The organism is Blautia sp. KLE_1732_HM_1032 (assembly GCF_025147905.1).
In the GTDB taxonomy this organism is placed as follows: Bacteria; Bacillota; Clostridia; order Lachnospirales; family Lachnospiraceae; genus Blautia_A; species Blautia_A fusiformis.
Genome location: NZ_CP102266.1, coordinates 1,358,544 through 1,416,214, shown reverse-complemented (window position 1 = coordinate 1,416,214; position 57,671 = coordinate 1,358,544). Strand labels below are relative to the sequence as shown.

60 protein-coding genes, 1 tRNA gene and 1 riboswitch (2 of these 62 cut by a window edge) are annotated in these 57,671 nt (G+C 44.5%); of the genes, 4 read left to right on the top strand and 57 right to left on the bottom strand.

Annotated features, from left to right (window positions below; genetic code table 11):
• The 17 genes from NQ489_RS06755 to NQ489_RS06675 all read right to left on the bottom strand — a co-directional run.
• Window positions 1–111, bottom strand: the start of a protein-coding gene (locus NQ489_RS06755) for an ATP-dependent Clp protease ATP-binding subunit (RefSeq protein WP_015525912.1). 2,355 nt of this gene lie to the left of the window's left edge; only the first 111 of its 2,466 coding nucleotides appear in the window; it begins with the start codon at window positions 109–111; the stop codon falls past the left edge of the window.
• An 11-nt stretch (window positions 112–122) separates the two neighbouring features.
• Window positions 123–500 (bottom strand): GntR family transcriptional regulator, encoded by a 378-nt coding sequence (locus tag NQ489_RS06750; protein WP_015525911.1) that lies wholly within the window; start codon window positions 498–500, stop codon window positions 123–125.
• Between the two features lie 72 nt (window positions 501–572).
• The gene (locus NQ489_RS06745) at window positions 573–1,346 is read right to left on the bottom strand and encodes an SseB family protein (protein ID WP_015525910.1); all 774 of its coding nucleotides are present in this window, start codon (window positions 1,344–1,346) and stop codon (window positions 573–575) included.
• Window positions 1,347–1,531: 185 nt separating this feature from the next.
• On the bottom strand, window positions 1,532–2,806 hold the full coding sequence (gene purD, locus NQ489_RS06740) for a phosphoribosylamine--glycine ligase (RefSeq protein ID WP_044961162.1): 1,275 nt from the start codon (window positions 2,804–2,806) through the stop codon (window positions 1,532–1,534).
• A 32-nt stretch (window positions 2,807–2,838) separates the two neighbouring features.
• On the bottom strand, window positions 2,839–3,462 hold the full coding sequence (purN, locus tag NQ489_RS06735; RefSeq protein WP_015525907.1) for a phosphoribosylglycinamide formyltransferase: 624 nt from the start codon (window positions 3,460–3,462) through the stop codon (window positions 2,839–2,841).
• Window positions 3,456–4,481: a phosphoribosylformylglycinamidine cyclo-ligase gene (purM, locus tag NQ489_RS06730; RefSeq protein ID WP_015525906.1), complete on the bottom strand. Its 1,026-nt coding sequence runs from the start codon at window positions 4,479–4,481 to the stop codon at window positions 3,456–3,458. Before purM ends, purN begins: the two co-directional genes overlap by 7 nt.
• A 50-nt stretch (window positions 4,482–4,531) precedes the next feature.
• A complete protein-coding gene (purE, locus tag NQ489_RS06725) occupies window positions 4,532–5,032 on the bottom strand; it encodes a 5-(carboxyamino)imidazole ribonucleotide mutase (RefSeq protein WP_015525905.1) in 501 nt (166 codons plus the stop codon).
• Window positions 5,033–5,155: 123 nt separating this feature from the next.
• Window positions 5,156–7,237, bottom strand: coding sequence for an aminopeptidase (locus NQ489_RS06720; RefSeq protein WP_412210055.1), 2,082 nt, complete (start codon window positions 7,235–7,237; stop codon window positions 5,156–5,158).
• Window positions 7,218–7,829, bottom strand: coding sequence for an HD domain-containing protein (locus NQ489_RS06715; protein ID WP_021650961.1), 612 nt, complete (start codon window positions 7,827–7,829; stop codon window positions 7,218–7,220). Before NQ489_RS06715 ends, NQ489_RS06720 begins: the two co-directional genes overlap by 20 nt.
• A gap of 3 nt (window positions 7,830–7,832) precedes the next feature.
• A complete protein-coding gene (locus tag NQ489_RS06710; RefSeq protein WP_015525901.1) occupies window positions 7,833–8,147 on the bottom strand; it encodes a hypothetical protein in 315 nt (104 codons plus the stop codon).
• Complete coding sequence (locus NQ489_RS06705) at window positions 8,131–8,604, bottom strand: VanZ family protein (protein WP_022426214.1); 474 nt, start codon at window positions 8,602–8,604, stop codon at window positions 8,131–8,133. The genes NQ489_RS06710 and NQ489_RS06705 overlap by 17 nt, the downstream gene beginning before the upstream one ends.
• 64 nt (window positions 8,605–8,668) lie before the next feature.
• The gene (locus tag NQ489_RS06700; RefSeq protein ID WP_022426215.1) at window positions 8,669–8,821 is read right to left on the bottom strand and encodes a hypothetical protein; all 153 of its coding nucleotides are present in this window, start codon (window positions 8,819–8,821) and stop codon (window positions 8,669–8,671) included.
• A gap of 70 nt (window positions 8,822–8,891) precedes the next feature.
• Window positions 8,892–9,566, bottom strand: coding sequence for an orotate phosphoribosyltransferase (pyrE, locus tag NQ489_RS06695; RefSeq protein WP_015525899.1), 675 nt, complete (start codon window positions 9,564–9,566; stop codon window positions 8,892–8,894).
• Between the two features lie 139 nt (window positions 9,567–9,705).
• Window positions 9,706–10,611: a dihydroorotate dehydrogenase gene (locus tag NQ489_RS06690; RefSeq protein ID WP_015525898.1), complete on the bottom strand. Its 906-nt coding sequence runs from the start codon at window positions 10,609–10,611 to the stop codon at window positions 9,706–9,708.
• A complete protein-coding gene (locus NQ489_RS06685) occupies window positions 10,608–11,402 on the bottom strand; it encodes a dihydroorotate dehydrogenase electron transfer subunit (protein ID WP_021650964.1) in 795 nt (264 codons plus the stop codon). The genes NQ489_RS06690 and NQ489_RS06685 overlap by 4 nt, the downstream gene beginning before the upstream one ends.
• Window positions 11,403–11,417: 15 nt before the next feature.
• Window positions 11,418–12,344, bottom strand: a complete 927-nt coding sequence (gene pyrF, locus NQ489_RS06680) for an orotidine-5'-phosphate decarboxylase (RefSeq protein ID WP_021650965.1) — start codon at window positions 12,342–12,344, stop codon at window positions 11,418–11,420.
• A gap of 14 nt (window positions 12,345–12,358) precedes the next feature.
• Window positions 12,359–13,639 (bottom strand): dihydroorotase, encoded by a 1,281-nt coding sequence (locus tag NQ489_RS06675; protein ID WP_044961165.1) that lies wholly within the window; start codon window positions 13,637–13,639, stop codon window positions 12,359–12,361.
• Between the two features lie 325 nt (window positions 13,640–13,964).
• Between NQ489_RS06675 and NQ489_RS06670 the strand changes: the two genes are divergently transcribed.
• Window positions 13,965–14,165 carry a cold-shock protein gene (locus tag NQ489_RS06670; RefSeq protein WP_015525894.1) on the top strand — a complete coding sequence of 67 codons (201 nt, stop codon included), beginning with the start codon at window positions 13,965–13,967 and terminating at the stop codon, window positions 14,163–14,165.
• A 144-nt stretch (window positions 14,166–14,309) separates the two neighbouring features.
• On the opposite strand, the gene NQ489_RS06665 is transcribed toward NQ489_RS06670, so the two are convergent.
• Window positions 14,310–14,564 carry a hypothetical protein gene (locus NQ489_RS06665; RefSeq protein ID WP_044961166.1) on the bottom strand — a complete coding sequence of 85 codons (255 nt, stop codon included), beginning with the start codon at window positions 14,562–14,564 and terminating at the stop codon, window positions 14,310–14,312.
• Between the two features lie 117 nt (window positions 14,565–14,681).
• A complete protein-coding gene (locus tag NQ489_RS06660) occupies window positions 14,682–15,521 on the bottom strand; it encodes a DegV family protein (protein ID WP_021650968.1) in 840 nt (279 codons plus the stop codon).
• A 159-nt stretch (window positions 15,522–15,680) separates the two neighbouring features.
• Between NQ489_RS06660 and NQ489_RS06655 the strand changes: the two genes are divergently transcribed.
• Window positions 15,681–16,184 (top strand): DUF5721 family protein, encoded by a 504-nt coding sequence (locus NQ489_RS06655; protein WP_022426217.1) that lies wholly within the window; start codon window positions 15,681–15,683, stop codon window positions 16,182–16,184.
• On the opposite strand, the gene NQ489_RS06650 is transcribed toward NQ489_RS06655, so the two are convergent.
• From NQ489_RS06650 to NQ489_RS06530, 25 genes are all read right to left on the bottom strand, one after another.
• Window positions 16,185–16,517 (bottom strand): sporulation initiation factor Spo0A C-terminal domain-containing protein, encoded by a 333-nt coding sequence (locus NQ489_RS06650; RefSeq protein ID WP_044961168.1) that lies wholly within the window; start codon window positions 16,515–16,517, stop codon window positions 16,185–16,187. It lies immediately after the preceding gene.
• 280 nt (window positions 16,518–16,797) lie between these two features.
• Window positions 16,798–18,852: a molecular chaperone HtpG gene (gene htpG / locus NQ489_RS06645; RefSeq protein WP_044961170.1), complete on the bottom strand. Its 2,055-nt coding sequence runs from the start codon at window positions 18,850–18,852 to the stop codon at window positions 16,798–16,800.
• A gap of 240 nt (window positions 18,853–19,092) precedes the next feature.
• The gene (locus tag NQ489_RS06640) at window positions 19,093–22,068 is read right to left on the bottom strand and encodes an LPXTG cell wall anchor domain-containing protein (protein ID WP_021650973.1); all 2,976 of its coding nucleotides are present in this window, start codon (window positions 22,066–22,068) and stop codon (window positions 19,093–19,095) included.
• A 120-nt stretch (window positions 22,069–22,188) separates the two neighbouring features.
• Window positions 22,189–22,446: a hypothetical protein gene (locus NQ489_RS06635; protein WP_015525887.1), complete on the bottom strand. Its 258-nt coding sequence runs from the start codon at window positions 22,444–22,446 to the stop codon at window positions 22,189–22,191.
• Window position 22,447: 1 nt separating this feature from the next.
• Entirely contained in the window at window positions 22,448–23,251 is an 804-nt protein-coding gene (locus tag NQ489_RS06630; protein ID WP_021650974.1) for a Cof-type HAD-IIB family hydrolase, read from the bottom strand.
• The gene (locus tag NQ489_RS06625; protein ID WP_044961208.1) at window positions 23,244–23,909 is read right to left on the bottom strand and encodes an HAD family hydrolase; all 666 of its coding nucleotides are present in this window, start codon (window positions 23,907–23,909) and stop codon (window positions 23,244–23,246) included. Before NQ489_RS06625 ends, NQ489_RS06630 begins: the two co-directional genes overlap by 8 nt.
• A gap of 8 nt (window positions 23,910–23,917) precedes the next feature.
• Window positions 23,918–24,523 (bottom strand): Maf family protein, encoded by a 606-nt coding sequence (locus tag NQ489_RS06620; RefSeq protein WP_044961172.1) that lies wholly within the window; start codon window positions 24,521–24,523, stop codon window positions 23,918–23,920.
• Window positions 24,524–24,712: 189 nt separating this feature from the next.
• Entirely contained in the window at window positions 24,713–26,380 is a 1,668-nt protein-coding gene (locus NQ489_RS06615; protein WP_015525883.1) for a glutamine--tRNA ligase/YqeY domain fusion protein, read from the bottom strand.
• Window positions 26,381–26,494: 114 nt separating this feature from the next.
• Window positions 26,495–26,567 (bottom strand) — tRNA-Thr (locus tag NQ489_RS06610).
• 164 nt (window positions 26,568–26,731) lie between these two features.
• A complete protein-coding gene (locus NQ489_RS06605; RefSeq protein ID WP_021650977.1) occupies window positions 26,732–27,085 on the bottom strand; it encodes a hypothetical protein in 354 nt (117 codons plus the stop codon).
• 84 nt (window positions 27,086–27,169) lie between these two features.
• Entirely contained in the window at window positions 27,170–27,754 is a 585-nt protein-coding gene (gene sigH / locus NQ489_RS06600; protein WP_022426224.1) for an RNA polymerase sporulation sigma factor SigH, read from the bottom strand.
• A gap of 36 nt (window positions 27,755–27,790) precedes the next feature.
• Window positions 27,791–28,516, bottom strand: coding sequence for a 23S rRNA (guanosine(2251)-2'-O)-methyltransferase RlmB (gene rlmB, locus NQ489_RS06595; protein ID WP_227573913.1), 726 nt, complete (start codon window positions 28,514–28,516; stop codon window positions 27,791–27,793).
• A gap of 10 nt (window positions 28,517–28,526) precedes the next feature.
• Window positions 28,527–28,952 (bottom strand): Mini-ribonuclease 3, encoded by a 426-nt coding sequence (locus tag NQ489_RS06590; protein ID WP_021650980.1) that lies wholly within the window; start codon window positions 28,950–28,952, stop codon window positions 28,527–28,529.
• On the bottom strand, window positions 28,937–30,346 hold the full coding sequence (cysS, locus tag NQ489_RS06585; RefSeq protein WP_021650981.1) for a cysteine--tRNA ligase: 1,410 nt from the start codon (window positions 30,344–30,346) through the stop codon (window positions 28,937–28,939). The genes NQ489_RS06590 and cysS overlap by 16 nt, the downstream gene beginning before the upstream one ends.
• 1 nt (window position 30,347) lies before the next feature.
• The gene (gene ispF, locus NQ489_RS06580) at window positions 30,348–30,839 is read right to left on the bottom strand and encodes a 2-C-methyl-D-erythritol 2,4-cyclodiphosphate synthase (protein WP_044961210.1); all 492 of its coding nucleotides are present in this window, start codon (window positions 30,837–30,839) and stop codon (window positions 30,348–30,350) included.
• Between the two features lie 70 nt (window positions 30,840–30,909).
• Entirely contained in the window at window positions 30,910–32,073 is a 1,164-nt protein-coding gene (locus tag NQ489_RS06575) for a sn-glycerol-1-phosphate dehydrogenase (protein ID WP_235812323.1), read from the bottom strand.
• A gap of 450 nt (window positions 32,074–32,523) precedes the next feature.
• Window positions 32,524–32,667, bottom strand: a complete 144-nt coding sequence (locus NQ489_RS06570) for a hypothetical protein (RefSeq protein ID WP_015525840.1) — start codon at window positions 32,665–32,667, stop codon at window positions 32,524–32,526.
• A 36-nt stretch (window positions 32,668–32,703) separates the two neighbouring features.
• Window positions 32,704–32,779: riboswitch (cyclic di-GMP riboswitch) on the bottom strand.
• Between the two features lie 201 nt (window positions 32,780–32,980).
• Window positions 32,981–33,355 (bottom strand): RidA family protein, encoded by a 375-nt coding sequence (locus NQ489_RS06565; protein WP_015525839.1) that lies wholly within the window; start codon window positions 33,353–33,355, stop codon window positions 32,981–32,983.
• 94 nt (window positions 33,356–33,449) lie between these two features.
• Window positions 33,450–34,916, bottom strand: coding sequence for a serine hydrolase (locus tag NQ489_RS06560; RefSeq protein ID WP_021650984.1), 1,467 nt, complete (start codon window positions 34,914–34,916; stop codon window positions 33,450–33,452).
• Window positions 34,917–35,039: 123 nt separating this feature from the next.
• Window positions 35,040–37,406 (bottom strand): ATP-dependent DNA helicase, encoded by a 2,367-nt coding sequence (locus NQ489_RS06555; RefSeq protein ID WP_044961214.1) that lies wholly within the window; start codon window positions 37,404–37,406, stop codon window positions 35,040–35,042.
• Window positions 37,407–37,584: 178 nt separating this feature from the next.
• Window positions 37,585–37,806, bottom strand: coding sequence for an HPr family phosphocarrier protein (locus tag NQ489_RS06550; RefSeq protein WP_015525837.1), 222 nt, complete (start codon window positions 37,804–37,806; stop codon window positions 37,585–37,587).
• Between the two features lie 334 nt (window positions 37,807–38,140).
• A complete protein-coding gene (locus NQ489_RS06545; RefSeq protein WP_015525836.1) occupies window positions 38,141–39,460 on the bottom strand; it encodes an aspartate kinase in 1,320 nt (439 codons plus the stop codon).
• Between the two features lie 182 nt (window positions 39,461–39,642).
• Window positions 39,643–39,924: a DUF2325 domain-containing protein gene (locus NQ489_RS06540; RefSeq protein WP_015525835.1), complete on the bottom strand. Its 282-nt coding sequence runs from the start codon at window positions 39,922–39,924 to the stop codon at window positions 39,643–39,645.
• 143 nt (window positions 39,925–40,067) lie between these two features.
• Entirely contained in the window at window positions 40,068–40,757 is a 690-nt protein-coding gene (gene tsaA, locus NQ489_RS06535) for a tRNA (N6-threonylcarbamoyladenosine(37)-N6)-methyltransferase TrmO (protein WP_021650988.1), read from the bottom strand.
• Window positions 40,758–40,844: 87 nt separating this feature from the next.
• Window positions 40,845–41,711, bottom strand: coding sequence for a GGDEF domain-containing protein (locus NQ489_RS06530; protein WP_049946985.1), 867 nt, complete (start codon window positions 41,709–41,711; stop codon window positions 40,845–40,847).
• Window positions 41,712–41,846: 135 nt separating this feature from the next.
• Between NQ489_RS06530 and NQ489_RS06525 the strand changes: the two genes are divergently transcribed.
• Window positions 41,847–42,101 carry a hypothetical protein gene (locus NQ489_RS06525; RefSeq protein ID WP_015525832.1) on the top strand — a complete coding sequence of 85 codons (255 nt, stop codon included), beginning with the start codon at window positions 41,847–41,849 and terminating at the stop codon, window positions 42,099–42,101.
• A 74-nt stretch (window positions 42,102–42,175) separates the two neighbouring features.
• Here NQ489_RS06525 and NQ489_RS06520 read toward each other — a convergent pair whose 3' ends face one another.
• From NQ489_RS06520 to ppdK, 12 genes are all read right to left on the bottom strand, one after another.
• Entirely contained in the window at window positions 42,176–42,919 is a 744-nt protein-coding gene (locus tag NQ489_RS06520) for a DeoR/GlpR family DNA-binding transcription regulator (protein ID WP_044961183.1), read from the bottom strand.
• Window positions 42,920–42,990: 71 nt separating this feature from the next.
• Window positions 42,991–43,248, bottom strand: coding sequence for an HPr family phosphocarrier protein (locus tag NQ489_RS06515; protein ID WP_015525831.1), 258 nt, complete (start codon window positions 43,246–43,248; stop codon window positions 42,991–42,993).
• Window positions 43,249–43,286: 38 nt separating this feature from the next.
• Window positions 43,287–45,200: a PTS fructose transporter subunit IIABC gene (locus tag NQ489_RS06510; RefSeq protein ID WP_021650991.1), complete on the bottom strand. Its 1,914-nt coding sequence runs from the start codon at window positions 45,198–45,200 to the stop codon at window positions 43,287–43,289.
• A gap of 20 nt (window positions 45,201–45,220) precedes the next feature.
• Window positions 45,221–46,132 carry a 1-phosphofructokinase gene (pfkB, locus tag NQ489_RS06505; protein WP_021650992.1) on the bottom strand — a complete coding sequence of 304 codons (912 nt, stop codon included), beginning with the start codon at window positions 46,130–46,132 and terminating at the stop codon, window positions 45,221–45,223.
• Window positions 46,133–46,483: 351 nt separating this feature from the next.
• Window positions 46,484–47,278 (bottom strand): aminotransferase class IV, encoded by a 795-nt coding sequence (locus NQ489_RS06500; protein ID WP_021650993.1) that lies wholly within the window; start codon window positions 47,276–47,278, stop codon window positions 46,484–46,486.
• Window positions 47,279–47,364: 86 nt separating this feature from the next.
• Entirely contained in the window at window positions 47,365–48,786 is a 1,422-nt protein-coding gene (gene pabB / locus NQ489_RS06495) for an aminodeoxychorismate synthase component I (protein ID WP_021650995.1), read from the bottom strand.
• A gap of 4 nt (window positions 48,787–48,790) precedes the next feature.
• A complete protein-coding gene (locus tag NQ489_RS06490) occupies window positions 48,791–49,378 on the bottom strand; it encodes an anthranilate synthase component II (RefSeq protein ID WP_044961185.1) in 588 nt (195 codons plus the stop codon).
• Between the two features lie 153 nt (window positions 49,379–49,531).
• Window positions 49,532–49,741, bottom strand: a complete 210-nt coding sequence (locus NQ489_RS06485) for a DUF1858 domain-containing protein (protein WP_021650997.1) — start codon at window positions 49,739–49,741, stop codon at window positions 49,532–49,534.
• A gap of 144 nt (window positions 49,742–49,885) precedes the next feature.
• Window positions 49,886–51,223: an MATE family efflux transporter gene (locus NQ489_RS06480; RefSeq protein ID WP_021650998.1), complete on the bottom strand. Its 1,338-nt coding sequence runs from the start codon at window positions 51,221–51,223 to the stop codon at window positions 49,886–49,888.
• 62 nt (window positions 51,224–51,285) lie between these two features.
• Window positions 51,286–51,750 carry a GtrA family protein gene (locus NQ489_RS06475; RefSeq protein WP_044961189.1) on the bottom strand — a complete coding sequence of 155 codons (465 nt, stop codon included), beginning with the start codon at window positions 51,748–51,750 and terminating at the stop codon, window positions 51,286–51,288.
• A 141-nt stretch (window positions 51,751–51,891) separates the two neighbouring features.
• Window positions 51,892–52,944: a 16S rRNA (cytosine(1402)-N(4))-methyltransferase RsmH gene (gene rsmH, locus NQ489_RS06470; RefSeq protein ID WP_044961218.1), complete on the bottom strand. Its 1,053-nt coding sequence runs from the start codon at window positions 52,942–52,944 to the stop codon at window positions 51,892–51,894.
• Between the two features lie 194 nt (window positions 52,945–53,138).
• Window positions 53,139–55,769 carry a pyruvate, phosphate dikinase gene (gene ppdK / locus NQ489_RS06465; protein WP_015525819.1) on the bottom strand — a complete coding sequence of 877 codons (2,631 nt, stop codon included), beginning with the start codon at window positions 55,767–55,769 and terminating at the stop codon, window positions 53,139–53,141.
• Window positions 55,770–56,040: 271 nt separating this feature from the next.
• Between ppdK and NQ489_RS06460 the strand changes: the two genes are divergently transcribed.
• Window positions 56,041–56,919: an aldose 1-epimerase family protein gene (locus NQ489_RS06460; protein WP_015525818.1), complete on the top strand. Its 879-nt coding sequence runs from the start codon at window positions 56,041–56,043 to the stop codon at window positions 56,917–56,919.
• A gap of 90 nt (window positions 56,920–57,009) precedes the next feature.
• On the opposite strand, the gene NQ489_RS06455 is transcribed toward NQ489_RS06460, so the two are convergent.
• Window positions 57,010–57,671 carry the 3' portion of an alpha-galactosidase gene (locus tag NQ489_RS06455; RefSeq protein ID WP_021651003.1) on the bottom strand. It continues 1,519 nt past the right edge of the window, so 662 of the gene's 2,181 nt are visible here — the last part of the coding sequence; its start codon lies beyond the right edge, outside the window; its stop codon occupies window positions 57,010–57,012.

Sequence of the window (57,671 nt, the reverse complement as noted above, 5' to 3'; positions counted from 1 at the left end):
AAGCCCGACCAGCAGATGCTCCGTGCCGATATAACTATGTCCGCAGGAGCTGGCTGCCTCTTTTGCCAGAGCAAGAACATTCTCTGCCTGTTTTGTATATCGTTCCTGCATGATGTCTCCTCCTATCTGTCTGTGTCATACTCGTCAAAAATCTCGTCCACCAGCTGATGGACTTCTTCTCTTGTTACATTTTTACAGCATCCCCATGCCATTGCTACTGTCAGATTCTGTTTCATTTCTTCCAGTGCTCTGACCTTATCTGCATCTATGGAGATCACCGCTCCCTTTCGCCTGTCAATAGTCACAAAGCCTTCCTGACGAAGCAGCGCATATGCCTTATTCACAGTATGCATATTGATTCCTGCAATGCTTGCAAGCTGCCGTACAGAAGGCAGAGTATCCCCTTCATGAAGCCTTGATGTAGCGATCCCCATTATGATCTGATTGGTGATCTGCATATAGATTGCCTCATCACTGTTAAAATCGATTTCTATCACCATAGGGTAATCTCTCCTCTACAACAGCAAAAGGCTGCACAGTTTCATCCTGGCAGCCTGCTGTGATTTTTGTTTTTATTTACTGATCCCTGCAATCTTCTCTATCTGTTCTTTGTTAAGAACCAGATTAAATCCCATTGGATTTACCACATAAGCGTTTGCCTGCGGAATCATCAGGCTCGGAAGTTTGTCTATAGTCACTTTCGCAACACGGAGATTCTTGCCTCTTCCAAATTTCTCAAATTCCATAACATCTGTAAACACAGGCTGCATGATCTTATCCTCTTTATTTTTCAGATACGGAATATGGAGCTTTCCATCTTCTTCCTGCTCTGCATTGATCGCGATCAGGAATTCTGCCTTACGCAGGTTTGCTATCAGCTCTTCTTCCAACTCACGGATATTCTTATGCTCTTCCTGTTTTACCGGACGACGCAATTCCTGCATAAAATAGATTCCGGAAAGTTCAAGAGACGGGTTCAGAAGCGGTCTCTTTGACGGCTCGATCTTACTCATATCTCTCTGATTTGCGATCTTTCCGATCTCAATCTCGATCTTCTCTTCTCCGTCGATCCAGATCACACTGTTCACTCCGATTGCGTACAGCGTACCATACAGTCTTGGATAGTCTTTTTTCTCATATTTCATGCCCATAAGAAGGATCTTATCCTCAAGGAGCTGTTTACCATATTCTTTGATCTCTTCTTCTGTGGCAAAAATCCTTGCCTGGTCATTAAATGTTTCTTCATCACAGGTCACATATGGAAGTCTGGTTGCCTGTGAATATGCAACAAATACTTCCTCTCTGTTTCTGAGCTCATGGATTGCTTCTTCTACACTGATTCCCATTTTTCTGTCCTCTCTGCCTCATCACTTGGATGCGACACCTCATCAAGGAAAATGGTTGGTTCCTGTTGTGCCCTGTCAGCATCCAGCTTTTCATGTTCGTAACTACTCACTGTGTTTCATAGTTGTTACTATTGTACAATGAAATCCCTGTTTTCGTCAAGCTGTGCCTGTGAAAAATGACCAACTTAAGCCTCGTCGATAGCTTTTCCGATATCGTGACGCATATACTTATTTGCAAAGCTGATCCACTCTGTAGCAGCATATGCATTCTTTCTGGCTTCTTTTAATGTCTCTCCTTTGGCAGTGATGCCAAGAACACGCCCACCGTTTGTAACGATCTCTCCATCTTTAAATTTGGTTCCCGCATGGAAACAGTAGTATCCGTCTTTGTCCTTAAAATTCTCAAATCCATGGATCGGGATACCTTTTTCGTATTTTACCGGATATCCATCACTTGCAAGAACAACACAAACTGCTGCATTGTCCTCAAATTTCAGATCGATCTGATCAAGTTTGCCGTCTACACAGGCTTCCATTACTTCAATGATATCATTCTCCATACGCGGAAGAACAACCTGTGCCTCCGGATCCCCAAATCTTGCATTATATTCCAGAACCTTCGGGCCATCTGCAGTAAGCATCAGTCCGAAGAAAATGATTCCCTTAAACGGACGTCCCTCTGCTGCCATGGCATCTACTGTTTTCTGATAAACATATTTCTTACAGAATTCATCTACTTCCAGAGTATAGAACGGACTTGGAGAAAATGTTCCCATTCCGCCTGTATTCAGTCCCTGATCCCCATCCTTCGCACGCTTGTGATCCTGCGCAGATGTCATGGTACGGATCGTCTTTCCATCTACAAAAGAAAGTACGGAAACCTCACGGCCAGTCATAAATTCTTCAACTACCATGGTATTTCCGGCATTTCCGAATTTTTTGTCTTCCATGATCTCTTTTACGCCAGCTTCTGCCTCTGCAAGATCCTGGCAGATCAGAACACCTTTTCCAAGAGCAAGGCCATCTGCCTTCAAAACGATCGGGAATTTTGCCTCGGTTCTTAAATATTCCAGAGCTTTTTCCGGATCATCAAAATTCTCATAAGCAGCTGTAGGAATGTCGTATTTTTTCATAAGATCCTTGGAAAAAGCCTTGGAGCCTTCCAGAATAGCAGCATTTTTGCGCGGTCCGAACACACGCAGTCCCTCTGCCTCAAATACATCTACGATTCCTCCCACAAGAGGATCATCCATTCCCACGATAGTAAGATCGATCTCTTTTTCTTTGGCAAAGGCTGCCAGTTTTTCAAATTCCATTGCTCCGATATCTGCACATTCCGCATACTCTGCGATTCCTGCATTTCCAGGTGCACAATAGATCTTGTCAACTTTCGGGCTTTTTGCAACACTCCATGCAATTGCATGTTCTCTTCCGCCGCTTCCTACGATTAATACTTTCATCTGTTTACTCCTTTGTTTCATCTGTCTGCTGATTACTTTAAAGAAACAATTCCATCTGTCACTGTGATCTTGTCATTGGCGATAAGATTGATTGCTTCCGGAAGGATCTTCCACTCTGCTTTTTCCATTACACGTCTCTGAAGCTCCTTGGATGTATCTCCGTCTTTTACCTTTACTGCTTTCTGAAGAATGATCGGACCTGTATCCGTTCCGGCATCTACGAAATGAACCGTAGCGCCTGTTACTTTCACGCCTCTTGCAAGAACTGCATCATGGACCTTAAGTCCATAAAAACCTTTTCCGCAGAAAGACGGGATCAGAGATGGATGGATATTGATGATCTTGTTGGGATACGCTTCCACCATCATCGGAGGGATCGCAACCAGATATCCTGCAAGAACGATCAGATCCACCTCTTTTTCCTGAAGCTTCGCCAGTAATGCTTTATGGAAAGCTTCTCGGTCCGGATAGTCTTTCGGTGCGATGCATACCGCCTCTATATCATGCTTTCTGGCTCTTTCCAGAGCATAAGCGGAGGCATTATTACTGATCACAATATCCACTTTTGCATTTGTGATCTCTCCTGCATCAATAGCATCCAGGATCGCCTGAAGATTCGTTCCCCCACCGGAAACAAGAACACCGATCTTTAACATAAGGTCACTCCCTTTTCTCCCTCTTCAATGGATCCTACCACATATGGCTTATCGCCGGTTTTGCGGATAGCTTCCATTGTTTTGTCAACATCTGCAGGATCTACTGCCAGGATCATTCCAAGACCCATATTATATGTATTATACATCATATGCTCATCAATATTTCCTTTTTCAGCAAGGAGCTTGAAGATCGGAAGTACCGGATAGCTGTCTTTTTTGACAACAGCTCTGGTTCCCTCTTTCAGCATACGCGGGATATTCTCATAAAATCCACCACCTGTGATATGGCTGCATGCATGGATCTTCACGCCAGACTCTCGGATGCTCTTCAGCGCTTTTACATAGATTCTGGTCGGTGCGATCAGTGCCTCTCCCAGAGTTGTTCCAAGCTCTTCATAATAAGTATCCAGAGACTCTTTTGTCATGTCAAATACTTTACGTACAAGAGAAAATCCATTACTGTGAACTCCTGTGGAAGCCATACCGATCAGGACATCTCCTGGTTTCAGGGCCTCTCCTGTAAGAAGATCTTTTTTGTCAACGACTCCTACTGCAAATCCGGCAAGGTCGTACTCATCTTCCGGCATAAGTCCAGGATGCTCTGCTGTCTCACCACCGATCAGAGCTGCCTCAGACTGTACACAGCCCTCTGCAACACCTTTTACGATCTCTGCGATCTTTTCCGGATAATTTTTGCCGCAAGCAATGTAGTCCAGGAAAAACAATGGCTCGCCGCCTGCACATGCAATATCATTTACACACATGGCTACAGCATCGATTCCGATGGTATCATGCTTGTCCATAACCATGGCTACCTTAACCTTGGTTCCACATCCGTCTGTTCCGGAAACCAGAGTAGGCTCTTCCATATCTTTGAATTTCTCCATGGAAAATGCACCTGAGAATCCACCGATTCCTCCAAGTACCTCCGGTCTCATTGTCTTGGCAATGTGCTTTTTCATCAGCTCTACTGATTTGTATCCTGCCTCAATATCTACGCCTGAAGTCTTGTAATCCATAATGTCCTCCTTATGACAACACCTTTTTATTTTTATGGTAAAAGATTTATTTAGTAATTTTTATATCCAACTTCCTGAAGCCTTGCGTCTTTCTTCTCAACCTGCTCCTTCAGATCCTGACTGTAGGCTTTCAGTCTGGAAAGAAGCTCTGCGTCGGAAGTTGCAAGGATCTTGGCAGCAAGAAGTCCCGCATTGGCGCCACCATTGATCGCTACTGTAGCAACCGGGATACCGCTTGGCATCTGTACGATTGAGTAAAGGGAATCTCTTCCTCCCAGAGAGGTTGTATGCATCGGAATACCGATCACCGGCATCGGAAAGATCGCTGCGCACATTCCCGGAAGATGAGCTGCCATTCCTGCGCCTGCGATGATAACTTTGAAGCCTTTTTCTTCTGCTGTCTTTGCATACTCGAAAAATACATCCGGTTCTCTGTGTGCGGAAATGATCTTCATTTCATAATCAATCCCCAGTTTCTCCAGGATATCTGCTGCTTTGCTCATAACCGGCATATCTGAATCACTACCCATTACAATTCCTACTTTTGCCATTGTGTTCTCCTTTCATGGTACACTAACTGAATATTAGCCTGTGTCCTTTGACTATTGTTATGGTTATTCTACGTATATTCTCACTTTCTGTCAATACGATCGGAAAAACTGTAAATTTACTAATTAACTTATATTATTATTTAATGGAAGATTCTCAAAAGGACGGTTTAATTCCTCTGTTCCCGGAAGAACAAACCTTCCGTTTTCGATAATGGAAAGCATTTCTCCCTCATCATCGATCACCCGGATACTTCCAAGCTCATCATAAGGTATCGTAATATCTGTATGACAGCCATAATAAGCAAGGCTTACGTCATCCTTTCGCATCTCGGAAATCTCATTATCCCTGGCGATGATTTCTTTTCCATCCGGATTATATACCGGTGTATCCTCTGCCCAGCTGTAACAGGTATCGCCCACAGCAAAATGCGGTCCCATTTTTTCTGCGATCAGGATCGGAAGCTTATCCGCAATTCCGTATTTCAGCGCCGCCACATAAGCTGTGGTATTTGTACCGATGGCAAACTCTCCCATGGGGATCTTCGGATGGTGGTGGAGGATATTATCTTCAATATATTTCCGGTTCTCTTCTTCGGTTTTAAAATTCGAGCAGGTGTAATCAATAACCTGGCCGCAGTCAAATACCAGCTTCAGATCCCGGAACTGAAGACCGTTCAGATATACTTTTTTCACATGAAGGATTCCGCCTGTGCCTGCCAGCTGCGGAGATGTAAAGACTTCGCCCACCGGAATGTTCACATCTGCCACACAGTTCTCAAAATTCGTCTGTTTCTTCGGATCTGTCAGTTCATGAAGATGGATCAGAAGATCCGTCTCATTGTCTCCACGTCCTTTGACTTCCACCCACTCACAGGTATCCAGGGTATTGATGATCGTCTGCTGGATTTCCTGATAGAGATGGTAATCCAATGTATTGATCTTTACGATCTCACGGAAAATTTCCTCATAATTTCCACCAATCTCAGGAACCGGATATGCAATGATCGTAAAACTTCTCTCATCACCTTTGATGTATCGGTTTACGATCTGTCCGGATTCATTGTCAAGTTCTGTCTGAAGCTTCTGCTGTGTCTCGCTTAATGCATAAGCTTCCGGTTTACTTATCGGAGAGAAAGGATTTTCTCCAAATGTATCAATGCAGGCCGGACCGCCATGTACTTCTGCCAGTTCTCTGTACTTCTCATAGGAGGTCTGCATAGCACGAAGTTTTCGCTGAACAAAATCCCCATCCAGGAACAATGCACTGTCCTGACGATGATCGTAATCGTACTGCGGATTGGCAACGCCGCCTGTATAGCCTACTCTCACGGCGCCTCTCTTATTTACCACATGCGTTGCATGGCGATAGATCACCGGCTTCAGACCCATTTTTTCAAACTGGAGGATCGCTGCTTTTACCATCCGTTCAAAACCAAGACTATATCGGATATTTACTGTTTTCTTTTTTGTGATATCCTTCCGTCCGGTGATAAATCCGATCCGATAGCCTTCTGTATAGGTAGAAGCCATCTTATCAATCTCTTCCTGAGAAAGGGAGTTCAGAAACTCTGCAACTCCTGTTTCATTCTCTGAAACAAACTCGCCATAGCGATACAGATATCTCAGATCCGAAAGATCCGAATTCATGATGATATCTGCTGCAAAGTCAAGCTCCGGATCTACACCTTCCCGTATCCTCTGCTCCATCATATCCTGGCAGTAATCATTTACATAGGAACGGAGAATCCCCTCCACTGTTGCCGCCTCTGGAAGTTCTTCCTCACAAAATGCAGAATATACTTCCAGAAACAGTTCCATGGATACAGTCATATCCCACAGCCTTTTCTCATGAGCATAAGCTACAGTTCCTGCGATCTCTGCATACAGAAAACTGAAGGCTTTTCCATATTCTCCCATCTGCTGTACTGCATACGCCGGATTTCCATAGCTGCTTTCATAATTTTCCGGGAGGATATCCTGATAAAAGCAATGATTTCTCTCTTTCAACGCCTCCATCGTAAGCTCTGCTGCGCTCTCATCCATCACATCTGCTGCCATGGAAAGAAACTTTGCCCTGTTTCTGAAAAAATCTCCAAACGGTTTTTTTACGGTTTCTTCTGTTATGATCTCACGGATCCGTTCCTTCGCAAGTCCATAACGTTCTTTCATGCATTCTTCCAAGACTTCATCTCCCATCTTTTTCATCATCGATCACATGCCCCAGGGCAATGTGTTTGTCAACGAGTTCTTTCATATATTCCCAGATCACTTCAGAACCCTCTCCTGTTTTCCGGTTTCTCTTATAAATCTGACTTTTCTTCACCTGATGCTCTTCCCAGCTTTTTCCGTTGGAAGCATCATTTAGAAACAATGGCTGACAATTATCTAGCACATGGGCAAATTTCGCCTCCGGGGTTTCGTAAGCCTCAAACTCCTCCCATAATGCTTTTAACCACTGTCCCTGATCTTCCGGCAATAGTCCATAGATCCGTTCTGCTGCCTGCTTCTCCCTGTATTCCTTGGTTGTCGCTCCTTTTTCATCATATGCATAGGTATCACCTGCATCGATCTCTACCAGATCATGCGCCAGTACCATAGGAATCACCTTCGAAAGATCCACTTCCTCATTGGAATATTCCTTTAAAAGCACCGCCATCAACGCCAGATGCCAGGAATGCTCCGCATCATTCTCTTTCCGCTTTCCGTCTGCAAGATATGTCTGTCGGAAAATATTCTTGACTTTATCTATCTCCATAATAAAGTCCAGCTGTTTTTTTAAGCGTTCTTTTTTATCCATCTGTTATACCCCCGATAAAAAAAGTCCCAGCCAGATAACCAGGATCACTCCGTTCAAAATAGACCCGACCATGCTCGTCCTGTGTTTCCGGTTTTCTTCCGAAAAGCTGGAAAGCCCCAGTGTAAAGCCATATGCAGAAAGCAGCATGGCAAAAAGCCCGGTTCCGCCGATCAGGCCCCCGAGCTTTCCATCAAAAAAGAGTGCAAGCACAACTGCCGCGATAAACAGCACGAGGGAAGCCGCCGCAAGTCCTACAGACCATTTTCCCTTGGAAGCTTCTCTTTTTTTTGCAAATGCATATCTATATCTTCTTGCCATTAATTTTTCTCCTAATCCTGTCGCAGACTGCATAAATCCCATATCCAAGCGCTGCGCCCAGAGTATTCAATATCATATCATCCACATCAAAGCAGCCAACTTTTGTAAGCAGCTGGATCACTTCTATCGTCAGACTGATAAAAAAGCCGGATAATATGATAAAAAAGCCATTTCGCATTTTTCCGGTTATTACCGGAAGAATAAATCCGTATGGCACAAATCCCAGCACATTTCCAAAAACATTTGTGAAAAGCGCAAATGTACCCACTATTTTTCGATAAGTCCAGAAACGCCTGATCTCCACAAACGGAACAAGATTGTAACGGTATTCTCTTTCTGCATCCGCCACTCTTCCGTATCCTTCCGAAAAGAACAGAAGATACACAAGAACAAGAACATACAATACAAAAAAAGCTGTCCCGAGTTTTTTTACTCTGCGTTTTGTCCCTTTTTCCAATATTCTCCCCTGCTTAAATAGTCCGAAAAGCCACACGGAACAACGTGCGGCTTTTCAGATCATATTAGATTAATATCTCTGATTTTCTTCTGAGCAGTCTCGCACCGTTCACGATCATCAGAATTCCTGTGACAAGTCCCGTCACCAGAACGACAATACCGAGTGCAAGGCTTCCCGCCCCGCTGCTCGCCATAGTTTTATAAATTTTTTCATTCATAAGGCTGCGTCCTCCCAGTAAAAGCGGACCTTCGGAATCCGCCGCTCTTTTATGACCTTTTATAACAATATTATTCTGCGCCGTACTGGTCATAATATGCATCAATGGCAGCTTTCAGCTTATCATCGATCACAACACGGCCTTTGTATTCTTTGTTGTAGAGATGCTCAACAACCTCCGCCATAGTTACAATAGCTGTAGTCTGAAGGCCGTAGGTTTCCTCGATCTCTTTGAGCGCACTCTTTGTTCCCTGGCCACGTTCCATACGGTCAACAGAAACCACAAGACCTATCGGATTTACATCTCCCTGCGCTTTGATGATCGGAAGTGTTTCTTTAATGGATGTTCCTGCAGTCGTAACATCCTCAATGATCACTACCTTATCCCCATCCTGGATCGGGCTACCAAGAAGAATTCCTTTATCTCCGTGGTCTTTCACTTCCTTACGGTTGGAACAGTAACGGATATCCTTTCCGTACATTTCACTGATTTCCATAGTTGCTGCTACAGAAAGCGGAATTCCTTTGTATGCCGGTCCAAACAGCACATCAAAATCCAGTCCGAATTTGCTTTCTATCGCTTTTGCATAATACTGTCCCAGCTTGCGAAGCTGCGCACCGGTACGGTAAAATCCTGTATTTACAAAAAATGGTGTCTTTCTTCCTGATTTCGTAGTAAAATCTCCAAATTTCAGGACATTACAGTCAATCATAAATTCAATAAATTCCTGCTTATACTGTTCCATTTATCTAATCCTCCATGTTTTTCATATATACGACAAACCCAGGATCCACACTCTGTTACAATCCCAGTGTAAAATCCCTTTATTTATCCTGTTAATTCTAACATATGAACAACAGAATTGCAAATACGGCAATCCTCCGTTATTTCACTACTCCGATCAGCTCATTGATGTCTTCCACTTTCTGTTTTTCAAGAAATGCCTGAATACCATCTGCGATCTCCACAGTGGCATAAGGGTTAAAAAAGTTTGCAGTTCCCACAGACACTGCAGTAGCACCTGCCATAATAAATTCCAGGGCATCCTCAGCAGTTGCAATTCCCCCCATACCGATGATAGGAAGGGATACTGCATTTGCCACCTGATATACCATACGGACAGCTACCGGTTTTACTGCAGGACCGGACATTCCACCAGTTTTATTTGCCAGTGCAAATGTACGTCTGTTGATATCGATCTTCATTCCTGTCAGGGTATTGATAAGAGAAAGAACATCTGCGCCGCCAGCTTCTGCTGCTTTCGCCATCTCGGTAATATCGGTTACATTTGGGCTCAGCTTCATGATCACCGGCTGTTTTGCATATTTCTTTACTTCTTTTGTGATCTCTTCAAGAGCTTTCGGATTCTGACCGAAGGCAATTCCGCCTTCCTTGACATTCGGGCAGGAAACATTAATCTCCAGCATATCCACAGGCTCATTTCCAAGGCGTTCTACAACCTCACAGTAATCCTTTGCAGATTTTCCACAGACATTGACGATGATCTTTGTATCATATTTTTTAAGGAACGGAATATCTCTTTCACAGAAAACATCAATCCCCGGATTCTGAAGACCAATGGCATTGAGCATTCCGGATGCTGTCTCTGTCACTCTCGGTGTAGGATTTCCCGGCCACGGTACATTTGCCACACCTTTTGTCACAACTGCGCCAAGTCTGTTCAGATCCACAAATTCACTGTATTCCGCTCCGGAACCAAATGTTCCGGACGCTGTCATCACCGGATTCTTAAGTTCTACGCCGGCAAGATTTACATTCATTCTGCTCATAGCTCTACCTCCGTGCTCAGGAATACAGGTCCGTCTTTACATACTCTCTTGTTATGGACATGAGAATGAGAATCCACATCTTTGGATTTGCACACACAGGCAAGACACGCGCCTACGCCACAGGCCATACGCTCTTCCATGGAGATCCAGCACGGAATTCCTTTTTCAAGGGCATATGCCTTGATGGCACGGAGCATCGGGGCAGGTCCGCAGGCAAAGATCGCATCTGCCTCAAGATCGTTCTCACGGATGGCATCCATAACATTTCCCTTTGTTCCTGCAGAGCCGTCTTCTGTTGCCACATAGACATCTCCATAAGCTTCAAATTCCTTATTTAAAAACAGCTCATCTCTGTATCCGAGAACCATGATCTTTTCTGCGTCCAGCTGTTTAGCAGTTTCCAGCATTGGCGGGATTCCGATTCCTCCACCCATGAGAAACACTTTTTTGCCTTTTACTGCATCCAGCGGAAAACCATTTCCCAGAGGTCCCATAGTCTCAATGGGGACCCCTGCATGAAGTCTGGAAAATTCCTCCGTACCGGTTCCTTTTCCTGTAACGCGATATACCAGTCTCAGTTTTCCTTCTGCTTTATCGATCTCACAGAGACTGATGGGTCTTGGCAGAAGCTTACCGCCATTGCGGCTGTAAAGTGATACAAACTGTCCCGGCACTGCATTTTTTCCAATCTCACCTGCATCCAGCCACATACTGTAAATATCTGTACCAATACATTCCTGGCTGAGTATCTTACAGGGCTTTTTTGTTTTTTTACTTTCTGATGTACTCATAAAATGCCTCCTGTATTATCTGTTCTCCAGCGCACCGCTGATATCCGCGATCATATCTTTTACTGCCGCTCTGGAAGCATCTGCGTAATTTTCAGCGCCAAACTCTTTATATTTCTCCTGCTTATATGCAGCGATGATTCCTCTGGAAGAGTTTACGATAGCACCAAGTCCGTCCTCATTAAAGAAATGGACAAGATCTGCGCCTTTTCCACCCTGAGCACCATATCCGGGAACAAGGATAAATGTCTTCGGCATGATCTTTCTTAATACCTTTCCCATTTCCGGATAGGTCGCACCTACAACAGCACCAACATAACTATATCCATCACCCATAAGCTCATCGCCCCACTGTGCAACCTTCTCACCTACCAGCTCATAGAGCGGGCGACCGTCGATGACACGATCCTGGAACTCACCACTTGATGGATTGGAAGTTTTGACCAGAACAAAGATACCCTTTTTCTCTTCCTTGCATACATCCATAAAGGGTTTCACACCATCAGAACCAAGGTATGGATTGACTGTTGCAAAATCCTCATCAAAACCTGCATATTTTTTTGAGCCTACCTGAACCTGTCCCAAGTGACCAACTGCATATGCTGCAGATGTGGAACCGATATCACCTCTTTTGATATCACCGATCACAACCAGATCTTTGGATTTACAATACTCAACCGTTTTCTTGTATGCGATCAGTCCCGGGATACCAAACTGCTCATACATGGCGATCTGTGGTTTCACTGCCGGGATCAGATCAAAGGTCGCATCCACGATTCCTTTGTTATACTGCCAGATTGCTTCTGCAGCGCCCTCCAGAGTCTCCCCAAACTCTGCAAAAGCCTTTTTCTGGATATGCTCCGGAATATAATTCAGCATAGGATCCAGTCCTACAACGATTGGTGCATTTGTTTTGCGGATATTGCTGATCAGTTTGTTAATCATGATTCTTTCTCCTCCTAGTTTTTAAATACAATTTTTCCGTCACAGATGGTATAAAGCACTTTTCCCTTTACTTTCCAGCCATCAAACGGTGTGTTATGTCCTTTGGAAACAAATTTATTTTTATCGATAGCATACTCCTGCTCCGTATCCACGATGATCACATCTGCCGGATGGCCTTTCTGGAGAGTTCCTCTGTCAAGCCCGAGGATTTTCGCCGGGTTCAGGCACATCTTCTCAACCATCTGTTTCAGTGTGATCACATCTTTTTCCACCAGCTCTGTATAGGTGAGCGGAAGGCTTGTTTCCAGACCTACGATCCCAAATGGTGCATTCTTCATAGAACCTGTTTTTTCCTGTGCACTGTGCGGTGCATGGTCCGTGCTGATCACCTCGATGGTACCGTCCTTCAGGCCCTGTTTCAGCGCTTCCACATCCTTCGGTGTACGGAGCGGCGGATTCATCTTGTAATTCGGGTCATCTGTTTTAATATCATCGGATGAAAGGATAAAATGGTGCGGGCATACTTCAGCTGTGATATTGTCGTATCCTTTCTCTTTTACGATCTTCATCATCTGAGCATCCCCATAAGTGGAACAGTGGCAGAGATGAAGATGGACTCCTGTCTCCAGCGCCAGAATGATATCTCTGGCTGTAATGGTATCTTCCACTGCATTGCAGATTCCGGGAAGCCCCAGTCTTTTGGCGTTCTCATCCTCATTCATGCATCCATCTCCACGCAGATCGATATCTTCACAATGGTCAAAAAACGGCACGCCACATTCTGCCGCGATCCTCATTGCTTCTTTACAAAGCGCTGTATTCATCACAGATTTACCATCCTCGGACACTGCCGGAATCCCTGCTTTCACCATTCCGGCAATATCTGCAAGTTCAGTACCTTTTTCTCCCATGGTGGCTGCACCTGCCTGAAGTACATGAATACCGGAAACCTGCGCCGCCTTGTTATGTACATAGTTTACCCGGTCCGGATTATCAATAGTGGGAGTTGTATTTGGCATAGCAACTACAGTTGTCACACCACCACGTGCTGCCGCAGCAGCACCACTCTTGATATCTTCCTTATGTGTCTGGCCCGGATCACGAAAATGGACATGAAGGTCGATAATTCCCGGCATGACCAGCTTTCCTTTCGCATCAATCACACGGTCGCCGTCTTTCTTTTTCAGCTTCTGGCCTATTTCCGCAATGATTCCGTCTTCCAGATAAATATCGCCTGTTTTATCCGTATCTGTAGCCGCATCCACGATCCGGCCTCCTCGAATCAGAATCCCCATTTCTGTTCTCCTCTCATCCTGTATTTTCAAAGCAGATCCTTCAATCCGCTTGTATTCTCCTATATCATACACGAAATCTCTCTATTTATAAAGATTTTTTTTACAAAGCAATTTCGCCCCCTTTTACACCCCGGAATTGTTGGAATTTTCTCCTTGACATTTCAAAACACGGGTTATATAATCAGAGCATGGCAAAATATTTAATGTAAAATCACTAGTTTTTAGAGATTATATTTACATGAATATAGTCTGTAAAATCTGGTGATTTTTTATTATCATCAGAAGGCTATTTTAATTTTTTTTATTTTTATGGAGGTAACACAAAATGAACAAGGGAACTGTAAAATGGTTCAACGCAGAAAAAGGTTATGGTTTTATCACAGGTGAGGACGGACAGGATGTATTCGTACACTTCTCCGCTATCAACGGTGAAGGCTTCAAATCTCTTGAAGAAGGACAGGCTGTATCCTACGACTTAACAGAGGGCGCTCGCGGAATGCAGGCTGCTAACGTTACAAAGTTATAATTCTATAACCATAAAAAACGTATAAGTCAAAACGGGGCTGCTTTATGGCAGACCCGTTTTTTATTGCATTATATTTATCCTATATATAAAAATCCCCGGGATGCTTCAACACATCCCGGGAACCCATCATTTCATATGTGTTTTCTATTCCGCACTGTCTGAAGATAATCCGGAAATATAATCTGTCAATGCAGAAGTATCCATCACAGTATCCACCTTCACGCTGGCTTCCTTCACCTGAATCTTGGCGTATGCGGAATATCCGATCCATCCCACAAGCAGAACCGCGATGAGGATCCATGCCGCCATCTCAAGTACAAATTCTGCGCGTTCCTTCTTCAGGGCACTGTTTCGCGAGTATTTGCTGTTTTTATATTTGTCAACTTTCTTCTGGCTCATTGTCTTTCTCCTTTGCCGCTTCAGTACTTCGTTCATTATAGCACACTTGTTTTCAAAAGAAAAGCGGCAACTCCCTGAAGAAATGTGATAATTTTCTGAACTGGAGATTTTCTCTGATCAGACTGCTACGATAACGCCACCATCGTTGGCATACATACTGCTGACACCGGCAGTATCCATAACTACGATCTTTGCTGGGTGCAGTTTCTCACGGATAGCCTCCTCCAGCATCTTCGCTCTTTCCGGACAGTTGCAATGAGTGATGGCAACTGTCTTTTCCGGGATGTTGATCCCCTTCTCTCCAATGTGATCCACCATTTTTACGATTGCTTTATTCATGCCTCTGGCCTGATCCAGCTGACAGATCGTTCCTTCCGGAGTAGCTCCCATAACCGGCTTGATCTTCAGTGCACTGGCCACCAGAGCTTTCACTCTGCCCAAACGTCCGTTCTTGCGCAGAGTTTCCAGATTCTCCAACACAAAAAATGTGTTCATCTCTTCAATATATTTCTCTACTTCACTTACTACTTCTTCAAAAGAAAGTCCCTTTTCTTCACACTCCACGATCTTCATGGCAATCAGACTCTGACCACCGGATGCAGATTTGGAATTAAATACATGAACCTTTTTCTCCGGCTGCTCTTCCAGGAACAGGTTTTTTCCAAGAATCGCACTGTTATAGGAACCACTCAATTCTGCCGATAGCGTCACCGCATAAATGTGTTCCGCATCACACTCATATGCCTTCATATAGCGTTCCGGAGAAGGGCATGCAGACTTGGGGCATTCCGGGCAGGCCGCAACCTTCTTTAAAAAATCTTTCTGATCGAAATTCTCATCATCTATAATATTCTCACCGCCCACCGTCAGCGTCAGTGGTATGGATTCAATCCTGCCGTCATTTTTCCATTCATCTAAAAGCTCCCCACAGCTATCTATCGCAATCTTATAGCTCAATTATATCGTCCTCTTTTCCATTATATGTAGTATTCAATACCACATCTATCGTATCACATAAACAGATATTTGAAAAGAGTTTTTTAAAAAGTCTGTCCTTTTTTCTTTATCTGAGATATAATGTCTACACGCGATCACATAAAAGAAAGGAAGTGCGGCATGCTTGCATTAAAGATTACAGATATCCGGGATTTCACAAACAAACTTTTTATAGGAGAAGTATTTGACAAATTCTGTCTGTCCGAAGCGACTGTGACTACTTTTAATACTTTTACCATTGATGGCAGGCTTCAGAAAGATTTTTTTGATACAGACAGCATGAACAGACTCACAGAGCACGGCCGGACACATTCTCTCTGGAAGGACATCAGACCTTTCTGCTGGTCTGTGATCCGCGGTAAGCGTACGCCCTTAAGCTTCAGGATCGTGCTGCATTTAAGTCGGAGTGGAGTTGAAGCTGCAATGAGAAATACAGATTTCGGAATTTCCTCCGAACAGATAGACGGACTATTCTTAAATCTTCAATTTAAAAATAACAGCCTTCTTTGTACTACCGGAACGTCTCTTAAAACATTCTCTATGGATAAACGCCCAGAGCAGCTCTGGGATGATATGATCCTGAGCTTTCTGTCCAGGAATCAGATTCTTTTTGAAAGGCTATAGTCAATTCTCTTCTTCTATTTCCCTCAGATAATACGCAAGCATATCAATAAATTCACTGTTGGTAGGCTTGTATTCTAGAGGATATCCTGCAATCTCATCCAGCAGTTTTTTATTTCCTTCCCAACACACATTTACCATTGTTCTGATATCATGCTCAATATTGGTAGGTGTTGATCTGTACTTCCGCGCCAGGTATGGATAAATATCCTTTGTGATCCGCAATGGTTTATACTGATCCCCCATGGAAATCTTTACCGCTTCCGCAACGAAAAAATATCCTTTGTATTTCGAATTTGCACCAAGTCTTCTGATCAATCCATACACCTTTTTCATACATTTGTTCCTCCATTTCATTTTTTTCTCTTTTCAAAAGCACTCCCTTATGTATAATACGACAGTTATCTATATTTTTCGCTTTCTTCTGAAAATTTATTTTATACATATTAGATACTAATTTAAATTTTTAGTCATATTTTACAGGTTATTTTTATTTAATATCTATTATTTTATTTAAAATTCCTATAATTGTGTTAAAGATACACATATTGTTATAAAAAAAGCAAAGGCTTCGCCCCATTACGGGCAAAGCCTTTCGATCATTTTATATGTCGTTTTATTTTGTAAGGACCATAAGGATATCGTTGCTTCTCTTTACAAATTTTGTCATTTCTTCAGGAGAAAGCTGTTTATGGCTCATCATTGCAAGATCATAAAGCTGTTCACAGATCACCGGAACATACTCTGATCCCTGATTTTCTGCTATAAATCTTACAAGAGGATGATTTGCGTTCAGTACAAGTACTTCCTGACCACCGAACATATTCGGATCCATTCCGTACATATTGTACATTTTCATCATATCCTGCATACGGCGGCTCTCCTCAGGAAGAGTGATCATCGCTGCAGTTCCCTCATTTTTCAGCTTCTCTACTTTTACTTCAAGTTTATCCTTGCCAAGATTCTTACGGAACACCTCAGTAAGTGTCTTGACTGTTGTTTCATCCGCTTCTCCGTCTTCACGAAGCTCTTCTGTCAGATCTGCATCAATTCTCTTGAACTGGATCGTCTGATCCTGCTGTTCAAGATGGGAAATAAACTGTGAATCGATCACATGCTTCAGCAGTACAGCATCTTTACCCGCTTCACGGAACATATTAATGTACTGGCTCTGCTGTACCTCATCGGTCACATAATAGATCACCGTTTTTTCCGGTTCCTCATTCTGGGATCCTTCAGAAGCTTTCTCCTCTGTCTTCTCCTCTTCAGCTGCTTTTGTTTCTTCTTTTTTATTTTCCTCAATGCAGTCTTTCAGGGTAAGATATTTGCCATCCAGATTCTTAAAGAGGATATAATCATTCATCTTCTCACCAAATTTCGCATCCTTGATGCATCCAAATTTGATAAACGGGCTGATATCATCCCAGTACTTCTCATAAGACTCTCTGTCTGTCTTGCACATTCCGGTGAGCTTATCTGCTACTTTCTTGGTGATGTATTCAGAAATCTTTTTCACAAAACCATCATTCTGCAGTGCAGAACGGGAAACATTCAGTGGAAGATCCGGACAGTCGATCACGCCTTTCAGAAGAAGAAGGAATTCCGGGATCACCTCTTTGATGTTATCTGCAATAAATACCTGATTATTATAAAGCTTGATGGTTCCCTCAATGGAATCATACTCTGTCCTGATCTTCGGGAAATACAGGATACCCTTCAGGTTGAACGGATAGTCCATGTTCAGATGGATCCAGAACAGCGGTTCCTTGTAATCCATAAATACCTTACGGTAAAATTCTTTATACTCTTCATCCGTGCACTCATTTGGGTGTTTCATCCAGAGCGGCTGTGTATCGCTTAAGGATACCGGCCGTTTATTGATCTTTACTTTATCTTTGGCAGGAGAAACTTCCACAACTTCTTTCTCGCCTTTATCATTCTCCTTTTCCTCTGTCTTGGCATCCTCATGAATATGCTCAACTACCACATCATCTTCACGGAGATCTGCCTCATCGATGGTTTCATACTCCTGTTCAGCATTTGCTTTGGAAAGATAGATATTTACCGGCATGAAAGAACAGTATTTCTCAATAACCTCTCTCATACGATATTCATTGGCAAACTCCAGGCTTTCCTCATTGAGGAAAAGAGTGATCTCTGTTCCCGGTTCTGTTTTGTTTCCGTCTGCCATCTCATACTCCGTACCACCGTCACAGGTCCAATGTACCGGTGTGGAACCCTCCTTGTAAGAGAGAGTATCGATATGAACTTCATCTGCAACCATAAATGCAGAATAAAATCCAAGTCCGAAATGACCGATCATCTGATCATCCGTTGTTTTATCCTTATATTTCTCAAGAAACTCTGTGGCACCGGAAAAAGCGATCTGTGTGATATATTCCTCTACTTCATCTGCTGTCATACCAATACCGTTATCGATAAACTTCAAAGTTTTCTGATCCGGATCAACGATAACATTTACAGCCGGTTTGTAACCTTCCGGGAATGTATAATCTCCCATAACTTCCAGCTTTCTCAGTTTGGTGATCGCATCGCATCCGTTGGAGATCATCTCTCTTACAAAAATATCATGGTCGGAATATAACCATTTCTTGATAATCGGAAAAATATTTTCACTGTTGATTGATAAACTTCCATGTTTTGCTGACATATATGTCACTCTCCTTTTGTTTTTATTTTTATTTCTGATGTTCCGACAGAGCCGGAAACCTGTTGTTTTTTTCAATAAATATATACTAATACGACTTTTTACAAAAGTCAAGAAAAATTTAGCACTCATCATTATAGAGTGCTAGTAACAGCATATAAAACGGATCTCTATGTGCAAAAAAATCCCTCCGTACATTTTTTGTACGGAGGGTGCTGTAAAACTATCTTCTACATTCTGTTCTTATTTTTTCTTTCTACGATATACAAGGATTCCTCCAATACATACCACAGCCACGATCAAAATGATCACAAATGTCATGATCGGTGTACTGTCTCCCGTCTGCACTGCAGATTTCTGATTTGTCTGTGTCACTGCCGGACTCGGAGTCGCAGTAAGAACTGCTGCCTGTGATACCGTAAAAGTAACCGTACTTTCTGACTGTGTACCGGTATCCTTCCAGCTGGAGCCGTCGTATTTCTGCTGTCCAAAGGTAACTTTCAGAGTATATTTTCCCGGCTTGCTGACACGGAATGTTGCAGTATAAGGCTCTCCATCCCAGGTACGGGTCTCTGTGATCTTCCAGCTCTTCGGCTGATATCTGGTATCTCCCTTACGCGGGTTTGTATTATCCATTCCTGCACCAGCTGCTGTAAAGGTGATCTTTGTATTGGTATCATACTTGCCATTGGAATCAATGCCTGTGATCTTATTGTCCGATGCAGCGGCTTCCGTGCCCTGATATCCATTTACTGTAATACTTACTGCGATCACTGTACTGATCTTGTTGGGATTCTTAACCCCCTCCGGAAGAATGACGGTACCTTTTACATTAAATATCTGACGTTCTGCAGAAGACGGATCATAAGAAGATCCCTTAACATCCCATTTAACAGATGCCTTCTGCTCTCCCTTTGTTGTAGTGATCTTTACTGTTCCCGGAAGCTTCAGGGCTTTCTGGGTTTTCTGGGTTCCATTGGGTAGATCTTTGATATCGGATGGCTTTTTGATGCCTGTAAGGTTATTCGCCTTCTTACCGTTATCTGTTTTTTTCTTTGTAACGCTGAAATGGACATTTACATAAGCTTCCACATTTGCATCATTGGCGATCACAATGTCTTCCAGATATTCCCCCTGTGAAAGTCCGCTGACCGGCTGTACGCTAAAGGTTGCATTATCTCCTGCTTCCAGCTCTGTGGCGGAAAGTGTACCAATTGTATATGCATTTGATGAAGGCTGTTTCAGAACGATCTTTGTATTTCCGGTGTTGGTAACTGTAACTTTCTTCGCATCAGGAAGTTCCTTATAGCCTTCCTCTTTGGTTCCAAACTCCAGACTATCTGTTACCGAAAGACCGGGATTGGGTTCCGGTTCCGGCTCCGAAACTGTAAATTCCAGCCGGACTTCAGCCAGTGTGTTTCCGGTATTCTGATCTGTCACAGAAATCGTATCGCTGTGATCTCCGGCCTGAAGACCGGTCTTGGGCTGTACGGTAAAGGTTGCCGCCTTATCTCCGGGATTGAGCACTTCCGCAGAAGGCTCTCCCACCTCATAATCCTCCGGAGCAGAAAGCTGGATCCGGATAGCCTCTGTACCTGTATTCTCTACGGTTACAGGCTGTGCATCCGGCGCAGTCTCATAGCCCTGTTCCAGTGTTCCAAACTTCAGAGGACCTTCCGGTTTCACTGTTGCAGTAACTGTTTTTGGTGTTTCTGTCTTTACCATAACCGAAGCCGTCACTGTAGCAGATGCTTCCGTGCTTTCATCAGAAGCAAATACAAGCTCTTCCACGTATGGATCATCTTTTGCAGAGAGTCCAAGCTTAGGCTGTACGGTAAAGGTCTGCTCTCCTCCCTGCGCCAACTGGATATTTCCGCTACTCTCCACTTCACTGACCGGCGCAATATCAAAAAACTCCGACTCAGGCTGTACTAACGTCACAGCTTCTGTACCTTCGTTTTTGATCGTGACTGTACTTGTTGTTTCTACCTTTTCATAACCGGCAGTCAGATCATCAAAAGGCAGTTCTGTCGGATCCGCAGTTAGCTTGTATATTTTTTCCGCTGCAGGGTCCGATGTTTCCCCGGGATCTGTCTGCTCATTATTTTCATGATCTTCGGCTTTTTTATTTTCCGGTTCTTTTACTGTAAAGTCCGCTTCAAAGAAGACATCGGCACCTTCTTCTGTCTGATACGTGATCAGATCTTTGTATTCTCCAGCCTTCAGACCTTCTCGTGGTTTTACCCACACAGCAACACTTTCACCACTCTTTAATGGCGCATCGTTAATATCCGCAGCCATGAAATTCTCCGGGGCAATCTCTTTAAAATTGAGATCTCCGGTTCCGTTATTTGTGATAGTAACCATCTGTGCTTCCGGAATTTCCGTATATCCCTCTTCCACGGAACCAAAATCCAGAATTCCACTTCCATCTTCCGTGTATGCAGATGCCGAATATGTCGGTTCCTCATTTTTTTCGGAAGCGTCTGCTGCTGTACCTGCGGAATCCGGTGTCTCTGTCTGACTATCTCCAGATGTATCTGCCTCATCGGTATTCTGAGGCCCTGACTGTTCTCCGTTTACTTCTATAACAGAGTTTTCAGCAGGCTCCTGGGTATCTGCAGGTTCCTGTGCATCTGTATTTTCCTGTACATCTGTATTCTCCTGCACATCCGCAGACTCCGTTTCTTCTGCCGGCTCTATGGTTTCCTCAGGCTGAGCACTATCAGGCTCCTCTGACGTTCCAGCTTCTGTATCCGGCGTGTTCTCTGAAGACTCCGAATCTGCCGAAGCTTCACTTTCCTCCGCATCCGGATCTTCTCCTACTGCTTTGGCTTCCTCCTCTGTTTCGGAAACCTCCTGGGTCGTCACCGTAAGCTCACCACTGACTCCCGTCTCTTCTTTTCCGGTGATCTTCAGAACGATCGGAAGACCCAGATCTTTTTCATCGATTTTATAAGTCTTATCAGTTCCTACCTCTGTAAGAAGGTCTCCGTCCTTTAATGACCAGGAAAAACTCACATTATCATCTGTGATCCCCTCCGGCTTGACCTTTGAGTAATCTGCACTTAAGGTAGACCCGATCGCAAGTGTTCCTTTGACCTTCAGCTTTCCATCAAGAGTTCCCGATGGAGCTGCAGTGGCAAATACCATCGATGGAAGCAGCGTTACCATCATAAGCACAGCCATGACGACTGCCAGCACTCTGCTTTTTTTCATATCCCATCCTCCTTTACATCATTTTATTTTCCCCACATTTACCCTTTCTACGCAGGGCTTTCTTTTTGCTGATGCAAGTTTATCATATTTAATTTTCAGAGGTGTAATCCCTGCTTTCCGTCAGCCTTCTACGATCATATATTTTCCGTCCGGGAGTTTGAATACTTCACTTTCTTCTTCCAGCTCCTTCAGGGAAATCCCCTCCACATCTGCGCCCATTCCATCCAGATATTTTTTAACATCCTTCAGGGAATCCAGCACAACTGCCATGCAATCCTCTAGAAATTCCTCTGCCTCCTCAAAATCCTCTGCTACCGGCTCATCAAAAAGCTGACCCTGTTTTTCCAGAAATGTCTGGACATATTCTTTCTTGTACATATTAAAGTACCTCCTTTATATCTCCGCCCGCCGCGATCAGTCTGCGAAGTACTGGTTCCACCTTCTCTGTCTCGTAGAAAGCCGCCGCCTTTACCCCTGGCTTCGCATGCTTCATGGCAAAGCTGTATTTTACAGATTTCATCATTTCAATATCATTGTATTCATCCCCGAACGCTATGCATTCATCCGGTCCGATTCCCAAAAGTTCCTGGTATTTACGGATCCCTTTTGCTTTGTTCGTGGTAAATGGAACAAAATCCACCCACGCAAATCCGGATGTCACAACAGTACATCTGTCTTTGAACCGTTCTCTCCAGTACCGGATGGATTCCTCCGTCATTCCTTCTCTCTCATAAACTGCAACCTTCATACAAGGCTCTGTGATCTCATCAAAACTCTTTATGATCTTACACTGATTTTTTACTTCTTCGATCATCAGATGGCGATAATGTTCTGTCTTGGGCATGATATAATAAAAATCCTTTGTAGAACAGGAAAATTCCGCTCCGGGCTTTTCCCATATTGCCTGAATGATCTCTCTGACCAGTTCTTTGTCAAAGCTGTCGCAGTACAGAAGCTTCTCATTCTGGACAGCAAGCCCGCCATTTTCACTGATAAATGCCATCTCGTCCTTTACCGGCGCAAAAAGATTCCTCATATTGGCATACTGTCTGCCACTGGCTGCCACAAAGAGGATTCCCATTTTTTTCAGTTCCTTTACCAGCGGAAAAATCTCTTCCGGCAGCGTCTGTCTTCCACCGATAAGCAGCGTTCCATCCAGATCACTGGCAACCATCTTAATCATGCTGCTTCTCCTCATAAATAGTAAACAGATCACCAGGTACAGCTGCTACAATATCTGCACCGTTATTTTCAAGCTCTTCTCTGTCACGGAATCCCCATAGTGCACCAACGGTATACATTCCGGCAGCACTTCCTGTCTGCATATCTGTCTTTGTATCTCCGATATACATACATTCTTCCGGCTTTACGCCGAAATCTTCTGCAATCTTCAGCGGACCATCCGGCGCCGGCTTTCTGCGGATTCCTTCCTGCTGTCCCATCACCTCATCAAACAGATCGCCATAGATCGCCTTTACCACTTTCTGCGCCGCAACATGAGGCTTATTGGAGCATACAGCCATCTTAAGGCCTGTATGTTTCAGCTTCTGAAGGGTTTCCGGCATATCTTTATATGGCACAACTTTATACAACGGATCTTCATCAAATTTCCTGCGATAAAGTTCCCTGACTTCTTCGTAGTGTACCAGCTCCGGATCTCCTGCATCGATCAGGCATCTTCTGATCAGCATATCTGCACCTTCACCGCTGTAATAACGAAAATTATCTGCCGGCTGTGGTTTCAGGGAAAACTTTTCCATGATCTCATTCGCCACATATGCCATAGATTCCAGTGTATCCGCAATTGTTCCATCCAGATCAAATATACAAGCTTTTATCATTTTGTCTTTCATCCTCTCAGGTTCATTCCCAGTTTTTTTGTCTCATAGATCAGTCTTGCCACAGGCAGTCCCACCACGTTGTTATAATCACCACGGATTCCCTTCACATAGGCTCCCCAGGCGCCCTGGATTCCATAGCTTCCGGCTTTGTCCATTGGGTCTTTGCTGTTTACATATTCCTTTATTTCTTCCTCTGTCACCGGATAAAAGCTCACATCTGTGCACTCATGGAAGGTATGAACTTTCCATCTCCCTTTTTCTCTTATCAGCAAAGTTACACCGGTATATACCTGATGTGTATTCCCCTGCAGCATAGCGAGCATCTCTATTGCAGCTGTCTCATCTGCGGGTTTACCTAAAATCTTACCCTCATAAGATACAACGGTATCTGCACCGATCACAACCACATCTCTCAGATCTCGGTTCTCCTCTTCCTCCAGCGCGTATGCCGTAAACATAGCTTTCTGACGAGAAAGTTCCTCCACCACTTTCGCAGGCTCTGCACTGGTGATCCGTTCTTCCCCGCTGGCAGGCTTCACTTCAAAGGCGACTCCTACCTGGCTTAAAAGTTCCCGCCTCCTGGGAGATGCGGAAGCAAGCACGATTTTCTTCATGTGTAATTCCTCTCTTTCCTGTGTTATCAGTATAACCGTTTCTGTAAATGGGCGCAACCGAAATCGTTGCAGGAGCATTTTGTACTTATCCATTTATTCCTGATGACGATAAAACAAAACAAGCAGTACACCCTGATACCTGTTCACGGTGTACTGCTGTCATATGTTTCATATTCTTTTTGACAGTTTTTATGCTTTCGGTAATTTGAAAGAGCTCTTCAGAGATACAATGCGGTTAAATACCGGTGCTCCCTCCCTGGAGTCATGGATATCTGCGCAGAAGAAACCGTTACGTACAAACTGATAGCTGTCATAACCTTTTGCTTTCAGAAGCTCCGGCTCTACATAAGCACTTGTTACTGTAAGAGAATTCGGATTTACATTAAGAGAACCATCTTCTTTATTGTAAACACCTTTTTCTTCATCTACGATATTCTCGTAAAGTCTTACCTCAACTTTACCTGCATTGGATGCTTCCACCCAGTGGATCGTTCCTTTTACCTTACGTCCGTCCGGTGCATTTCCGCCCTTGGTCTCCGGGTCATAGGTACAGTGGACTACACGGATCGTTCCGTCGTCATCTGCCTCATAACCTGTGCAGGTTACAAAATATGCATTCATAAGACGAACTTCATTTCCAATATAGAGACGTTTGTATTTCTTAGGAGGCTCTGCCATAAAATCATCACGTTCAATATAAAGTTCTCCACTGAACGGGATCTTTCTGGTTCCAAGCTCCTCATTCTCCATATTATTCGGAGCTTCAAGATACTCAACCTGTCCTTCCGGATAGTTATCGATCACGAGCTTGATCGGATCAAGGATCGCCATCATACGCGGACGTTTCAGCTTCAGGTCCTCACGGATGCAGTACTCGAGCATTGCATAATCTACAGAACTGTTCGCCTTTGAAACACCACAGAGTTCTACAAATTTACGGATAGACTCCGGTGTAAATCCACGGCGGCGAAGTGCGGCGATGGATACTAGTCTCGGATCATCCCATCCATCTACGATGCCGTCCTCAACAAGCTTCTTGATATAACGTTTACCTGTAACAACGTTAGTCAGGTACAGCTTTGCAAACTCGATCTGCTTCGGTGGGTGCGGATATTCCAGTTCCTTTACCACCCAGTCATAAAGCGGTCTGTGGTCCTCAAACTCCAGAGTACAGATAGAATGTGTCACACCCTCAATGGCATCCTCGATCGGATGAGCGAAGTCGTACATCGGATAGATGCACCATTTATCTCCTGTATTGTGATGTGTCATGCGGGCTACACGGTAAATGACCGGGTCACGCATGTTCATATTCGGTGATGCCATATCGATCTTGGCACGGAGAACCTTCTCGCCATCTCCGTATTTGCCCTCACGCATCTCTTCAAAAAGCTGAAGATTCTCTTCTACAGTACGGTTTCTGTACGGGCTCTCTTTACCTGGCTCTGTAAGAGTTCCTCGGTACTCACGGATCTGGTCTGCAGTCAGGTCGCAGACAAAGGCCTTGCCTTTCTTAATAAGCTTCACTGCTGCCTCATACATCTGATCAAAATAATCAGATGCAAAGAAAAGTCTGTCTTCCCAGTCTGCACCAAGCCATTTCACGTCAGCCTTGATGGACTCTACAAATTCGGATTTCTCCTTTGTAGGGTTGGTATCATCAAAACGGAGATTGAATTTTCCGTTGTATTTCTGAGCCAATCCATAATTTAAAAGAATGGATTTTGCATGTCCGATATGAAGATAGCCGTTAGGTTCCGGTGGGAAACGTGTATGCACGGTGTCATAAACGCCTTCTTCAAGATCTTTGTCTATAATATTTTCAATAAAGTTTTTGGAAACTGTTTCGTTCTCCATTGCTTTCCCTCCTAAATATCATCCTGATGTTTTATCTTATCATAAATCCGGAGTTTTTGAAACCCGCAAAACCTGTATCTAAACAAAAAATTGTCTGTTTTTAGACACAAAAAAAGCTGCTGACGGGAATCGAACCCGTGACCTCCGCCTTACCAAGGCGACGCTCTACCGACTGAGCCACAGCAGCTTGTTTCGCGACGTTTGTGCCGCTCACAGTTGTTTATATTATCAGATGATTGTCATATTGTCAATACATTATTTTTATTTTTTTAAAAATTCATATTTTCATGATTATAGCACAAAAAATCCTGTGTGCTGTCGCTCACAGACACAGCACGCAGGATTCTCTTTTTACTCTTCTGTCTTTGTCTCTTCTGCTTCTGTCTCTTCTTCCGCTTCGGCCTCCGATTCAGCATCTGCAGGTGTTTCCTCTTCTGCTTCTGTTGGTGCCTCTTCAGCATCCTCTGCCTCTTTGGAAACTTCTACAGTCTCAGATGCAGTCTTGTCCCAGTCCTGGAAGACTTCTTTCTCTTCTTTTTCTTCCTTCTTCTCGTCATCCTTGAAATCATCAAGATCTTCGAAATCATCCTCAAAGTCTTCTTCGCATACGGATCGTCTGGATACAAGTGCTGCGATAGCTCCTGCTGCGGCAGCGGTAAGCGCTCCTACTGCAACAAGTCCCCAATATTTATTGATCTTTGCCATAATTTGGTCTCCTTTCTTATTCTGCTCCTTATGAATATTATTTTAATACTTTTATATTCAAAAGGAAAGAGGTATTTACTCTTCTCAAAAATAGCTTTTAATTTTCCCACGGATCCTCTGCAGTGCATTATCAATGGATTTCGGTGTTTTTCCAAGGATCCGGGCAATATCCATATATCCATTTCCATCCAGATACAACTGCAGTACCCTGTTTTCCAGAGGGCTCAGGCTCTTTTTCATTTCATTTTCAAGAGCCGCCACATTTTCCCGGTCGATCAGGATCGATTCCGGATTATCATGCTCCACACAGGAATCTCTGAAGTTTTCCTCCGCCTCTCCGTCGCTTAAAGACACATAAGTGTTCAGTGGCTGATGTTTCTGGCGGTTTGAACTTTTAATTGCAGTATATATCTGTCTGTCAATACATATATTTGCAAAAGACTGAAAAGACGACTCCCTGTCTGGCTGGTAATCACGGACTGCCTTAAACAGTCCGATCATCCCCTCCTGTATCAGATCATCTGTGTCCCCACCTATCAGAAACATGGCACGGGCCTTTTTTCTGACCAGACCTTTATACTTTTCCATCAGATAATCTGCAATTGCAGATTCCCCTGCACGAAGTCTTTCGATAAGAGCTTCATCCGTCATCTCATTATATCGGCACATTTTTTCTCCGAACAGCTATGGCTGTATTTGATGTATTTATTTTGACAGTCTCTGTCTCACGATTTCAAAAGCAAGCACCCCTGCTGCTACAGAAGCGTTAAGGGAATCGATATCCCCCTTCATCGGGATCGCGGTAGTAAAATCACATTTCTCTTTTACAAGGCGGCTTACACCATTTCCCTCATTTCCGATCACAAGGCCAATAGGTCCTGTCAGATTCTGACGGTACATCACCTCTCCGTCCATATCTGCACATACGAACCAGATGCCTTTTTCTTTCAGTTCATCAATAGTCTGTCCCAGATTAGCAACCTTGGCAACCGGTGTATAATTCAGTGCGCCTGCCGACGTCTTGGCAACCGTAGCAGTCAGTCCTACTGCTCTGTGTTTGGGAATGATCACACCATGAGCACCTGCGAGATTTGCGGTACGGATGATAGCTCCCAGATTATGAGGATCCTCAATATTATCAAGAAGAATGATAAACGGAGGCTCTCCTTTATCTTCTGCTTTTTTCAGGATATCTTCCACTGTAGAATAATCATAAGCCGCAACCTGTGCGATCACACCCTGATGTGCACCTGTCTCGCTCATGGAATCCAATCGTTCCTTTGGAACAAATTTTACAATGGTATCATGTTTTCTGGCTTCTCTTGCGATGGTGCGGACCGGTCCGTCCTGACAGCCATCCAGAATAAACAGTTTATCAACACATTTACCGGAACGAAATGCCTCAAGGACCGCATTTCTTCCTTCTATCATTTCAGTCAATTTAAATTTCCTCCTTCTCAAGTCCTGCATGGACCAGTTCCAGTATCCTTGAAAAATCCTCTTTCAGGTAAAGATATCCCATCAGCGCCTCAAACCCTGTGGCACGCCGGTAATCCGCCATGGTGGCATGTTTGGCCATGGTAGCGGAATGCGCATTCCTTCCTCTTCGATATACACTTTTTTCTTCTTCTGTCAAAAGTGGTTCGAGGATCTCCATCATACCCGACTGTGCAGATGCTTTTACAAGGCTGCTGGCTTTTTTGTGGAGACGATTTACCGGACAATTCGCTTTTTTCACAAGAATAGTACGGATCACCAGCTCATAAACACCATCCCCGATATAGGCCAGCGTCAGCGGCGAATAGGTCCGAAGGTCTGCGTCTTTCAGATCAAACAGCTCTTTCAGTTTCTTTAAGCTCTCTGCCATTTCACACCTTCTCTTGTATCTTTAAGGATGATACCTTTTTTCAGGAGCTCATCTCGGATCTCATCTGCTCTCTTGAAATCCTTTGCCTTTCTTGCAGCCTGGCGTTCCTGGATCAGATCCTCGATCTCTTTGTCAAGAATCTCTTCTTTTTTCTCGATTTTCAGTCCCAGCACATCACTGAGCTTAAAAAGTTCCTCATAAAGACCACCGGCAAACTCCCTTGAGCTGTTCTCGTCTACGTTTGTGTTGGCAAATTTTACAAGCTCAAAAATTGCCGCAAGTGCATCTGCAGTATTAAAATCATCATCCATGGCAGCTTCAAATTTGGTAACAAAACCTTCTGCCTCTTTGAGAAGCGCAAGCTCTTCCTCTGTAATATTCTCTGCCGCCCCATTGTCTTTACGGTCGCTGAGCTTGCCTGCCGCCTCAAGGATACGCTCCAGAGAGTTCTTTGCTGCCTCCATCAGATCTGCGCTGAAGTTCAGCGGACTTCTGTAATGTGCGTTCAGCATAAAGAAACGGAGAACCTGAAGATCATACTGTTCACCGATTTGACGAACGGTACGGAAATTTCCGAGAGATTTGGACATCTTGCGGTTGTCGATGTTCAGGAAACCATTATGCATCCAGTATCTTGCAAAAATCTTACCATTGCAGCACTCACTCTGTGCAATCTCATTCTCATGATGCGGGAAGATCAGATCCTCACCGCCTGCATGGATATCAATCTCTTCTCCGAGATATTTCTTGGACATAACAGAACACTCAATATGCCAGCCAGGACGTCCGTCGCACCACGGTGACGGCCAGGACGGCTCGCCCTCTTTCTTTGGTTTCCAAAGCACGAAGTCTAACGGATCTTCCTTCTGATCCTCACCGGATACCTTAAGAGAACGGAATCCTGACTGGAGATCATCCAGATTCTTATGAGAAAGCTTGCCATACTCTTTAAATTTCTTTACACGGAAATAAACGGTCCCGTCAGCTGCCGGATATGCATATCCTTTATCAATAAGAGTCTGGATCATGTCGATCATGCCCTGGATCTCCTGTGTAGCCTGGGGTGCAGTTGTAGCAGGTTTTACATTCATATCTGCCATATCTTTCTTGCACTCTTTGATATAACGGGTAGAGATTTCCTCTGCGGAAACGCCCTCTTCAATGGCCTTCTTGATGATCTTGTCATCTACATCGGTAAAGTTGGATACATAATTTACTTCATATCCTTTATATTCCATATATCTGCGCACCGTATCAAAAATGATCATAGGGCGGGCATTTCCGATATGGATCAGATTGTATACCGTAGGTCCGCAGACATACATTTTTACTTTTCCTTCTTCCAGAGGTACAAATTCCTCTTTTCTGCGTGTCAGTGTGTTAAAAATCTTCATGTTACTCTTCCTCCAATTTCCCGATTCTGTACAGGGAGCAGATCGCCTGTGAGGAGATTCCCTCTCCCTGTCCTGTAAATCCAAGGCCTTCCTCTGTTGTCGCCTTGATATTCAGCTGTGATATTTTAATCCCAAGTGCTTCTGCGATATTTTCTCTCATCGTCGGAATATGTGGTGCCATCTTCGGTTTCTGAGCGATGATGGTGGCATCGATATTTCCGATCGCATAGTCATTCTCCTTCAGTAATCCGGCAACATGCACCAGAAGTTTCACACTGGAGATTCCCTTATATGCAGGGTCTGTATCCGGAAAATGCTTTCCGATATCTCCAAGAGCCGCAGCTCCCAGAAGTGCATCCATGATCGCATGGATCAGAACATCCGCATCCGAATGGCCCAAAAGACCTTTTTCCCAGGGAATATCAACACCACCAAGGATCAGTTTCCTGCCCTCAGTCAGTTTATGTACATCATATCCCATTCCTACTCTCATCAAACCGTTCATCACTGCCTTTCCTGAAATTTATGTCAAGTCAAAAGAACCTTTTATGAGCTGTTCCTGCTCAGTATGTGAGCATCTTCCGAAGTCTCAGAAGGCTCAGCCTTCTTCTTGTATACGGTGCAAGTCTGAGACTCTCCTCGATCGCTTTTCCCGGCAGTCCGATATCCCGGACTCTGCTCACGCAGCCGACGATACTCATCATCTCCTGCATATCTGTAACTGCAGGAAGAAGATCTATGATCTTAAGGATTTCCGGAAGTGCACCGGAAAGTGTTTCTGTGCTTACATCGTCCAGAAGTTCCGGAGTGTTTTCTTTTTCAAGTGCTCCAAGAATCCCTTTTCTGCCGAAGGTCTCCTGCAGGAGTTCTCTGTCTCCGTCTGTAAAGGCATGCACTCTGCAGGCTCCTCTTCGGATAGCATCTGCAAGCTTTTTATATTCCAGAAGGACCAACATGGTTGCTGCAGAAACCTTCTCCCCGTGAAGAGCATCCAGGTGGCCATTGACCACTTCCATATCCCAGAGGTGGACCATATGGTGCTCCGCCCCGGATGCCGGTCTGGAGTTTCCTGTCATCTGCATGGCCAGTCCGGAAAGGATCAGCGCATACATCAGCTTCTCACATGCATCTTTCTCTCCTGCTGCAATTTCTTTCAGATTATCCTTAACAGTCCGGATCGCTTTTGTTTCCAGGTCTGCCACCGCTGTACAATAGTATTCATCCATAAGAATACTTGCTATCTTCCAGTCTGCCAGCGCAATGTATTTTCCCAGAATATCTGACACCCCGGCTGCTGTAAGCCTTGCAGGCGCCTTAGCAAAAATATCCGTATCCGCAAAAACAAAAAGTGGCGCAGATGCCTGAAATACTTTTTTTACACCATTCCAGGTCATGTCTGCTACTGTGGAAGTAAATCCGTCTGAACTGGCTGCGGTGGGCACAGAGACAAAAGGGATCCGGTACTGATGGGCGACAAAACGGCTGAGATCATGGATCGTCCCCGCTCCAACTGCAAGAACAAGATCGATGTCCTCTTCCATATAATTCTCCACGATCTCCACGGCACGCTCATCTGCCTCAAGACCTTCAGCATCCAGGATCAGTACCTGACACCGGTCATAGATATCCTCCATCAGTTCCTCTGTAGCTTTGTAACTGTTCGTGTCACAGATCAGAAGCGGGGAAATACATTCTTTCAGATCACCGTCTGACATTTCCTTTTCCAATTTCCCGATAGCTCCTGATTCAATTACAATTTCTCTAACGTCTATGTGGTGCTCCCTCCCGCAGCTGCAAGGTCGGGCAAAATCGTCCGCATCGACTCGCATGTACTTATGTCCTCCTGACTTCTTTTAATGATTCACAGCGTATTTCTCTGTCCGCTGAATGATACAATATTACAGTTTGGTATTATACAGGATTTTTTTTTATTACGCAATGATAGAGTTCAACTTGTTTCATCATATAGCAAAAATCCTTTATTTTCAAGGATTTCCGGTGTTTCTACGCCAAACAATGTTTCGCCTGGTTGCGTCTATTTTCTTTTGTTTGTCACAAAAATTGTCATAATAAAAAGCCACTCACAATAAAGGGAAGTGGCTCTGATTATTACATTACATTTTCAAGCTTTTTCAATTCATTCTGTACTCTTGCTCTTCTGCATCCTTCCCCTCCGCTTATTTCCATTCAGCGTCTGCTTCACTTAAAGTCTTTAATTGCCCAAAAAACTCTTTTGCAGCATCCAGACCTACAACCCCACTGTCTGTCAAACAGATATTCGCAATCCGCTTCGCTACTTGCTCATAACCGAATAACATCATAAAAAAAACACCGTCTCACAGACAGTGCACCTCATTTCATGCAACTGGCTACCATTTTACAGGCCCTATAGCTTTGCGTCCCAGACTTTCATCTGGTTTGCCGATCATCCTTATTAAGCTTTTATACGTATCCTAAAAAACTGGTTTTATTATACTACAGCGCTCTACTTTACACAAGAAAAAACATTACCGTTTTAACGCTTGAAAACACAAAAAAAGAGATTGCTCCAAAACAGAGAAAAATACTTTATCCCCACGAAAAAAAAATCCCCGCTGTCTGACTGAAATCAGACAACAGGGATTTTTTATCAGATCATCCGATCGCTGCGATCACTTCTACCTCGCAGAGAACGTTCTTTGGCAGTGTCTTGACTGCAACACAGGAACGTGCAGGTTTATTTACGAAATATTTGGCATATACTTCATTAAATGCCGCAAAATCGTTCATATCTGCAAGGAAGCATACTGTCTTGATCGCATTCTCATAGCTGGAACCGGCAGCTTCCAGAACTGCTCCGAGATTCTTCATAACACGGTCAGCCTGCTCCTCGATGGTTGTGCCAACTACCTCTCCAGTTGCCGGATCCACCGGGATCTGACCGGATGTGTAAAGTGTATCTCCATGGATGATAGCCTGGGAGTATGGTCCGATTGCTGCAGGTGCTTTGTCTGTATGTACTGTCTTCATAATAGAATTCCCCTTTCATGAACATTTCGGATACTTCTCTGGCGGAAATATCCATCAGGATCTTGCTCAGCTGTTTTTTATTCTAACTCACAGATCACCCCTGGTCAAGGTCCATATTCAGATAATTATAAACAATACCGGAAATATCCCGGATATGCGAAACTGCATCCCCAGGTTTACAGTCTTCTGACATCACACAGAGGATATATGTAGTCTTTTCTCCATATACAATGGCGATATCATGCTGGTCCGTATCCGTTTCTCCAGTCTTATTTGCAATTTCCACGGACACAGATATCCCGCTGGGGATCTTAGTAGTAACCTGCTGGTTCAGAAGCAGGTTCAGCATAGCCTCCGAAGCTTCTTTCGATACACATTCTCCTTTATAGATCCGGGAAAGAAGCTCTGCGCAGTCTTTTACGGAAGTGGTGTTCCTGCCACCGAGGCCGACGTCCTTTGAAGAGGACGGGCTTAAGATATGCTGTACGGAAGTATCTGCAAATTTCTGTTCCGCAAGAAATCCATTTACAGCCTGTGCTCCGTCCTTAAAAACACCCGATGCTGTCTGCAGACGTACCAGCTCATTAAAAGATTCATTGTCACTGACTGTGATCATATTCCAGAGAAGGTCATTGACCTTTGTGGATACGGACGGATCTGTAACATCTTTTTTCATTTTTGCCGCTTCGTTCTGAAGGACTGCATCCATGTTGGCATAGGTCTGGGCCATGACAAACACTTTGATCAGACTGGCTGAGTACAGTGACTGACTATTCTGTTCAAACTCCTGATCACTGATCAGATCCTTTACATAAACGCTCCATGTACCCTCATAGGTTCCAAGAAGATTCGCAAGCCGTTTCTCAAGGCCATCCATTCCCAGATCTTTCGTCTCGACTTTTCCAGATTTATCCACGGAAAATCCCTCCGGAGTCTCTCCCTCTTCCTGGAGCAGAACGCCGTTTTCTCCGCCAAAATAATAATATCCGTCAAACATCTGTCCTGCAGCATTCATTTCCAGATAATGGATACCTGGATCTGTGACCATTTTTCCATATTCATCAAAATAATACAGCCCGTTGTATGTTGTTTTGTCCACCACCAGCTCATCCATATAACGTACCTGTGGAGAGGCGCTGAGTTTTCCCAGATTGTTTACCATATAACAGCCGTCAAAAGAAACTTCCTCACCGCTGCCGTCTTTTGCCGGAGCCTTCAGATCGGTGATCTGGACCATATGCGAGTTTCCCGCTGTAAATTTACCGCTTTCGTCGTGATAATAATATCCATCAAAAACCGTTCCGTCGATCTCAAAATGATCAAAATAATACACTGCCGGAGTATTTTCTTTGGTTCCATCTTCATTCAGGCAGTAAAAGCCATTGCTTTTCAGAATATATTTCCCGCTTTCACCAGGAATTGGAAGTATCTGGGACTCCTCCGTAACAGAACCAAGGCTTCCCTGTGCCGTCTGCTGCACTGTTGTCGCAAAAACCGGCTGTGCGAGCATCACTGTGCTCAGACAAAATGCCAATGCTTTATATATTTTTTTTCGTCTCATATACTTCTTTCACTTTTCTTATGATCCTATTTTACAGTTTCTTGTCCTGATCCGGCATCCACACATTCCTCCAGTGATTTTCCAGATAAAGACTCTATAAGTATATCGGATTTCTCCGTTCTGTCAAGTAAACCTCTTCCAGAACGTCTCCACTGCACCTTCTACCGTATCCAGCCTGCAGCCTGTACGGTCCTGCCATTCCCTGGGAAAGATTTCCTGGTAATCCCGATCCCAGAAGCGGTCATCCAGAAGCAATATCACGCCTTTGTCCTCTTTTGTGCGGATCACGCGCCCGGCGGCCTGAAGCACCTTGTTCATACCCGGATAGCGATATGCATAATCAAAACCACAGTGATTCTTTTTATCGTAATACTCTTTCAGGATCTCACGCTGACTGCCGATCTGGGGAAGTCCGGTTCCTACGATCACTGCCCCGATCAGACTTTCCCCTGTCAGATCAACACCCTCAGAAAAAATCCCTCCAAGGACACAGAACCCTACCAGGGTACCTTCCCGTTCCTGAAATTCCTCCAAAAATCCTTCCCGTTCCTGTTCTGTCATATCCGGCGTCTGACACACGCAGCGCACCCAGTCTACGGAAAATTCTTCCTCATAAACCTGCAGTACGTCTTCCATAAGACGATACGACGGAAAAAACACCATATAATTTCCCTGCCTCTGCCAGACACATCTGGCAATATATCCGGCGATCTTCCGGTATTCTGCACGATTTCTCCGGGTATACCGGCTGCTTACGTCGCTGCCGATAAGAATCCTGCGGTTTTCTTTTGGGAAAGGAGACTGCACATAAATCCCATAGGCATCACGGTCTGTTGTCAAAAGCTCCCGGTAATAGAGCATGGGAAACATTGTAGCTGAAAAGAAAATAGCACTTTTCCCTTTTTTCAGGTATTCTCCCAGATTTTCTGCCGGGTTCACACAGAACAGCCTCAGACGAAATCCTTCTTCTGCGCTGTTTTCGGTATATACTACATAATTTTCATCTACCAGCTCTGAAACATTTAAAAAATCACGCACTATAAAATAAAACTCCAGTATTTCCCTGCGTAGTTCTTCTTCCAGTTCTTTTTCCTCCAGTATTTCTTCCAGTTCACCTGATATCGTAAGAAATGTGATCGGCAGTACTCCGGGATTGGGAAGCACCTGATACCCTTTTCCTGTTTCCGCAAGATTCTCTTCCAGTTCCATCATCTGGCGATTTGCTTTATCCAGTGTTCTGGCCAGTTTTGAAAATCTCTTTCTTATCTTCTTTCGAAGTGCTACCAGACTCTGACGGGAAATACCGGCACTGTACATCTCTCTGCCACGTTCTACCAGATTATGTGCCTCATCGATCAGAAAAATATAATCCCCGGAAATATTTTCCCCGAAAAAACGTTTCAGATGAACATTGGGATCAAACACGTAATTATAATCACAGATGATCCCGTCTACCCAGATTGAAAGATCCAGACACATTTCAAAAGGGCACACCTGCCATTTTTCTGCATGAACACGGATCACTTCTCTGGAATATACCTCTTCAGTGGTCCAGAGCTCATAAACCGCATCATTTACCCGGTCAAAATGCCCCTTTGCATAAGGACATTTCTCCGGTGTACATTCCGGAGTATCCTGAAAACACAGCTTTTCCTTTGCCGTGATCGCCGTTACCTTGAATTTCAGACCTTTTTCCCGCAGGATGTGAAATGCCTCCTGCGCCACAGTTCCTGTGATGGTTTTTGCGGTAAGATAAAAAAGTGTTTCACCTTTTCCCTCACCGATGGCGCGCACGGACGGAAAAATGGCAGACATGGTTTTTCCCACACCGGTAGGCGCCTGAACAAATAAGGTCTTCCCGCTGGAAACCGTATGGTACACACCACTAACAATATCCCGCTGCCCTTCTCTGTATGGAAACGGAAACTGCAGATCCTTCATGGATGCATTTCTCTCTTTTTTCCAGTTAAGAGAATATGCGATCCATTTGTGATAGGCATCCAGAAGCTTCTGATACCAGCCTTTAAGCTCCTCTATGGAAAAATCCTCACGAAATCTCCTGGTTTCTTCCGTCTCAAGATGAGCGTAGGTCATCTGAATGTGGATTTCAGAAATCCCTTCTTTTTCTCCCCAGATCATTCCGTAACACATGGCCTGGGCACGGTGGACAGGTATTGGCATGTCCATTGCCTGGACATTTCCGTAAGTCCCCTTGATCTCATCAATATAAACGGCTCCGTCCTCTGTAAAGATCCCATCTGCACGGCCCTCGACCTGAATGACCACATCGTCGTATTCACTTTCTTTTTTCAGAGAAACCTCCGCCTGATAATCGCCCTTCATACTCCGCTGTATCTTGCGGTGAAGCCTTCCGCCTTTTAACATGGCTTCCTTATCTCCGGATGTCCCACTGCTGTTATCCAGATCTCCGCTCCTCAGTATAAATTCCACAAGATTTCTGACAGAAATCCGCACTCTTGGTTTTTCCATATTTTCACTCCCGGCAGCTGCCGGAATTCCAGTCCGGCAGCTATTCTTTTTCCATGCTATACCAGGATTATACCATAAAATATGATCCGAAAGCTTCCCATAATAAAAAGGACGCATGTTCTGCTTTTCTTCTCATGAACTGCGCCCTTTTATCACCGTTTTTCTTTATTCATATTTCTCAACCTGCTGCATACTTGGAAAGAACACGATTAAAATCCTCGTCTTCTCCGTAACACTTTACTGTCAGAGTCTTTGTCAGATCCAGACTCAAAAGTCCGAGGATCGACTTTGCATCAATGATAATACGGTTATAAAATACATCAATATCAAAATTACATCTGCTGGCTGCACTGACAAACTCCTGTGCACTTTTTTCATCCAGTTTGATCTGTTTCTCCATAGCTGACCGCCTGCCTTTCTGATTTTTTCATATTTCAGTTTTACACAAAAGTTAAGTTTTTGTCAATACTGTTTATTTCATATCAAACTTTTTTCGACACAATGTACAATATCTTTGTCTTTCCTTTGGAAATCCTGTTGAATTTGATTGTATTATTTTTAGATAAATCTTGGATTTTTTCCATAAAAAACCGCCGCAGGACGGTATGTTACACGTACTGCGGCGGTTTTAAATAAATCGGATATTCGGAATCCGTTTCCGGATTTATATAAATCGGATATTCGGAATCCGCTTCGCTACTTCCTCATAAACAAAATCCGTTTCCGGATTTTGTTTATATCCGTGTCAGAACAAAAATATCGTAGATTGCTCTGACTGCTTTTTCGAAATCACGATTCTCTACACCGATGATGATATTCAGCTCACTGGAACCCTGGTCGATCATTTTTACGTTTACATTTGCATGGGCAAGAGCAGAGAAGATCCTTCCTGCAGTGCCCCTCTGGGATTTCATTCCACGACCAACAACTGCGATCAGTGCAAGGTCAGATTCCATCTCCACAAAATCAGGCTGCACCAGACGGTGGATACCTGCGATAACCTGCTGCTCTTTCTCCTCAAATTCGTCCTGATGAACATATACAGTCATGGTATCGATTCCGGATGGTACATGCTCAAAGCTGATCCCCTGATCTTCAAATACCTGAAGTACCTTGCGTCCGAACCCGATCTCACTATTCATCATGGATTTCTCGATATTAATAGAGCAGAAGCCTTTCTTTCCGGCGATACCGGTAATAGTAAATTTCGGCTTCTTACAGGTGCTCTCTACGATCAGAGTACCTTTATCCTCCGGGCTGTTTGTGTTACGGATATTGATCGGAATTCCCTCTTTACGAACCGGGAAAATGGCATCCTCATGAAGAACAGTAGCTCCCATGTAGGAAAGCTCACGAAGCTCTCTGTATGTGATCGCCTCGATAGGCTCCGGATTGTGAACGATACGCGGATCTGTTACAAGAAAACCGGAAACGTCCGTCCAGTTCTCATAAATATCTGCATGGATAGCCTTTGCAACCAGGGAACCTGTCACATCAGAACCACCTCTGGAAAATGTCTTTACTGTGCCATCTGCACATGCGCCGTAAAATCCCGGAATAACCGCATGCTGGGATTTGCTGAGTTTTTTGGAAAGGAGTTTATTGGTCTCCTCCGCTTCCAGATTACCAGCTTTATCAAAACGGATCACAGAAGCTGCATCCACAAAATCATATCCAAGATATGCAGCCATGATCTTACCATTGAGGAACTCTCCTCTGGATGCCGCATACTGGATTCCTGCCTGTGCACGGAAATCCTCATCGATCTTCTTGAACTCCTCCTCAAGAGAAAGGCTCAGTCCGAGTCCCTTGATGATCTCATAATATCGCGCCTTGATTGCATTGATCTTCTCAGTGATATCCTCCCCTTTGGATGCTGCGTCATAACATCCATAAAGCATATCCGTCACTTTGATATCCTCGTCAAATCTCTTTCCCGGAGCTGACGGAACTACATAACGGCGGCTCTCATCACTGCGGATGATATCGCCCACTTTCTGGAACTGCTCCGCATTTGCAAGAGAACTTCCACCGAATTTTACAACTTTTTTCATGATAACACCTCTCACCTGTAATTTCGACTTCCAGCGCCGCCTTTTCACCATTCACTGCAACGCTTTACCACAGAAACCTACGGCTATTTTATTGAATAATTTGTAATTTTGCAAGCATTTCCGTAACATTTCTGCAAAAAAAGTCAAATTATACAAGAGAAAAGTATCTCCTGACCTGTTTCTTATGCACAGTACTGCTTCAGAATGTTCTCGAGAGCTGCAGCGCTGCTTGTGTGACAGCGGCATACCGGAATGGATTTTTTCTTTGCTTCTTCTACTGCGCAGTTTACCATTTTGTGGGAAACGGTACTGGTGAACAGGATCATCAGATCCGGCACCCCGATCTTTTTCTTCATGGCTCCTTTTTCCTTGGCAAAAACTTTCGCCTTGCATCCGAAGCCTTTGCAGATATCCTCATACTGACATACCATTCTTTCATTACCGCCTACAATTACAACGCTCATAATTCACTCTCCTTTGATCTCTGAACTTTTATATGACTGTTTCAAGGTTATTTTAAGCTAACTTCACTTTTAAAATATTGAGTTAGCACTTGCTAACTCACTTATTATAATACCATCTCACAAAAAGTTTGTCAAAGGTAATTTTAAATTCTGTCTGATTTTTTATATCCTGTGATCTCACATACTGTAAGTATGCCGTTTTTTACCTGAAAATGAACATCCATTCCTGCAAAAGGCATTCCGTATATCCTCTCCGGATCTTTCTGGTAGGCAGGCCTCGGATCCTCTCTGAGCACGCCTTCCAACGCAGTAAGCTTATCCTCCGGAATCCTTGCCTTCCATTCTTCCGGGATCTCTACCTGCAGAAAATGCTGCTCCACCTTCGTCGCAAAGCCGCCCAGCGCTTCCGGATGGCAGTCTGCCACAGGCAGATATGGCTTGATATCATAGATGGGGGTTCCGTCCATCAGGTCCGCACCGGATACGATCAGTACAGGAGCTTCTTTGCTTTCCAGATCGATTTTTTCAAGCTTCACACAGGATAAGCCTACAGGATTGGGACGGAAGGGCGATCTGGTGGCAAATACGCCCATCCTTTCATTTCCGCCCAGGCGTGGCGGACGTACTGTAGGGGACCAGTTCTCACGGATCGACTGTGAAAACTCCCACAGCAGCCAGATATGCGAAAAATCTTCCAGTCCCTTTACTGCTTCACGTACCCGGTATTCCGGTTCAAAAACAATACAGGCTGTCAGTTCTTCCACTCGACCGCTCTGACGCGGGATTCCGAATTTTGTCGGAAAATCACTTCTGATCCTTGCGATTATCTTCATATCCCTATTCTCCCTTTCACTTGCCAGATATACACCTCATGCGCCTGTTACATAATTCTGCTTTCAATGACTGTCATGTCATTTCCGTCAGATCCTCTTGTAGGCAACACAGTTTTTTTGCCGCTTGGCCTGATAGAGAAGCCTGTCCGCTTCCATCACTCCATCTCTGACCTTACAGCTTCCATATACACCTCCCACGCTCATGGAAAGCCGGATTTCTTTGTATTCCGGCACATCTGCCATTGCGATCTCTTCCCGGATATCTTCCAGCTTCTGCTGAAATACCTTTTCCGGGATTTCTTCAAACATCAGAAGAAATTCGTCTCCTCCATAACGCAGTACCACGTCATCTGCCCGCACATGCTCAAAGATCGTTCTGACAATGGTACAAAGCGCCGCATCTCCAGCTACATGGCCATAGCTGTCATTGATCTGTTTAAAATTGTCCACGTCGATCATAGCTATAGCCCCCATCTTATCCAGGGATTTCAGCTGTTCCTCAAAATATCTCCGGTTTCTGGCACCAGTCAGCGGATCTTCATATAATTCCCGGTTGAATCTGCTGATCTTATCGATCAGAGATCCGCTTCCATAAGCTCCCAGAAAGATCTTATCCGTCATTTTAAAGACCATTTCCATGACAAGAGGTGTCCCGTCTATAACCACATATTTGGCGATTACCTGATAAATGTCATCATTGACGAACTCAAATTTCGTCATTTTGTTTTTACGGGCAAAAACTTTGGCAGAAATACAGTTCTCACATCTTCTGCCTTTATTCCACACTGCAAAGCATTTATGTTCTGCTTCATAAGAGCAATCGTCTAAGCCAATATTTACCGGAGCTGTACGGCTGACATCCACCAGTCTTACAATGTCAAAAACCGTCTTCAGCATTTCTATTTCCATATTTACTTCCCGGGCAGTCATAAATACACCCTTATCTTTATCCATAGTATTTTCCTGCGTTTCTGAAATATTATATACATTCATGATAACATATTGCACATCAATTCACAATTGTATTTCATCGTCGTTTATGCTATTGTATAGTGTATAAGAAGTAATATTTTTATCAGGAGGTTTCATATGGCACAGAGACGTACAAAGATAGAAGTACTCAATGAGAAAATTTCCAAAGTAGATTCCAAGATTGCTGCCTGCACCGAAAAGATAGCAGCGCTGGAGGATGAAAAAACTGCACTGGCAGCTCAGCTGGATGAGATCCGCAAAGCTGAAAAAAAGGCAAAGGAAGCTGCTGAACTGAAACGTCTGCTCAAGCTGATGCACAAAAAAGACATTTCCGTAGAAGATCTAGAAGCCATGATCTCCAGGGAAGCCTGAAACAGATCCTCAGCAAACAAAAAACCGGTTTACGAAGAATTTTTTCTTCCAAACCGGTTTTTTTTGCGATCTTTCTATGATACGATCTGTATATTTCTGCAATCTTTATATTCTTTGGAACAGCTTTCCGTCAGGATCACTGCTCCGTCAAATGAAAAGAACGTCACCGCACTGATCTGTCCGAATTTGGAGCTGTCAGACACTACGTACTTTTCCAGACACTGCTCCATGGCGGTTCGCTTTACCAGTGCTTCATTGGATTCCGGCGTGGTAAAGCCTTCTCTCTGAGTCATCCCGTTGGTCCCGAAAAAGCCCTTTGTAAAATGATAATTCTTCAGCATCTGCATGGCCTGACTTCCGATCACAGCTTCCGTAGATCCCTTCAGTTCTCCGCCGATCAGCAGCACACGGACTCCCATCTGAGCCAGAGCCCTGGCATGGGAAACACCATTGGTGACAAAAGTCGCCCCGGAGCCTTCCAGATGCTCCAGCATATATCCGGTAGTCGTTCCCGCATCCAGATACACAAAATCTTCCGGACGGATCAGAGCTGCCGCATAGGCTGCGATCTTCTTTTTTTCTTCAATATTCAGCTCAACTTTCTGGGCTACGGTAGGCTCATAGGCATTGACAGTATGTTCCAGCGCCACCGCACCGCCAAAAACCCTGGTCAGCTTCCCCGCCTTGTAAAGCGCCGTGATGTCTCTGCGGACCGTAGATTCCGATGCATCCAGGATATCTTTCAGTTCTGTTACCGTAACACTGTTTTTTTCTCTGAGAAGGCCGAGTATGATCTCGTATCTCTGCTCCGTCAGCATTCCTTTTCCTCCTTCAAAAAAGACATCCCGATCGACCGGACCGGGATGCCTTCTGTTCACTCATTCTGAGATTACAGGTTCTCCTGCATGAATTTGCTTACTGCCTCGTATGCTGCATCCTCATCTGCACCATCGAATGTAAAGGTAACCTCATGTCCCTTCTTTACGCCAAGTCCCATAAGTGCAAGAAGCTTTCTGCACTCTACAGTCTTGCCGTCCTTCTCGATAGTGATCTTGGACTCGAAACCTTTTACAAGCTTCACAAGCTCTCCGGCCGGACGTGCATGGATTCCTTCGTTATCTGTTACTACATACTTGAATTCTTTCATTTCTTTATCCTCCAGTTTTTATTTTAATTTAAAAAAATTTAAGCAACTTTTTTCTTCAGTACCCCGAGAAGTACAGCTGAGATCAGAGTTCCCACAACCAGTGCGACCAGATACATCATTGCATTACCTACAACCGGGAATACGAAGATTCCGCCATGTGGTGCCATCAGTGTACAGTTGAAGAACATGGAGATCGCTCCGGCTGCTGCGGAACCGACGATACAGGACGGAAGTACATGGACCGGGTCAGATGCCGCAAAAGGAATCGCACCTTCTGTGATAAATGCAAGTCCCATAATAAAGTTGGTCGGTCCTGCCTCACGCTCTTCTTTTGTAAATTTGTCTTTAAACAGCAGGGATGCGAGTGCGATGGCACACGGAGGAGTCATACCTCCCACCATAACTGCTGCCATAATGTCATAGTTGCCTGCCGCAATAGCTGCTGTACCAAATACATATGCTGCTTTGTTGAACGGGCCGCCCATATCAATGGCCATCATACCACCAAGAACCAACCCTAAAATTACTTTACTTGAATTTCCCATGCCTGTCAAGGCATTATTTAATCCTGTATTGATACCGCCCATGATCGGCTCTACAACGAAGGTCATACAGAGTCCCATAAGAAGGACACCAACAACCGGATAGATCAGTACAGGCGCTATTTTTTCCAGTGCTTCCGGAAGCTTATCACAAACCTTACGAAGTCCAAGGATCAGATATCCTGCAAGGAAGCCTGCAAGAAGTGCTCCGAGGAAACCGGATTTTCCGTTTGCCGCGATCATACCGCCCACAAGTCCAACTGCAAGTGCCGGTCTGTCACCGATGGCCATTGCAATAAATCCGGCCAGGATCGGAAGCATGAAACCAAATGCGGTTCCACCAATGTTTTTCAGAACAGCCGCTACCGGTGTGATGGTACCAAAGTTTGCTCTCTGGTCTGCAGGAAGGGAACTCAAATCTACACTTAAACCATCGATCAGGAATGCAAGAGCGATCAGGATACCACCGCCTACAACCAGTGGAAGCATATGAGATACCCCGTTCATCAGCTGCATATAGATCTTGTGGCCTGCTCCGCCGCCTGCTTTTGCATTTGAGGAAGAGCTCTGACTGCCTGCTGCTGCATGATATACCGGAACATCTCCGGAAATCGCACGTTCAACAAGCTGGTCCGCTTTGCTGATTCCATCTGAAACCTGACATTCGATGACTTTCTTTCCATCGAAACGATCCATGGGAACCTTGGCATCTGCAGCTACAATGATGCAGTCTGCCTCCCGGATCTCCTGATCCGTAAGTACATTTTTTGCTCCACCGGAGCCTCGTGTCTCTATTTTAATGAAACAGTCTTTCGCCTTTGCTGCTTTTTCCAGTCCCTCTGCTGCCATGTAGGTGTGGGCAATACCTGTGGGGCAGGAGGTAACTGCCAGCAGTTTAGCTCTGGCTCCTTCGGAACTTCCTGTATCTGCCAGTCTTTCATCAATATCTTTTTTCTCCTCATCGGCCTTGTCGATGATCTCCATAAATTCATCTACAGAACCTGCGTTGCGTAAGGATTCTGTAAAATTATCATCCATCAGCATTACGGAAAGCTTGCTGAGTACATCCAGATGAATGTTATCTTCTGTATTCGGTGCTGCGATCAGGAAAAGAAGGGTAACCGGCTCATCATCCAGTGCCTCAAATTCCACGCCGTTTTTTACTACCATGGCAGCAAGTCCCGGTTTCTTTACCGCATCACATTTTCCATGAGGAATAGCGATTCCCTCACCGATTCCTGTCGTACTTTCTTCCTCTCTTAAATACACCTGTTTCCGATAAGCTTCCCTGTCGCTGATCTTTTCACTTTTTACCATAAGATCTACGACCATGTCCAGAGCTTCAGATTTCGTCTTCGGTGCAGCATCCAGTGATATGCTTCGTTTGTCAAGCAGATCTGTGATTCTCATCTTCCCTTCTCCTTTCTTCTTTACCCCTCTGTTACCTGTTCATATACTGCCTGAACTTCTTCCCTTGTGGCAAGATTTTCAGAAAATGCACTTGCACTTCCTGCGGAAATTCCCATATGGAATGCATATTCGTGATCCTGTTTTTCCATCCAGCCTGCCATAAAGCCTGCTACCATGGAATCTCCGGCTCCTACGCCGTTTACCAGTGTTCCTTTCGGCGCCGGTTTCTCAAACACCTGACCGTTTTCTGCTACCAGGACAGCTCCCTCACCGGCCATTGAGATCAGCACGTTTCTGGCTCCTTTTTCCTGGAGCTTCTTTCCGTAAGGGATCACATCCTGACGGTTCTTAAGCTCTACGCCGAAGATTTCTCCAAGCTCATGGTTATTGGGCTTCACCAGGAACGGATGATACTTCAGGACATTTACAAGAAGATCTCTCGTTGCATCCACAACGATCATCACGCCTTTTCCGTCCAGCCTCGCCATGATCTTCTCATACATATCATCCGGCATAGATGAAGGAATACTTCCTGCCAGAAAAAGCACATCTCCCTCTTTCAGTCTGTCAAGCTTCTTCATCAGCTCCTGAACCTTTTCAGCGCTGATCTCCGGTCCCATTCCGTTGATCTCAGTTCCATCAATAGATTTCAGCTTCAGGTTGATCCTTGAAACGCCTTCCGGGATCCTGATAAAATCAGATCTCACTCCCATCTCCTCAAGCTTTCTTACAATCTCATCTCCGACGAATCCTGCCATGAAACCAAGTGCTGTATTCTCGATTCCAAGATTCATCAGCACGGTGGAAACGTTGATTCCCTTTCCGCCCGGAAGCATCAGCTCAGAGCTTGTTCGGTTGGTAAGTCCGAGTTTAAAATCCTCCACGGAAACGATATAGTCCAGAGACGGATTAAAAGTAACTGTGCAGATCATTTTTCTCCTCCCATATCTTTTATCCTGCGGTTTTTGACCGCTTTTTGTTGTTTTTCATTTGTTGAACTCAGTATACTTCCAAATTCATTCAAAGTCAATCAAATTACTTCACAAAATTCATGAACGTTTTTGGTTGAGTTTGCACAAAAAACGTGCATCAACCTTAGCTTTCCCTGGTTAATGCACGCTTATCTCTGACTGTATTGGTCACTTTCATTCAAATTCCGTTATAAATCTATGTACCATTCCAAATTCCTGTTTATATTACCTCCATCCTCAGGTACATTTCCCGGAAAGCCGGATCTTCACATTCCATCACCTTTCCTGAATGTGATAGTTTCGCAATAACATTTATCTGATTTGTTTCCTATTCGCAGTATCTCTGACCATCTTCCGATATCTTCTCATCAGCTCCCTTGTCACTTTGTCTTCCTCAAACCGGATTCCTCCGATCTGACGCACCGGCATGATTCCCATCAGGGAATTGGTGACAAAGCATTCCTGATACCATTTAAGATCCTGAACATAGATATAGGTTTCTTCCACCTCTTCCGTGTCACAGAGATATTCACGGAGGATTCCCGGGAGAAGTCCGCAGCTGACTTTTGGTGTATAGATCATGCCATTTCGCACAAAGAATACATTACTTACTGTCCCTTCCGATATCTGTTTCTTTGTATTCAGAAACAACCGTTCATCCATTCCTGCTGCTGTAGCATTACGTTTTTCCAGGATACAATCTCCGTAATTCATGGTTTTGTGATATACAAGAGGTGATGTTTCATTTCGTTTTACCTTGCTGACATCCATGATAAAGCCTTTTTCATAATTCTCCGGCGTATAATGATTGGCACGAAGAGAATACACTACATTTTCCTTTGTAAGCATAAGCTTCAGCGCACAGTGTTCCAGTCCGTCAAATTCTTTCTGCACCTCCGGGCGTTTTTTTTGTTCTTCCAGATATTCTTCGATCCTCCCGGCTGTGATCCCACGCACTGCCGGATCACCCAGCTTCAGGAAATCTGCCGCTCGTTCCAGTCTTTTCAGATGCTTTTCCAGAAGTATGGGGGTTCCCTTTTCTATTCCTATGGTCTCAAATGCTCCCAGACCGAACTGAAAACATTCATCTAAGGTTATGTTGTTCATTTCCTTTGACCTCCTTATGAAGTGTCCCTGTCAGATTCTCTGATCTGTCCACAGAGCCTTTCACTTTTACCGTTCTGTATGTTTCTCTACTGCAGTGCATCCAGGATCGCTTTCGCCTTCTGCAGAGTCTCCTCATACTCAAATTCCAGATCTGACTCTGCTGTGATCCCGCCGCCGACACCAAGGTGATATTTTCCGTCTTTATGAAGGGCTGTACGGATCACAATATTGAAATCGCAGCTTCCGTCCAGTGTCAGGTAGCCGATAGAGCCTGTATAAAGATTTCTCTTTCCGTGTTCCAGCTCGTCAATGATCTCCATGGCACGGTATTTCGGCGCACCGGTAATAGAACCGCCGGGGAATGCAGCTTCCAGAAGATCCATAACATTTTTTCCTTCTTCCAGTTTTCCTTCAATATCCGATACCAGATGAAAAACCGTAGCGTATGCTTCCACTGTAAAAAGCTCGGTTACCTTCACGCTTCCCGGTGTACATACCCGGTTCAGATCATTTCGCTCCAGGTCTACGATCATAAGAAGTTCACTCTTATCTTTTCCGGAATCCTGAAGCTCCCGACGGAGCATTTCATCTTCCTCAGATGTTACGCCACGTTTTCTTGTTCCCTTTATAGGACGGGTATTTACATGACGGTCTTTCATCTTCAGAAAACGTTCCGGAGATGCACAGACGATCTGATAATCTCCGAAATCCAGATATCCGCCGAAAGGAGACGGATTATTTTTCCGAAGATCATAAAAAACATCCAGAGGTGGTTTTTCGCTTTCAATGGTCAGCTGCTGCGTCATATTGGCAATATAGATATCGCCCTCTATAATATAGCGGATCATCCGATCTACTGCCTGTTTGTATTCTTCTTTCTCAAAGTTGGGATGAACCTGGATCCTGAATTTCTCACGGTGAGAATTTTCCGTGACCATCTTGTTTCCGGATTCCTTTTTTTCCCCTGTTTCCGATCCTTCCTGTTTCCCCGCCTCTGTAAATTCCCGGATTGCTTTTTCCATCGCTCTGATTTCTGCTGCAGCGTCTGCACTGATTCCGTTTGACACAAGATAGGTTCTTTTTTCCTGACAGTCTTCTATGATAAAACAGTCATAAAACGTCAGAACTGCCTCCGGAACAGTCACAAGATCCTTTTCTCCGGATGGTACTCCCATCTGTTTTCTTCCGTAATCATAGGAAAAATATCCTACTGCACCGGATACGATGGGAAGTCCGCTGTTATTTTTGTCTTCATGGGTATTTAAATATTCCCGCATATAGTCTTCAAAGGTTGTTTCTGTTTCCGGCCTTCCGTTGATAGTAAAGTTCTCTCCGTCCTTTACCAGCTTCAGATACGGACATCTTCCGATCACAGAATAATGTCCCAGCTCATTGACAAGGGAGGAATCCAGAAACGCTGCTCCGGGTTCTCCCTCGTAGATCCGAAAAATGTCCACTGCCGGGATATATGGGGTCAGTTCTTTTATTCTTCGCTGATTTTTGTACATATTTTTACTCCTCCTTCTGAAAATTCTCCGCGATCCTGCAAAAATTCTCAAGAAGCTCATGTCCATATTCCGTAAGAACGGCTTCCGGATGGAATTGCACACCATAGATAGGCAATGCTTTATGGGAAATTCCCATAACAGCACCATCATCAGAAAGCGCATCCACCTGATACTCCTCCGGAATGCTGTCTTCCCGCACGATCAGGGAATGGTATCTTGTCACCTTGTATTTCTCAGGCAGGCCTGCAAACACTCCTGTTCCATGGTTGTGGATCTCTGTTACTTTTCCGTGCATGGGACACACGCCCTTTTCCACTACTGCTCCCGCGCAGTGGCCGATCACCTGATGGCCCAGACAGACACCAAGAACAGGAATCCTTCCCTGAAATCTTTTTACGGTATCTACGCAGAGCTTCGCATCCCAGGGACGCTTCGGTCCCGGAGAAAGGATGATTCCTTCCGGGTTCAGCTCCTCCAGCTCCTCCAGGGTGATCTCGTCGCAGCGTCTGACCAGGATCTCTCTTCCAAGTTCCTGAAAATATGCCTTGAGATTATAAACAAATGAATCGAAATTATCGATCATCACATACATGCTTTTTTCCTCCATATCAAGCAGATATTTAAGACTCTCTTTATCGTCTGCTCACAAAAAAAGGGATAACGACGGCATGCCCAAAAGACATGCACAGTCGTTATCCCCTTGCGGTCCGTAATCTGTACGTTCTAATATAAATTGTACTGCTGATTATTTCTGTTTCTTGGTTTCCTCATAATGATGGATGTCTGCCAGTACAGCGTTTACATCAAGTCCGTGTACCATACATGCCTCCTCAAGAGACTCACCGATAGAAGACGGACAGCCGATACAGTGCATTCCTTCCTGCATAAGAATGTATGCAATCTTCTCATCGTATGCAAGCATCTCGCCCATTGTTGTTTCCTTTGTGATTTCCATGATCTATATTCTCCCTTCTGGATCTGTAATCTTACCCGGAATCCCGGTTTCCTGGTTTTTTCCGCAGTTATAATATCATTATAACTGTATCTTCCATAATTGCAAGCCTAAATTTATTCTTTTCATTTTCTGTATTATACCCACTCAGGCAGCAGTTTCCTTTTTTCCCCTGCTCCACTTTTTCATCACATAAATATAATACGGGATCAGAGGGATCAGCGCTGCGATCCATGCGGCAGGATCTGCCAGACATACACCTGCAAAACTTGTTTTTCCTGCAACAAACATAACGATCGCACTTCTTGCCGCCAGTTCAAACACACCGCCCAGCATGGGAACCAAGCCATATCCCAGTCCCTGAAGTCCGTTTCGGTAGAGGAAGATACTTCCAAGGAACGGATATGCCCAGAATACCGTATGAAAATAAGTAACAGAAACATTAATAACATCCGTCTGGGATTTGTCAATAAATAGCCAGGTCATGTACTTTCCGAAAAAGAACATAATGATCATAGTGATCACACTCCAGATCAAGATCATGATCTGGGTATATTTCATTCCTGCTTTTACACGGTCCATCTTTCCGGCGCCCCGGTTCTGTCCTACATAGGTTGCCATCGTCGCACCAAAAGCTACAAATACAGTTGCAATGATATTCTGTATTTTTCCCGCAGCGGAAAATCCTGCCATATATACAGAACCGTAAATATTTACCGCACCCTGCACAATAATGGTTCCGATCGCTGTGATGGAAAACTGAAGTCCCATGGGAATACCAAGGGCCAGCAGATAACGGAAGCTGGTAAAAGAAACTTCAAAGTTTTCTTTCTTCAGATGCAGGATCGGGAACTTTTTGATAATATAGATCAGGCAGCAGACTGCGGAAATTGCCTGCGCGATAACCGTAGCATAGGCACAGCCTTCCACTCCCATCCCGATTTTTACAATAAACAGAATATCCAGGAACACATTGATCACTGCCGAAATGATCAGAAAATACAGCGGAGATTTTGAATCTCCAAGTGCACGGAGAAACGCTGCCAGTGAATTATATGCCGCTGTTACGATCAGGCCTGCATAAATAATTCCCATATATCCCTTCACAGATCCCATCAGATCCTCCGGTGAATTCATCAGCCGCAGAATCGGTTCATTCAAAGCCTCAAAGCCAATGGTCATCACAATGGCAAAGGCTGCTGCCAGATAAATGGACATAGCTACGTAATGACGCATCTTATCATATTGCTTCGCCCCGAACCACTGGGATACCAGAATGGCAAAGCCACTGCTCAGTCCGTTAAGCCATCCGGTAACAAAAAACATCAGTGAACCGGTGCTTCCGATTGCAGCCAGCGCATCTACTCCCAGGAACTGACCCGCAACAATGGAATCCGCAATGTTATAAAACTGCTGAAAAATATTTCCGAGACACATGGGAATCATAAACCGGATGATCAGGCTCACCGGATTTCCCACGGTCATATCATTGGTCTTGTCCTTTGTCAATTTCAGTCCAACTCCTTTTCCACAAATATAACTATCTTTTATTTTTTAAAAACAATCAATTTACTGATCACATAATTCAATACGATCACAACCACCTGAGCAACAAGTTTCACTGCCATGCTGTTAAATCCAAGCCAGGTGATAAATACCGCAAGGATTGCTTCCTCCACAATCAGCGTAAAGAGCCGGCCTCCGAAAAACGAAGCCATCTGCTTTAAAAATCCGGCGGCGGAATCCACCTGCCCGTCGAATACCCATGTCCTGTTTGTAAAATACTGGAACAGTACGCAGACCACCCAGCAGATCACATTGGCAATCAGCGCATTCATGCCCAGGCCCTTATCCAGCCATGCATACAATGCAATGTTCAGAAAAAATGTGAGCCCTCCAAAGAACAGATACATCAGAACTTCCTTATGTTTCTTATAAAAAGGTTCCAATATATTCAGCACCGGAAGATGCATCAGTTTATCAAAAATGTCCTTCTTTTCCTCCACATCCATATCCTTTCTCCTATTCAGTTTAAACCATAGCTTTATCATATGTAAACTTATATAACATAGCAAAAAAAATCCCGAATGTCAACGCATTCCAGGATTTTTCTGTTTCTGTATTTGTATCAGAACTGCTCTTTCACTCTTCACTCAGGCCTTCACAGCCCAGCGCATCTTCGTGGATCTGGCGCGCCCATTCTGTGCACATTCCTGTGCGGAAGGACGGATCACATCTTTTGAATATTCGGAATAGATGCCGTCTTTATAACCCTGCTTTAAGGCTTTCTTTACCAGCTTATCCTCTCCGGAATGGAAGGTAAGGATTGCTACACGGCCGCCTGGCTTCAGCGCTCCGGGAAGTTTTTCCATAAAATCATAGAGGACCTCGAATTCCCGGTTCACATCAATACGCAGTGCCTGGAAAACTCTCTGGCATGTTTTTTTCACCGTGTCTTTCCTCTCTTTTTCAGGAAGGAAAGACAATGTCTTCTCAATGACTTCACGAAGCTTCGTAGTGGTATCTATGTGGTTTCCTCTTCGGATCTCATCTGTGATGGCCTTCGCGATCTCCTCACAGTACGGCTCATCGGAATTCTCATCCAGCATTCCGGCAAGCTCTTCTCTTGAAATGGTATCCAGACGCTGTGCTGCGCTGATCCCGGTTTCCTGGTTCAGCCTTAAATCCAAAGGACCATCCACCTTAAAGGAAAACCCTCTCTTGGGATTGTCGATCTGCATAGAAGACACCCCAAGATCCGCAAGGATAAAATCAAAGCCTCCAACTTCCTCTGCGATCTCATCAATGGTGCAAAAATTCTGGAGTTTAATTGTCAGGATATCTTCTCCGAATCCCTGCTCTGCCAGACGTTTTCTTGTCTTGGCAGATTCTTCCGGGTCCACATCCGTGGCGTACATGTGTCCCTGACCTCTCAGACATTCCAGCATGGCCTTTGTATGCCCACCGTAACCAAGTGTAGCATCAAATCCAACCTGTCCCGGCCTGATCTCCAAAAAATCAATGATCTCTTTTACCATAATGGAAATATGCATTCCAGCCGGTGTGTTTCCCTTGCTGATCACATGTTCAATGGTATCCTTATACTTTTCAGGCTGAAGCTCTTTATATTTCTCCTCGAATTTCTTCGGATATTTTCCTTTATATCGTACACGTCTCTTATGAGGTGTCTGTGATTCCTGATTCATAAAATTCTCCTTATCCTCCGGCTTTATCTGCCCTGTTTCTTTCATGATACCATGAATCCTATTTTTCGTAAACCGTCGGAATACTTCAAAAAATATCATAAAGAAAAAAAGCCTCTGACAATCTGTATTTCTACAGACTGCCAGAAGCTTTATATATGCTCAGACTGAAACTTCAGCCTGAAATGTATTCTTACTTATGCGTTCTTCTTAGCGATTGCTGCCTGTGCTGCTGCAAGACGAGCGATCGGTACACGGAACGGTGAGCAGGATACATAGTCAAGTCCGATCTCGTTGCAGAACTCTACGGAAGACGGATCTCCACCGTGCTCACCGCAGATACCTACGTGAAGTTTCGGGTTAACCGGTTTTCCAAGCTCGATAGCCATCTTCATAAGTTTGCCGACACCTGTCTGGTCAAGCTTAGCAAATGGATCGTTCTCGAAGATCTTAGCATCATAGTATGCGTTAAGGAACTTACCAGCATCATCACGGGAGAATCCGTATGTCATCTGTGTAAGGTCGTTTGTACCGAAGCAGAAGAAGTCAGCCTCTTTAGCGATATCATCAGCTGTAAGAGCTGCTCTCGGGATCTCGATCATAGTACCAACCTCGTACTCAAGGTCAGAACCAGCTGCTTTGATCTCAGCATCTGCTGTCTCTACAACGAATTTCTTAACATATTTAAGCTCTTTGATGTCACCAACAAGCGGAATCATGATCTCCGGTTTGATGTTCCAATCCGGATGATTCTTCTTAACGTTGATAGCTGCGCGGATAACAGCGCTTGTCTGCATCTTAGCGATCTCTGGATAAGTAACAGCAAGACGGCATCCACGATGTCCCATCATCGGGTTGAACTCGTGAAGGGAAGCGATGATTGTCTTGATCTGCTCTACAGTCTTGCCCTGAGCATCAGCCAGTTTCTTGATGTCCTCTTCCTCTGTAGGAACGAACTCATGAAGTGGCGGATCAAGGAAACGAATTGTTACAGGATTTCCTTCAAGTGCCTCATAGAGTTTCTCGAAGTCTCCCTGCTGCTCCGGAAGGATCTTAGCAAGTGCTGCTTCTCTCTCCTCTACTGTCTCAGAGCAGATCATCTCACGGAATGCATCAATTCTGTTGCCCTCAAAGAACATATGCTCTGTACGGCAAAGACCAATTCCCTCTGCACCAAGCTCACGAGCTTTCTTAGCATCAGCAGGAGTATCAGCATTTGTACGAACTTTCATTGTTCTGTACTTGTCAGCCCATCCCATGATACGTCCGAACTCACCAGCGATCTTAGCATCTACAGTCGGGATAAGTCCGTCATAGATGTTACCTGTTGTACCATCAATGGAGATTGCATCTCCTTCATGGAACTCTTTACCAGCAAGTGTGAATTTCTTGTTCTCCTCATCCATAGCGATATCGCCGCATCCGGATACACAGCAGGATCCCATACCACGAGCAACTACAGCTGCGTGAGATGTCATACCACCACGAACTGTCAGGATACCCTGAGCAGCTTTCATACCTGTGATATCCTCTGGGGATGTCTCAAGACGAACAAGAACAACTTTCTCTCCTCTTGCAGCCCACTCAACAGCGTCCTCTGCAGAGAATACGATCTTACCGCAAGCAGCTCCTGGAGAAGCACCAAGACCTTTACCCATCGGTGTAGCAGCTTTAAGAGCAGCTGCATCGAACTGCGGATGAAGAAGTGTATCAAGGTTACGAGGATCGATCATTGCAACAGCCTCTTCCTCAGTTCTCATTCCCTCATCAACGAGGTCACAAGCGATCTTAAGAGCAGCCTGTGCAGTTCTCTTACCATTACGTGTCTGAAGCATATACAGTTTACCATGCTCTACAGTAAACTCCATATCCTGCATGTCTCTGTAATGTTTCTCAAGAGTCTCGCAAACCTGTTTGAACTGTACGAATGCTTCCGGGAACTTCTGCTCCATCTCGGAGATGTGCATAGGTGTACGAACACCAGCAACTACGTCCTCGCCCTGTGCATTGGTAAGGAACTCACCGAACAGACCGTTAGCACCTGTAGCAGGGTCACGTGTGAAGGCAACACCTGTACCACAGTCATCACCCATGTTACCGAATGCCATCATCTGTACGTTAACAGCTGTACCCCAGGAATATGGGATATCGTTGTCACGACGATATACGTTCGCACGTGGGTTGTCCCAGGAACGGAATACGGCTTTGATTGCGCCTACCAGCTGCTCCTTCGGATCAGTTGGGAAATCAGAACCGATTTTAGATTTATACTCAGCTTTGAACTGGTCAGCAAGCTCATGCAGGTCAGCAGCTGTAAGCTCAACGTCCTGCTTAACACCTCTCTTAGCTTTCATCTCATCGATGAGCTCCTCGAAGTATTTCTTACCAACTTCCATAACTACGTCAGAGTACATCTGGATGAATCTTCTGTAGCAGTCCCAAGCCCAACGCTCATTGCCGGATTTCTCAGCAAGAGTGTTAACAACTTCTTCATTTAAACCAAGGTTGAGGATTGTGTCCATCATACCTGGCATAGATGCTCTCGCACCAGAACGAACGGATACAAGCAGAGGATTTTCTTTGTCACCGAATTTCTTACCGGTAACTCCTTCCATCTTGGTAATTGCTTCCATGATCTGAGCCATGATCTCATCGTTGATGGATCTGCCATCCTCGTAGTACTGTGTGCAGGCCTCTGTTGTGATTGTGAAGCCCTGCGGTACAGGAAGACCGAGGTTTGTCATCTCAGCAAGGTTGGCACCTTTGCCGCCCAGAAGATTTCTCATAGTAGCATTACCTTCTGTAAACATGTAAACCCATTTTGCCATTTTACATTTTCCTCCTAATTATTGTTCTTTAAAACATAAAAAATGTATGTTTTCTACGCACATAATTATTTTATAGATTTATCCTTCATTAGTCAAGGTTATTCTTCCAAAAAACAGCAATTTCTCTTGTGAAATATGACAGATTTTCCAGTTATATTTTTCACAGATTGTATTTTTCTCGTTATCATCTGAAAAATGTGCTAAAATAGAAAAAAACATGCAGCAATTCCGAGGTAATATTACCCGAATGCTGTCATACAGGAGGTTTATCATGACACGAACGATTGAAAATAGCTTTCTTAAGATTTCCGTTTCCGATCACGGTGCTGAACTCACCGGCATCTATGACAAGACTAATGACAGGGAGATCCTCTGGCAGGCAGATCCGGCTTACTGGAAACGCCATGCGCCTGTACTTTTTCCCAACGTGGGACGTAACTACAAAGATATCTGGCGTCTGAACGGAAAGGAATATCCTTCCAGCCAGCACGGCTTTGCAAGAGACAGCGATTTTATCTGCACGGATATCACCGATACTTCCCTTTCCTTTGTCCTTAAGTCCTCTGAAGAAACCCTGAATGTTTATCCGTTTGCTTTCGCTCTGAAGATCACCTACACTCTGAAGAAGCACGACCTGGAAGTATGCTGGGAAGTAGTTAATAATGATTCTGAAACTATGTATTTTACCATCGGCGGCCATCCGGCATTCCGTGTTCCGGTACGTGAAGGCGAATCCCAGAGTGATTACCGTCTTGCTTTTGAAGGCCTGGACACTCTTACCTATCTCCTTATCGATACGTCTGTAGGAACAGTCCTTGCTGACGAGCCACATACACTTTCCCTTGAAAACGGAACCTGTTCCATTGCTCCTCACATGTTTGATAAAGACGCTCTTGTTTTTGATAACGGCCAGATCCAAAAGGCCGGTATCCTCTTCCCGGACGGAACTCCATATCTGACACTTACCAGTGAGGGCTTCCCGAATTTCGGTATCTGGTCCGTACCCGGTGCTCCCTTCGTATGCCTGGAGCCGTGGATGGGACGCTGTGATGACTGTGGTTTTGAAAAGCCTCTTTCCGAAAAAGCAAATATCAATGTGCTGAAACCGGATGAGGAATTTATCAAGAGCTATCAGATCACCGTACACTGAGCTATGATAAAAAAAGATCCGCCATACATCGGCTTTTTCAGCTGTCTGTATGACGGGTCCTTTTATTTATCTTACTGTCTCAATACGCTCTTATTCTCTCACAAAATGATACTGATAAGCTCTGTACTCCCCAAACTCTGCAGGAAGCGGCATTCCACCATGCATCAGAGCAGCTCCGGAATAGATTCTGCCGGTAGTCTGTTCCTTATAAAGTGCACTCTCATCAAGGCCGCGAAGCTGCACATAATTCACAGTCATATTTCCATGGATCTCCTCCATGACAACATTGAGCAGAACTTCTTCCTGAGAATTTCCAACGATTTCCCATGCACAGACCTCACTCTTAAACGGATCTGTCAGGCGATAGTACCGTCCGTTCTGGATCAGTGGCGCATATTTACGGAATTCCCCGATCTGGCTGCGGACCTCATCTTTTTCTTCCTCAGTCAGCTTCAGAAGATCCAGCTCGTAGCCGAAGGTTCCGGACATAGCAACCACACCTCTGGTATGTAACGGAGTGATCCTTCCTGTCTGATGGTTCGGCACTGCAGATACATGTGCTCCCATGGCCGATACCGGATATCCGAAGGAAGTGCCATACTGGATCCGAAGCCTGTCAATAGCATCAGAGTTGTCGCTGCACCAGATCTGCGGTGTGTAATACAGCATACCTGCGTCAAATCTTCCGCCGCCGCCGCTGCAGCCCTCGATCAGAAGATCCGGATAACGGTTCACCATACGGTCCAGAAAAT

Coding starts and splice junctions, on each gene's coding strand:
- NQ489_RS06750 (WP_015525911.1), bottom strand. CDS start 500: ATGGTGATAGAAATCGATTTTAACAGTGATGAGGCAATCTATATGCAG.
- NQ489_RS06745 (WP_015525910.1), bottom strand. CDS start 1,346: ATGGGAATCAGTGTAGAAGAAGCAATCCATGAGCTCAGAAACAGAGAG.
- purD (WP_044961162.1), bottom strand. CDS start 2,806: ATGAAAGTATTAATCGTAGGAAGCGGCGGAAGAGAACATGCAATTGCA.
- purN (WP_015525907.1), bottom strand. CDS start 3,462: ATGTTAAAGATCGGTGTTCTTGTTTCCGGTGGGGGAACGAATCTTCAG.
- purM (WP_015525906.1), bottom strand. CDS start 4,481: ATGGATTACAAGACTTCAGGCGTAGATATTGAGGCAGGATACAAATCA.
- purE (WP_015525905.1), bottom strand. CDS start 5,032: ATGGCAAAAGTAGGAATTGTAATGGGTAGTGATTCAGATATGCCGGTT.
- NQ489_RS06720 (WP_412210055.1), bottom strand. CDS start 7,237: ATGAAAAAGATGGGAGATGAAGTCTTGGAAGAATGCATGAAAGAACGT.
- NQ489_RS06715 (WP_021650961.1), bottom strand. CDS start 7,829: ATGGATAAAAAAGAACGCTTAAAAAAACAGCTGGACTTTATTATGGAG.
- NQ489_RS06710 (WP_015525901.1), bottom strand. CDS start 8,147: ATGGCAAGAAGATATAGATATGCATTTGCAAAAAAAAGAGAAGCTTCC.
- NQ489_RS06700 (WP_022426215.1), bottom strand. CDS start 8,821: ATGAATGAAAAAATTTATAAAACTATGGCGAGCAGCGGGGCGGGAAGC.
- pyrE (WP_015525899.1), bottom strand. CDS start 9,566: ATGGAACAGTATAAGCAGGAATTTATTGAATTTATGATTGACTGTAAT.
- NQ489_RS06690 (WP_015525898.1), bottom strand. CDS start 10,611: ATGAGCAGAATGAATGTAAATCTTGCCGGCGTAGAACTTAAGAATCCG.
- NQ489_RS06685 (WP_021650964.1), bottom strand. CDS start 11,402: ATGAGTACATCAGAAAGTAAAAAAACAAAAAAGCCCTGTAAGATACTC.
- pyrF (WP_021650965.1), bottom strand. CDS start 12,344: ATGATTAACAAACTGATCAGCAATATCCGCAAAACAAATGCACCAATC.
- NQ489_RS06675 (WP_044961165.1), bottom strand. CDS start 13,639: ATGGGGATTCTGATTCGAGGAGGCCGGATCGTGGATGCGGCTACAGAT.
- NQ489_RS06670 (WP_015525894.1), top strand. CDS start 13,965: ATGAACAAGGGAACTGTAAAATGGTTCAACGCAGAAAAAGGTTATGGT.
- NQ489_RS06665 (WP_044961166.1), bottom strand. CDS start 14,564: ATGAGCCAGAAGAAAGTTGACAAATATAAAAACAGCAAATACTCGCGA.
- NQ489_RS06655 (WP_022426217.1), top strand. CDS start 15,681: ATGCTTGCATTAAAGATTACAGATATCCGGGATTTCACAAACAAACTT.
- NQ489_RS06650 (WP_044961168.1), bottom strand. CDS start 16,517: ATGAAAAAGGTGTATGGATTGATCAGAAGACTTGGTGCAAATTCGAAA.
- htpG (WP_044961170.1), bottom strand. CDS start 18,852: ATGTCAGCAAAACATGGAAGTTTATCAATCAACAGTGAAAATATTTTT.
- NQ489_RS06640 (WP_021650973.1), bottom strand. CDS start 22,068: ATGAAAAAAAGCAGAGTGCTGGCAGTCGTCATGGCTGTGCTTATGATG.
- NQ489_RS06635 (WP_015525887.1), bottom strand. CDS start 22,446: ATGTACAAGAAAGAATATGTCCAGACATTTCTGGAAAAACAGGGTCAG.
- NQ489_RS06630 (WP_021650974.1), bottom strand. CDS start 23,251: ATGATTAAGATGGTTGCCAGTGATCTGGATGGAACGCTGCTTATCGGT.
- NQ489_RS06625 (WP_044961208.1), bottom strand. CDS start 23,909: ATGATAAAAGCTTGTATATTTGATCTGGATGGAACAATTGCGGATACA.
- NQ489_RS06620 (WP_044961172.1), bottom strand. CDS start 24,523: ATGAAGAAAATCGTGCTTGCTTCCGCATCTCCCAGGAGGCGGGAACTT.
- NQ489_RS06615 (WP_015525883.1), bottom strand. CDS start 26,380: ATGGAGAACGAAACAGTTTCCAAAAACTTTATTGAAAATATTATAGAC.
- NQ489_RS06605 (WP_021650977.1), bottom strand. CDS start 27,085: ATGGCAAAGATCAATAAATATTGGGGACTTGTTGCAGTAGGAGCGCTT.
- sigH (WP_022426224.1), bottom strand. CDS start 27,754: ATGTGCCGATATAATGAGATGACGGATGAAGCTCTTATCGAAAGACTT.
- rlmB (WP_227573913.1), bottom strand. CDS start 28,516: ATGATAGAAGGAAGAAATGCGGTCCTTGAGGCATTTCGTTCCGGTAAA.
- NQ489_RS06590 (WP_021650980.1), bottom strand. CDS start 28,952: ATGGCAGAGAGCTTAAAGAAACTGAAAGAGCTGTTTGATCTGAAAGAC.
- cysS (WP_021650981.1), bottom strand. CDS start 30,346: ATGAAGATTTTTAACACACTGACACGCAGAAAAGAGGAATTTGTACCT.
- ispF (WP_044961210.1), bottom strand. CDS start 30,839: ATGAGAGTAGGAATGGGATATGATGTACATAAACTGACTGAGGGCAGG.
- NQ489_RS06570 (WP_015525840.1), bottom strand. CDS start 32,667: ATGATGTTATTCGGTTATGAGCAAGTAGCGAAGCGGATTGCGAATATC.
- NQ489_RS06565 (WP_015525839.1), bottom strand. CDS start 33,355: ATGAAGACAGTACATACAGACAAAGCACCTGCAGCAATCGGACCATAC.
- NQ489_RS06560 (WP_021650984.1), bottom strand. CDS start 34,916: ATGAGACGAAAAAAAATATATAAAGCATTGGCATTTTGTCTGAGCACA.
- NQ489_RS06555 (WP_044961214.1), bottom strand. CDS start 37,406: ATGGAAAAACCAAGAGTGCGGATTTCTGTCAGAAATCTTGTGGAATTT.
- NQ489_RS06550 (WP_015525837.1), bottom strand. CDS start 37,806: ATGGAGAAACAGATCAAACTGGATGAAAAAAGTGCACAGGAGTTTGTC.
- NQ489_RS06545 (WP_015525836.1), bottom strand. CDS start 39,460: ATGAAAAAAGTTGTAAAATTCGGTGGAAGTTCTCTTGCAAATGCGGAG.
- NQ489_RS06540 (WP_015525835.1), bottom strand. CDS start 39,924: ATGAGCGTTGTAATTGTAGGCGGTAATGAAAGAATGGTATGTCAGTAT.
- tsaA (WP_021650988.1), bottom strand. CDS start 40,757: ATGAAGATAATCGCAAGGATCAGAAGTGATTTTCCGACAAAATTCGGA.
- NQ489_RS06530 (WP_049946985.1), bottom strand. CDS start 41,711: ATGGATAAAGATAAGGGTGTATTTATGACTGCCCGGGAAGTAAATATG.
- NQ489_RS06525 (WP_015525832.1), top strand. CDS start 41,847: ATGGCACAGAGACGTACAAAGATAGAAGTACTCAATGAGAAAATTTCC.
- NQ489_RS06520 (WP_044961183.1), bottom strand. CDS start 42,919: ATGCTGACGGAGCAGAGATACGAGATCATACTCGGCCTTCTCAGAGAA.
- NQ489_RS06515 (WP_015525831.1), bottom strand. CDS start 43,248: ATGAAAGAATTCAAGTATGTAGTAACAGATAACGAAGGAATCCATGCA.
- NQ489_RS06510 (WP_021650991.1), bottom strand. CDS start 45,200: ATGAGAATCACAGATCTGCTTGACAAACGAAGCATATCACTGGATGCT.
- pfkB (WP_021650992.1), bottom strand. CDS start 46,132: ATGATCTGCACAGTTACTTTTAATCCGTCTCTGGACTATATCGTTTCC.
- NQ489_RS06500 (WP_021650993.1), bottom strand. CDS start 47,278: ATGAACAACATAACCTTAGATGAATGTTTTCAGTTCGGTCTGGGAGCA.
- pabB (WP_021650995.1), bottom strand. CDS start 48,786: ATGTACAAAAATCAGCGAAGAATAAAAGAACTGACCCCATATATCCCG.
- NQ489_RS06490 (WP_044961185.1), bottom strand. CDS start 49,378: ATGTATGTGATGATCGATAATTTCGATTCATTTGTTTATAATCTCAAG.
- NQ489_RS06485 (WP_021650997.1), bottom strand. CDS start 49,741: ATGGAAATCACAAAGGAAACAACAATGGGCGAGATGCTTGCATACGAT.
- NQ489_RS06480 (WP_021650998.1), bottom strand. CDS start 51,223: ATGACCGTGGGAAATCCGGTGAGCCTGATCATCCGGTTTATGATTCCC.
- NQ489_RS06475 (WP_044961189.1), bottom strand. CDS start 51,750: ATGGATGTGGAGGAAAAGAAGGACATTTTTGATAAACTGATGCATCTT.
- rsmH (WP_044961218.1), bottom strand. CDS start 52,944: ATGAATCAGGAATCACAGACACCTCATAAGAGACGTGTACGATATAAA.
- ppdK (WP_015525819.1), bottom strand. CDS start 55,769: ATGGCAAAATGGGTTTACATGTTTACAGAAGGTAATGCTACTATGAGA.
- NQ489_RS06460 (WP_015525818.1), top strand. CDS start 56,041: ATGACACGAACGATTGAAAATAGCTTTCTTAAGATTTCCGTTTCCGAT.